This is a genomic window from Microbacterium sp. LMI1-1-1.1 (assembly GCF_040815675.1).
In the GTDB taxonomy this organism is placed as follows: Bacteria; Actinomycetota; Actinomycetes; order Actinomycetales; family Microbacteriaceae; genus Microbacterium.
Genome location: NZ_JBFPNN010000001.1, coordinates 225,632 through 283,302 on the forward strand (window position 1 = coordinate 225,632; position 57,671 = coordinate 283,302).

Sequence of the window (57,671 nt, forward strand, 5' to 3'; positions counted from 1 at the left end):
GCCGCAGCTGAACGACGTGCGCCCGGGGTCGGAGGAGAACACGACGACGCCGGACGCCGCGGCATCCGCCCTCGGGGAGATCCTGGCGGGAGAGGCGCTCGCAGCGGAGGAGGCGGCGACCTGGCTCGAGTGGATGAGCGGGAACGCGACGGGGGACACCCTCATCCGCAGCGCCGCGCCCTCGGGGTGGACGGTCGCCGACAAGTCCGGTGGGGCCGGCGGCATCCGCAACGATGTCGCCGTCGTCACCTCTCCCGACGGGCGCCGGGTCTTCCTCGCGGTCCTGACGAGGACGAACGACCCGGACGCCTCCTACGACGACGCGGCCGTCGCCGACGCGGCCCGCGTCGTCTTCGACGCGCTCTGACGGCAGGGCCGGTGGGTCGACCCGCGTATGGGAAGGTCGACCCAGGAGACCCCCGAAGAGAGCGGACACGATGACGCGATTCCTCGCAGGCGGCCGGCTGGCCGTCCTGGTCCTGTCCGCGACGCTGCTCGGCGGCTGCGCCGGCACGGGCGGCGCGGACAGCGGCGGCACGGACACGGTCGCCGCGCCGCCGCCCGGGAGCGGCTTCGACTATCAGCTCGGGGGACCCTACGACCCGCCGGAGGGGGCGACCGTCGTCGTCCGTGATCGGACCGCCCCGCCCGCCGGCGCGGGCTACGACGTCTGCTACGTGAACGGCTTCCAGACGCAGCCCGACGCGTCCGCGGCGTTCGCCCGCGACCATCCCGACCTGCTCCTCCATGTCGACGGCGAGCCGCTGGTCGATCCGGGGTGGCCGGACGAGTACCTGTTCGACACCTCCACGGCGGAGAACCGCCGTCGGCTGGCGGCGATCGTCGGTCCCTGGATCGAGGGATGCCGCGAGTCGGGCTTCGACGGGGTGGAGATCGACAACCTCGACGCGTTCCTCCGCTCGGAGGGGGCGACGACGGCATCCGACAATCTCGCCCTCGCCGAGGAGTACGCGCGCATCGCGCACGACGCGGGACTTGCCATCGCGCAGAAGAACACCCCGGACCTGTCCAGCGAGCTCCGCGCGGCCGGGTACGACTTCGCGGTGGCGGAGTCGTGTCGGGAGTTCGACGAATGCGCCGCCTTCACCGAGGTGTACGCCACCGTGCTCGACATCGAGTACACCGACGAGCTCGGGGCCGGCGGGTTCGACGACTCCTGCGCCGATCCCGGCCGGCCGTCGTCGATGATCCTCCGCGACCCGAAGCTCGTCACGCCCGAGGACCCCACGTACCGCTACGCGTCCTGCGGGCGATAGGCGGGAGGCGCGAAGGAGGGGCGGAACGGCATCCCTCCGTCCCGCCCCTCGCCGATGCGACTAGCGCGTCAGCGGCAGGACCGCGCCGGATAGGCCGCGGACGTCTGCGTCGTCACGTTCTTGCCGTCGACCGTCGAGGTCGCCGTCACCGTGAGGGAGCCCGCCTCCACGGCCGACGCCCGGACGGTGAGCGATCCCGAGGTGCGGGCGCCCGGCGTGAGGGACCCGAGGTTCCGCGACCCGTACGGCGACGACAGGGTGACCGTCACGGGCGAGGTGCCGGTGTTCTGCACGGTGCCGACGAGGACGACCTTGCCGCTGACGCAGCGCGAGGCGGCGGTCGCCGAGAGGGCGGGCGTGACCGTGACGGTCGTCGTCACCGTCCGCAGTGCGGGCAGCACCTCCTCGTCGCGGGTCATGTCGAAGACGGGACGGCCGTCGGCCGCGTAATGGATGCGCACGATGCGGGTGTCCCGTCCGTCGCCCCCGACCCCGTCGCCCCAGGTGTGGTAGACGTACAGGTCGTTCCCGTCCTCGTCCGTGGTGACCGAACCGTGCCCGGGACCCTGCTCGTAGGTGCGGTAGTCGGTCACCCCGGCGGGCATCGGCTCGCTCTTCAGCAGCGGCAGGTCGTACTTGTGCCAGCTGTCGATGTCGGTGAGGTCGCTGTCCTCGTCGGCCCAGGCACCGCCGACGATGTACTTCGGGCTCACGCCGTCGCTGGAGTAGACGAGGGTGATACGGCCGTCCCGCTGGATGGCGAACGCCCCCTCGGCGAGCCGCTCCTCGAACGACAGGCTCGGCACGATGATCGGCACGGGTTCGTCGATGACGCGCGTCGGCTGCGCCGGGTCGACCTTGGCGATCCAGGTGGCCGGGTCGCTCAGCGGCGCTCCGACCGGCGTGTAGCGCTGCGACCAGGCGTAGTACGCCGTGCCGCCGGACTCGAAGTACGTCATGTCGAGGCTGATGTTGCGTCCGAACTCCGCGCGGCCCAGCGGCGACGCGTCGGCCTTGGTGACGGCGCTCGGCTTCGACCAGTCGGCCGGGTTCGCCGGGTCGCCGCCGTCGCGCAGCTGCATGATGTGCGCCTGCACCGTGAACCACGCGCCGCCCTGCGTCGACTGGTCGTTGTCCGGGTTGAAGCACGGTGCGAACAGGATCGACAGCTTGCCGCCGATCTCGTGGATCTCGGGCGCCCAGTAGCATCCCGCGATGACCTTGCCCTCGGCCGTGCGGTCGCCGCGCGTGTTCCGGTTGAGCAGGTCGACCTCGATGGAGCGGCCGCCGTTGACGTCCGCGAGCGCGTCGACCGTGTCCGCGACGCGGATCGGCAGGTGCGCGGAGGCGATGTTGTTGTTGTTCGTGTCGTCGGTCGCGATGAAGAGGTACTTCACTTCGCCGTCGCGCTCGTAGCGGTACATCGTCGGGTCGGCCCGGTTGAAGGCGAAGGGCTCGGCGTACTCGCGCTGACGCACGGTCCCGCTGACGGTGTACGTACCCGGCGCCGCCGTGGCGAGACGGTCGAGGTCCGCCTGGTTCCAATCGACGCCGCGCGTGGCGGTCGACCCGTCCGAGTACGACAGGTCGGCCTTGGTTCCCGCGAACGTGGACGCCTCGCCCTGACGCACCACCTGCGGCTTCACCGACACGGCGGTGTTGACGATCCGTCCCAGACGGGCGGTCAGCGACGTCGCCGTCGCCCCCGACACGGGGAGGGTCCCCGCGGGACGCGCGTCCGCGACCCGGGAGGCGAAGCCGGACAGGTCGGGGCTCCCGACGGTGATCGCCGAGCCGGACAGGACCGCGCCGCGGTTGCCCTCCGTGACGACCCACGAGCGCTTGCCGTCGTTCGAAGGCCAGAACGGCGCCGTGCGCAGCTCCGTGCGCGCGAGGTCGGTGACGGTCGTCGAGCGGGCTGCGCCGGCCGCGTCCCTCCACGAGACGAGGTAGCGCTTCTGGTCGGAGTCGTAGACGGCGCGGGGCTCGACGACGCCCGCGGTGGTGCCCAGGTCGAGCAGCCCCAGCTCGGTGAAGTCGGTCGCACCGGCATCCGTCGCCTTGAAGACGAGCGCGCTCGAGGTCTGCGTGCCGTCCGCGCCGCCACCCTGCTGGACGCGGGTCGCGATCACGCCGATCGTGCCGTCGGCGAACGTGAACAGCGACGGGTTCGCGATCCCTCGGTGGTCGATGCGGTCGACCGCGAAGAACTCGCCCTCGGCGAAGGCGATACCGCCGTTCTTGTACAGCGGGGTCGCGTCGGCCGGCGACGTCCCGAGCGCGAGGTGCAGGCTGCGGGCGACCGAGTCGGTGTTCGCGTTGCGCTCGCCGGTGGGGGTGCGGGTGTACGACACGAGCTGGCGCCCGGTCTGCGAGCTCAGCACCGTGACCGCGAAGGTCTTCGTGACCGTCGTCGCGCCGACGCGCACCCGCGCGACCAGCTGGACGGTGCGGTCCGCGGCCGTGGTGTTGGTCAGGGTGTCGTTCGCGGCGGCGGTGCCGTCGGCGGTCCACGCGATCGGGTACCCCGCCACGGTGGGCAGGGTGGTCCCGGATGCCACGACGGGCGGGACGACGAGGGCTGTCCGCAGACGCGCGGCGGCGTCGGCCTCGGTGTCCGCGGCGACGGTGACGCTGGTGGCCGCGCCGGTCGCGCTCGCTCCGGCGAGCGTCGCGGTCGGGGTGAGGGTGACGACGGCGTCGGGGGAGCCGGCCGCGGGACGACGCACCGTGCCGTTCGCACCGACCACCGCGGGGTCGCTGCTGGCCCAGGAGATGGCGGATCCGCCCGCTCCGCGGGTGGGCAGGGCGATGTCGCCGGTCACGGGGCCGGAGACGGGGACCCGGACGGCCTCCGCGTCGGCCTGGACGATGGCGGTCGCGGTGGGGGCGGCATCCATCCGGACCTGCTCGGGGGTCAGGGCCTGGGCGTAGACGTGCACGTCGTCGAGGGCGCCCGCGAAGAACGGGTCGGGACCGTAGAAGGACTTGCCGAGCAGGCCGGAGAACGCGCTGGTCCCCACGGTGGCGGCTCCGGTCACGGCGGTCGGGGTCGTCTCGACGAGGCTGCCGTCGACATAGGTGGACACGCTGACGCCGCTGCGGAGCACGACGGCGACGTGGCTCCACCGGCCGACGTCCGCGGGGCCGGGCGCGGAGGCCCGCTGCTCGGACCCGCTCTTGACGGCGCCGATCAGGCGGCCGCCGCACTGGGGGGTCGTGAAGAGGTAGCGGTCGCTGGACTGGCCGAGCGTGTAGGCCCAGGCGCAGCTCTGGTTCCCGTCCCAGCGCATCCATGCCGACATGGTGACGTCGGTCGTCGCGGCGGTGGTGAGCCCGGGAGCGATCTCGACGAACGCGGCGGCCGACCCGGCGGCGCCGCCGGGGAGCTTCAGCGCACGGTCGGACCCGCCGCGGGGTCCGGTGACGGAGGTCGCGCCCGTCCCGCGGACGGTGCCCGGGTGCGACCCCGCCGCGTCGGCGATCGTCGCGCCGGCCGCGAGAGCGGAACCGGGGGAGGTGGATGCCGCGAAGTCGTACGACAGGATCGGGGTCGGCGCCTCGGCGGCGGCGGCGGGCAGGCCAGGGAGCGCGAGCAGGCCGAGGGTGGTGGCGGCCACGACGACGGCGGAGAGCGGCCGGCGGGAACGGGGGCGTGCGGTCGTCTTCATCGACGGTTCCTCTCGGTTCGGCGGTGAACCAGGTGCGAACAGCGGCAGGACGCGGGGGTGGTCGCTGCCGTCCGGCGGGGTGCCGCCGGGTCCGGCGGGGTGACGCCGGGTCCGGCGCCTACGGTAGCGGGAAATGTTCCCGCTAACAAGAGATCGATCCGCGTCAGTGCCGTCGGCGCAGGGTCGCCGACGCGACCGCGACGACCGTGCCCACCGCGACGCCGATGACGGTCTCGAGCACGCGGTCGCGCAGCAGCAGCTCCGGGGGTGTCGGGGACGCGAGCGACACCATGAGGAGCGCGAGCGGCGTGATGAAGACCATCGCGATGCCGTAGTTGCGCCCGACGAACAGTTCCGCCCCGGCCTGCAGGGCGACGGCGATGAGGATGACCGCCCATGCCGGCAGGTGGAGCGCGAGCAGGCCGGCGGCGACGAGGACGCCCAGCAGCGTGCCCGTCAGTCGCTGCGCGCCGCGGATCAGCCGCGCCGTGACGTGCGCACCGCCGACGGCGGCGACCGCGCCCACGACGGCCCAGTACCAGTGGGTGCCGACCAGGAGCAGCCCGGCGACCCCGGCCAGGAGCGCGGCCACGCCGACGGTCGCCGTCATCTCCCAGGCCACGGGCCCGATCGCCAGGCGCGGCTTGGACCGCGGGGAGCGCAGGCCGCGGCGGGCCAGCGCGAAGACGACGGTGACGAGCAGGCACCACGCGACGCTCGTCGCGCCGACGACGAGCACCTCGGCGAGGGAGAGCGGGGTCGCGGGGAAGCTGGCGCACGCCCCGACGGCGAACACCGCGAACAGCGCGCCCGGAGGATGCCACTGCGCACGGTACGCGAACAGCGTCACGGCCGCCGCGACGACGGCGATGACCGCGACCGCAAGGAGGGGCGGCGTCGACACGAGGGAGAGGGTCGTCCCGATGAGCATGCACGCGAGGAGCACGACACCGGCGGTCGTCTGCATGCGAAGCCGGACGCGGGCGGGATCCTGCCGACCGTACAGCGCGGCGAAGGCGCCGAAGCTGGCATAGACGCTCAGGTCGAGGCGATCGATGAGGAGCAGGATCAGCAGCGGCACGGCGACGCTGACCGCCGCGCGCAGCGCGACGCGGTGATCGCCCTGGTGCGGACCGATGCGGAGGACCCCGGTCCAGACTCGACCCCGGGATGCTTCTGCCACCCCTCCACCCTACGCCGGTGCCCGCGCCGGCCCGTCGGCCGTGGTCAGCCCCGCGTTCCCCGACGCCGTGGGGTGGCGCAGATGCTCGCCGACGGGGGCTTCGAGCGCGCATTCGCGGCGAGTCAGCGCGGTCTGTGCCCCGATGCCGTGAGTTGGCGCAGATGTACGGGCGCGGCTGCTCTGGGCGTGCATTTGCGACAAGTCAGCGCCGTAGTGCGGGAGAAAGCCCCCATCGAGCCCGGGCCCGAGCCCGACACGTCCACGGCCGCGGACGGCGGTCAGTCGGACCCCACGGTGGAGGGCGACGACTTGCCGCGGGAGTGACGTCCTTCGACGTCGAACGGAGCCGGCTCGCGCGGCGGCGGCGCTCCGTAGGGTGGGAAGCCCCGACCCGCCCGAGGAGAGACGTGTTCCGCACGCCCCTAACCCTGTTCCGCACGCTCGCCATCGCCGAGGCCGTCTCCTGGACGCTGCTCATCGGCGGCCTGATCCTGAGGGCGACGGCCGACCTGTCCGTCGCGGTGTCGATCGGAGGCGGCATCCACGGCTTCGTCTTCCTCGCCTACGGGGCGACGGCCGTGCTCGTCGCTCTCAACCAGCGGTGGGGGATCGGGCCGACCGCGCTCGCCGTGGTCAGCGCGGTGATCCCGTACGCGACGATCCCGACCGAGATCTGGCTGCAGCGCAGCGGCCGACTGCGGGGATCGTGGCGTCGCGAGGAGAGCGACGATCCGCGCGACCGGCGGCCGGTGGACCGGCTGCTGCGCTTCTTCCTGCGTCGGCCCGGGGTGCTGGGTCTGCTCCTCGCCGCGGCCGTGGCGGTGGTGTTCGTCGTCCTGCTCGTCGTGGGCCCGCCCGGCGGCAAGGGCTGAGCCGCCCGGCGGCGTCGCGCGTCAGCGTCGCGTCGACACCGTCACCGTGAACTTGGCGTTCCGCGCCACCTGCCGCGTCGGCCCGACGAGGCGCTCCAGCGCGGGGCGGTAGCGCAGCGGAGAGTTCCAGACCGTCCACAGCTCGCCGCCCGACCGGAGCACCCGCGCGGCGTCGGCGAACAGCCGCGGGGCGACGTCCTCGGTGACGGCGGCTCCGACGTGGAACGGCGGGTTCAGCGCGACGAAGGTCGCACTGCCGTCCGCGCGCGACCGCAGCATGTCGTCGCGCACGACCTCGACCCGGTCGGCGACGTCGTTCGCGGCAGCGGTGGCGCGCGCGGAGGCGACCGCCGCGGCGGACTGGTCGCAGGCGACCACGCGCAGGGACGGATGCCGCCGGGCCAGCGTCGCGGCGACGATCCCGGTTCCGCAGGCCAGATCGATGGCCTCGGGTCCCGTCGGCGCGGGAAGGTGAGCGAGCAGCAGCCGCGTGCCGATGTCGATCGCGGCGCCGGCGAACGCGCCGCCGAACGCCCGGATCTCGAGGCCGTCCGCGCGAGCGGCATCCGGTTCCGGGTCGATCCCGCCGTGCGGGCCCCGCGCGAGGAGCACCCGGGACTTCTGCCGGGCATGCGTCACGTCGACGCGGTCGAACCGCCGGCGCAGCACGTCGTTCATGGCGACCGTCATGTGCTTGAGTCGGCCGCCGGCGACCACGACCACGGACGGATCGGCGTGCGCGGCGATGAGCCCGGCGATGTCGTCAAGCGCGCGGAGAGACCGGGGCAGGCGGAGCAGGACGGTCCGGGCGCCGGTCACGAGGTGGGCATCCAGGAGGGGGTGCGTTGCGAACGTGCCGTCCAGCCCGAGTGTCTCGGCATTGGCCGCCAGTGCGCGCTCCCCGGTGAGGGCGTCTTGATGGACCCGGATGCCACGCGCTCCCGCGTGCGCCGCGGCCAGGGTCAGCGCGCCGTAGCCGTCGCCGATGACGACGAGATCGCCGTCCTGCGCGGCGGCGCGGGACCCCGCCGACTCGTCGAGGATCAGCCGGTCGGCGGCGTCGAAGGGCAGGAGGCCGGGGCCCTCGAGATCGGGGCGGCGACGGAGCGCGTCGAACGGGAAGGACACGTCGGATGCGGCTGCAGGGCAGCCGGAGGTCTTTACCGGGTGCCGAAGTGGAACGGCACGGCCAGCGCGGCCGCGACGAGCAGGACGCCCAGGGCGAACCACAGCGCCGGTGCGGCCAGCGAGAACGAGAGGCCGGTGAGCAGCATGCCGGCGAGGAACAGCACGAGAGAGATGATGAACATGAGGGGGTCCCTTCGGTCGTCCCAGGCTATCGTGCCCCGTCGGCGGCCTCGCGCACCGCGGCCCTCTCGCCGAGCGCCGCGTGCGCCCAGAGCGTGCTGCCGGCGACCGCGGCGGGCATGATCGCCACCGCCCCGAGCGGGACGAGGAAGCACAGCTGCGTCGCGACGCCGAAGCCGAGGGCGCGGGCGCGGTTGCGCCGGAGGAGTGACCGGCGGGCGCGGCGGTACAGCCCGCGGGCGGAGAGGGCCCGCGAGGTCAGCTCGTCGGCGAGGAGCCACCCGGTGAGGACGATGCCGACGGTCGCTCCGAGGACGCCGCCGACGAGGGGGACGAGTCCCACGAGCCAGGCGACGAGAGCGGCCAGGATGCCGCGGACCACCAGCCGTACGCTGTCTCCCGCCGCACGCCAGAACCCGTACTCCGTGTCCGGGACCTGCCCGGTGGCCGACTTCTCGGTGGCGCGCCAGATTCGGTCGTAGACGGGCTCGCCGACGGTCAGCGTCACCGCGGTGAAGGTGACCGCGACGATCAGGAGGGCCGCGCCGAAGGATGCGACGCCCACGGCGACCCGCAGCGCGTCCGACCAGAACGGCGCCCAGCTGTCGACGAAGGGCGTCCAGTCGTCGACGACATTCGACAGCGTGATGCCCCAGGCGACGAGCGCGCCGACGGCGACCAGACCGACGACCGCACCGGGGATGAGTCCGAGCGCCATCGCGCCTGGCGTGCGTCGCCACTGACCGAGGCCGCGGCCGAGCATCCCGGCACCGGCGAGGAATTCGCGCATGCGGTCAGTCTCGCAGAACGCGCCTCACCGCCCGGGGATCTGCTGCAGCGTCCACCGGTTCCCGTCGGGGTCCGCGAACGTGACGAAACGCCCCCACGCCTGCTCGTCGACGCCGTCGGCGGCCGCACCGGCGTCCCGCAGCTGCGCGAGCGCCGCGTCGGCGTCCGGGACCACGACCTGGATCGTGTCCTGTTGCCCCGGCTGCAGCGTCAGGCCGAGTCCGGTGCCGAAGGCGATGGAGCACGCCGACCCGGGTGGGGTCATCTGCACGAAGCGCAGCTCGTCGTTCACTCGCTGGTCGTGGTCGGCGTGGAAGCCGATGCGTTCGTAGAACTCCTTCGCCCGGTCCACGTCCGACACCGGGACGAAGATGAGCTCGATCTTCCATTCCATGACGGTCCTCCCTCGTGTGCGGCCAGTATGCTCCGGGCCTCCGACATCGGACACCCCCCGGCGGGCCCGGATGGATGCCGGGCCGGTGGCATTCATCCGGGTCCGTGCCGTCGTGTCGGGGTCGTCGTCCGTGCCGTCGTGCGGAGTTCGGGGCCGACACGCCGTGGGGGTGGGCCCGGGAGGCGGCGTGTCGCCCGCGAGTCCGCGGGACGGCGGACCCCGCGACGGGCCGCGCCGCTGAAAGGATGGCGGAATGCGCCTCCGCACCACCTCGACGCAGCGGACCTACCGGTACGTCCGTCTGGTCCTCGTCGGGGCCTCCGTGCTGCTGGCGGTCTCGGTCGCGGTCCAGTTCGTCGTCGGCGGGCCGCTGTCCTCCCTCAGCGCCGCGTACTACTCGCCGGCGGGGCCGGTGTTCGTGGGGAGCCTCTTCGCGGTCGCGGCCGCCCTCGTGGCGCTCTCGGGCCGGAGCCTCGAGCAGGGGCTGCTCGACGTCGCCGCGGTGCTCGCGCTCGTCGTGGCCGTGGTGCCGACCACCGTCGACGGGGACGCGTGTCCGGCGGGCGGACGCTGCGTCCCGCCCGAGGTCGTGCCGACCGTGGCGAACAACGCCGTCTCCGTGGCATCCGTCGTCGTCCTCGGAGCCGTCGCGGCGGCGATCCTGGCGCGGGTGCAGGGGACCGCGAGCCGGGGGGTCGCGATCACGATCGGCGTCATCCTGGCCCTGGTCGTCGGCGGCTCCCTGTGGGCTGCTTCCTCGCCGCAGGGGTTCCTCCTGGCGGCGCACACCGTCGCGGCCGTGGCGTTCTTCGCGCTCGTCGGGGCGGTCGCGGCGCTCGCCGCCCGACGTCCGCCGTCACCGGGACGACGCCCCCGCGGGGTGCGCGTCGCCTATGCGGTCGTGGCCGGCGGCATCCTCCTGACCCTGGTGCTCCTGCTCGTCGCGCTCGTGCTCGAGGGGACGGCCGTGGTGGACCTCCGCGGGTTCCCGGTGGTCCTCGTCGGGGAGGCGGCGGCGCTCCTCCTGTTCCTCGTGTTCTGGGTCGTGCAGACCGTCGAGCTGTGGGACGACGTGGACCCGCGCCTGGGTCCGGGAATACCGGCGGCATCGTCACGTTGAACTTGATACGTCGAGACTCAAGTAGCAAACTTGCGTCAGATCGACTCACGTATCACAGGAGACGAATTGCCCGAGAACCTCACCCCCGGCGCCGGCGACGACGGCGCCCAGTCGTTCGACGAGTTCCTCGCGCGCTACCTCGCGGGGGAGCGGGCGCGCGCCGAGCGCTCCATCGACCTCAGCCGCTTCCTCAGCGCGCGGACGCAGGAGGCCCTTCAGGCCGCCGGCCGGTACGCCCTCGGACGCGGCCAGCGCGAGCTCGACGCCCTGCACGTGCTCCACGTGCTCGTCGGGCAGTCGCCCGCCCGCGACGCCGTCATGCGCCTGGGCGCGGACCCGTCCGCCATCGCCCGCGCGGCGGAGAGTCGCCTGCCCGCCGCCGGTGCCGCCGCCAACGTCGACGGTGCCGTCGTCGCGGGCTCGGTTCAGCGCGCGCTGTTCCACGCCTTCCAGGTCGCCCGCGCCGCCGGCTCGACCTACGTCGACCCCGACCACCTGTTCTTCGCCCTCGTGCTCGCGCAGGACGCCCCCGCCGGGCAGATCCTCGCGCAGGCCGGCGTCACCGCCGAGGCCCTGACCCAGGGGGTCCGAGAGACCGTCGTGGGCGGCGACGAGACGCTCGCGCCCGCCGAAGAGGCATCCACGACCCCGAACCTCGACCGCTTCGGCACCGACCTGACCGCCCGCGCGGCGGCCGGCGAGCTCGACCCGGTCATCGGGCGCGCGGACGAGATCGAGCAGACGATCGAGATCCTCAGCCGTCGCACGAAGAACAACCCCGTCCTGATCGGCGAGGCCGGCGTCGGCAAGACCGCCATCGTCGAGGGTCTCGCCCGGGCGATCGTGGCCGAGGAGGTCCCGGAGCAGCTGCGCGGCACGCGCGTCGTGTCGATCGACCTCGCCGCCATGCTCTCCGGCGCCCGCTACCGCGGCGACTTCGAGGAGCGCCTCACCCAGACGATGGACGAGATCGCCGCCCACAAGGGCTCGCTCGTCGTGTTCATCGACGAGGTGCACACGCTCGTCGGCGCCGGCGGCACCGGCGACGGCTCGATGGATGCCGGGAACATCCTCAAGCCCCGCCTCGCGCGCGGCGACCTCCACCTGGTGGGGGCCACCACCCTGAACGAGTACCGCACCATCGAGAAGGACCCCGCCCTCGAGCGCCGCCTGCAGCCGGTCCGCGTCGGCGAGCCGTCGATCCCGGATGCCGTGGAGATCCTGCGCGGCCTGCGCTCGGCCTACGAGGAGCACCACCAGGTGACCTACACCGACGACGCCCTGCGCGCGGCGGTGGAGCTGGGCGACCGCTACCTGCCCGACCGCGTCCTCCCGGACAAGGCCATCGACCTCATCGACCAGGCCGGCGCGCGGCTGCGGCTGCGCCTCGGCGCGAAGGTCGACGTGTCGGCCCTCGTCGCGCGGCTCGCGACGCTCGAGGCGGACAAGAACGCCGCGGTGTCCGCCGAGCACTACGAGGAGGCCTCGCGCATCCGCGACGAGATCGCCGACGTGCAGGTTCGGCTCGACAGCGCCACGTCCGCGCCGTCCGCCGGGGCGGTCGTCGACGAGCCCGAGATCGCCGCCGTCATCAGCCGGGCCACCGGCATCCCCGTCGCCCGCCTCACCGAGACGGAGCGCGGCCGCCTGGCCCAGCTGGAGGACGAGCTGCACGCGCGCGTCATCGGACAGGACGCCGCGGTCACCGCCGTGTCCAAGGCCGTCCGCCGCAACCGCACGGGCATGGGCGACGCCCGCCGCCCCGTCGGGTCGTTCCTCTTCCTCGGACCGACCGGCGTCGGCAAGACCGAGCTGGCCAAGGCCCTGGCGTCGTCGCTGTTCGACGACGAGGGCGCGGTCATCCGGTTCGACATGAGCGAGTTCGGCGAGCGCCACACCGTGTCGCGCCTGGTCGGCGCCCCTCCGGGGTACGTCGGCTACGACGAGGCCGGACAGCTCACCGAGCGCGTCCGCCGCAACCCGTACGCGGTCGTCCTGTTCGACGAGATCGAGAAGGCCCACCCCGACGTGTTCAACCTGCTGCTGCAGGTGCTCGACGACGGACGCCTGACCGACGGTCAGGGGCGCACGGTGGACTTCCGGAACACCGTGATCGTGATGACCTCGAACCTCGGCAGCGAGTTCCTGGCATCCCGCTCCGGAGCGATCGGCTTCACGACGACCGGACGCGACTTCGCCGACGACGACCTGCGCGACCGCGTCATGGGCAAGCTGCGGGAGGCGATGCGGCCGGAGTTCCTCAACCGCATCGACGACATCGTCATGTTCCGCAAGCTCGAGAAGGAGCAGCTGCGCGAGATCGTCCGGCTCATGCTCGGCGCGACGGCGCGACGGCTCGCCGCCCGCGAGGTGGGCCTCGAGGTCACCGAGGCCGCCGTCGACCGGCTGGCGGAGGTCGGCTACGAGCCCGAGTACGGCGCCCGGCCGCTGCGCCGGCTCATCCAGCGCGAGGTCGACGACCGCATCGCCGACCTGTTCGTCTCGGGCGAGCTCGCCGACGGGGGAGCGGTGACAGTGGATGCCACGGCCTCCGGCTTCGTCGTGACGGCGGGGTCGCGCGTCGAGGCGCTCGCCGCGTAGTCGCGGATCGCACGCCCCCGGGGTCTTCGGACCTCGGGGGCGTTTCCGTGCCCGGGGGCGTGTCGGGCTTCGGCGGGCCGTCGTCGTACTCCGGAGTTTTCGGGGCGGGTGTGCGGCTGTGGCGTGGCGGGCCGTCGTCGTACTCCGGAGTTTTCGGGGCGGGTGTGCGGCTGTGGCGTGGCGGGCCGTCGCCGTACTCCGGATTTTCCGGGGCGGGGGTGCGGCTGTGGCGTGGCGGGCCGTCGCCGTACTCCTGAGTTTTCGGGGCGGGGGTGCGGCTGTGGCGTGGCGGGCCGTCGCCGTACTCCGGAGTTTCCGGGGCGGGGGTGCGGCTGTGGCGTGGCGGGCCGTCGCCGTACTCCTGAGTTTTCGGGGCCGCAGGGCCGGGAACAGGCCGATTCGGGACCCGCGGCGCGAACTTTCCGGAGTTCGGCGAGGGCGGGCGGTGGGAGGCGGGGAGGGGGCGGCGGAACTTCTCCGGAGTTCGGCGAGGGCGGGCGGTGGGAGGCGGGAGGGGGCCGCGGAACTTCTCCGGAGTTCGGCGAGGGCGGGTGGGGGGAGGCGGGGAGGGGGCGGCGGGACTTCTCCGGAGTTCGGCGAGGTGGAGCCCGACGGCGGGTCGCACACCGGCGCGCGGGCGCGCCAGGGGCTGCCGCGATGTCGGTGGGGCGCGGCAGAGTGGAGGCATGAGTCGTATCGGCACGATCTTCAGCCCGTACCCGCATCCGCCCGAGGAGCTGCGCGACGCCGCGCGGGCCGCGGAGGACGCGGGGGTGGCCGAGCTGTGGCTGTGGGAGGACTGCTTCCGGTCGTCCGCGTGGGCGGCGGCCGCCGCGGCCCTCGCCGTCACCGACCACCTCCGCATCGGCGTCGGCATCGCCCCGCTCCCGCTGCGCAACGTCGCGGCCTCGGCCATGGAGGTCGCCACGATCGAGCGGATGTTCCCCGGACGCCTGCTGCCCGGGTTCGGACACGGCGTGCAGGACTGGATGCGGCAGGTCGGCGCCAAGGCCGCCTCCCCGCTGACGCTCATGCAGGAGCAGCTGCCGGCGCTGCGCGCGCTGCTGGCCGGCGAGACCGTCACGACCGAGGGCCGCTACGTGCGGCTCCGCGATGTCGCGCTCGACTGGCCGCCCACGGTCGCCCCCCGTGTCTACGCCGCCGCCGAGGGTCCGAAGACCCTGCGCCTCGCCGGGGCGGTGGCCGACGGCGTCGTGCTCGACAGTCGGCACACGGTCGAGGAGGTCGCCGCCGCCGTCGACGAGGTGCACGCCGGTCGCCGCGAGGCCGGCCGCGAGGGGCGCGCCGACGTCGTCGCGTACGTGCTGACGGCGTTCGGACCCGACGCCGAGGAGCGCGTCACGGCGCGCATGACGGACCGGCCGGATGCCGCCGAGCGTGCGCTGTTCGGATCGGTGTCCGCGGTGGCCGAGGGCGTCGCACGCTTCCACGCCGCGGGCGTCGACGACGTCGTCCTGCTCCCCACGGACGACGTCGACCTCGCCGCGTTCCTCTCCGCGGCGGGACAGGTGACCGTCGCGTCGCCCGACGCGGAGTCCGGGGCCGCCCGGGGTCCGTCCGACAGCCGGGCTCAGCCGACCGAGGGAGGCGTCGCGTGAGCCGGGGGACGGTGTCGCTCGGCGTCGCCGGCTCGCTCGGACCCGCCGCCATCGCGCAGATCGCGGTCGCCGCAGAGAAGGCCGGGTTCGACACCCTCTGGGTCAACGACACCCCCGACGGCGACGCGCTGGCAGCGCTCGCCGCCGCGGCGGAGGTCACCGGCCGCCTGCGCCTGGCCACCGGCGTCGTGCCCGTGGACCGTCGGCCCCCGTCGATGATCGCCGAGGAGGTGGCATCCCTCGGTCTGCCGACGGAACGGCTGACCCTCGGCATCGGCTCGGGCATCGCGCGCGAGGGCGCGCTGGGCCGGGTCCGCGAGGCCGTCGAGGTGCTGCACGACGCGGGGGTTCCGCGCGTGGTGGTCGGGGCGCTCGGTCCCAAGATGCGCCGCCTGGGCGCGACCGCGGCGGAGGGCGTGCTCCTGAACTGGGTGCCGCCGGCCGAGGCCGCGGCGCAGACCCGCGAGCTGAAGGCCCTGGCGTCGACCGCCCATGTCGCCGTGTACGTCCGCACCGCCATCGTGTCGGCCGCCCGCGCGCGGCTCGACGCCGAGACGGCGCGCTACGCCGCGTTCCCGAACTACGCGGCGAACTTCGCCCGGATGGGGGTGGATGCCGCGGCCACGACCATCCGCGACGTGACCGAGCTCGGCGACGCGCTGGAGGCCTACACCGAAGCCGCGGACGAGGTCGTGCTGCGCGCGATCGTGCCCGGGGACACGGTCGAGGCGTACGTCGACTTCGCCTGGCGCACCGCGCCCGCACCGCGCTGACCGAGCCCCGGCGCACCGCGCGCCGCCGACGAGGCCGCGAACCTGACAGAAAGAAACGAATCGTCACGGAATTTCTCGTGCGACGCCCCACGTTGTGAAATGTCGATGATGTCTTCCCCCCAGACCCCCGCCCCGGCCGCGCACACCGCGTGGATCGCCTCCCGCCGCGCGACCGTGACCGCCCCGCAGGGCGCCCTCGCCCTCGTCCTGACGCATTGGTCGGCCGCCGGTGCGCCTCCGGTGCCGGAGTCCGTCGCGCGCGAGGGACATCCCGACGCCGCGCTGCTCACCCGCCTGCACCGCGAGGACATCGACTCCGGCGAGCCGCAGGAGGGCTACCGCATCTGGCGACAGGACTCTCCGGCGAACCTGGCGTTCGAAGGCATCGAGTACTACGACTACGACCCGTCCTGGGTGCTCCCCGGTCGCTTCGAGCTCGTCGACGAGGAGCGCGTCGTGCCGTTCGAGCACATCCGCGACGACGGCGCGACGCGGGCGCTCCCCGTCTCGGGGGACCTCGTCTTCGAGCGCGACGGGCAGGAGTTCCGGCTCGCGGCGTTCGACACCGCGTACGGCGGCTCCGCCAAGCTCCAGCTCGTGTTCGGCGACACGACGAACGGCGCCGAGAGCTACGGCGCCGGTCGCTTCCTCTTCCTCGACCGGCCGGCGTCCGAGCGCCCGCTCGTCCCCGGCGACGTCGTGGACCTCGAGATCGACTTCAACCGCGCGATCGTGCCGCCCTGCGGATTCTCCAGCCAGATGAACTGCCCGCTGCCGCCGCCCCAGAACCGGCTGCCCTTCCCCGTCCGCGCGGGGGAGAAGCGGGTCCGCTTCGCCGGCGACTTCCACCCCTGACACGGGCGGCGGCGCCGGCCCTCTGAGGCCGTCGGCGCCCCCGCGGCCGCCCCCGCGGCATCCATCCCGCCCCACCTCGCACACCCGCCGCGGAACCCCACCCGCGGCATCCACCCCGACAGCCAGGACACCCCCGACCACCACCGATCTCGCCCACCCGGCCGCGCCACAGCACCCGCGCGGTTCTCGCACCGAAGGAAACGACGTGTCCTCACGCCTGCGCTCCACCCGTCTCAGCGCCGCCCTCGCGGCCTCCACCATCGGACTGCTCGTCCTCTCCGGTTGCGCGGCCGGCGGCGGCGACGCGAGCGGGGGCGGAGCGGACCCCTCGGCCGAGATCGTCGTCGGCTCGCAGAACGAGCCGACCAACCTCGACCAGATCTTCGGCGGCTCCTCCGGCGTCACCGAGGTCTTCACCGGCAACGTGTACGAGGGCCTGTTCCGGATCACGGACGACGCGGAGGTCGAGCCGCTGCTCGCCGCCGAGACCGAGGTCTCGGAGGACGGTCTCACCTACACGTTCACGCTGCAGGACGCGACGTTCCACTCCGGCAAGGAGCTGACGGCCGACGACGTCGTCTACAGCCTGGAGCGCTTCGTGGGCGAGGAATCGATCGCCGCACGCAAGCGTCAGCTCAGCGTCATCGACACCGTGACCGCCGTCGACGACTCCACGGTCGAGGTCACCCTCAGCCAGCCGTCGATCAGCTTCACCTACAACCTCGGCTACGTCTGGATCGTCGACTCCGAGGCCGGCGACCTCACCGCCACGGCCGACGGCACCGGTCCCTACCAGCTCGACGACTACCGCAAGGGCGACTCGATCACCCTCGGCGTGTACCCCGACTACTGGGGCGACGCTCCCGCGAACGGCGGCGTCGTCTACCAGTACTACGCCGACCCGACGGCCCTGAACAACGCCCTGCTCACCGGTGCGGTCGACCTCGTGACGAGCCAGTCCAACCCCGACAGCCTCGGCGAGTTCGAGGACGCCGGCTTCCAGATCATCGAGGGCACCTCGACCACCAAGGAGATCCTCGCGTTCAACGACCGCGTCGAGCCGTTCAGCGACACCCGCGTCCGCAAGGCGATCTACTCGGCGATCGATCGGGAGAAGCTCCTGGATGCGATCTGGGACGGCCGCGGTCAGCTGATCGGGTCGATGGTCCCGCCGTCGGAGCCGTGGTACATCGACCTCGCCGACAACAACCCGTACGACCCCGCCCTCGCCGAAGAGTTGCTCTCCGAGGCCGGATACGCGGACGGCTTCACCTTCTCCATCGCGACCCCGGACTCGGGCGTGCACTCGACGGTGGCGGAGTTCGTCGCCGCGGAGCTGGCCAAGGTCGGCATCACCGCGGACATCGAGATCATCACCGACGACCAGTGGTACCAGCAGGTCTACACGGACAAGGACTTCCAGGCGACGCTGCAGGGCCACGTCAACGACCGCGACATCAACTTCTACGGCAACCCCGACTTCTACTGGGGCTACGACAACGCCGACGTGCAGCGCTGGCTCACCGAGTCGGAGGCGGCCGGGAGCGTCGAGGAGCAGACCGAGCTCATCCGCCAGGTCAACCAGCAGATCTCCGACGACGCCGCGAGCGTGTGGCTCTACCTCAACCCCCAGCTGCGCGTCGCCGCCCCGGGTGTGACGGGCGTGCCCGAGAACGGCCTCAACTCGCTGTTCTACGTCAGCGGCATCCAGAAGGGCTGATCATCGGGCGTTATCTGCTCCGACGGACAGGATTGCTGCTGCTGGCGCTCGCGCTGGCGGTGGTGATCCTGTTCGTCGTGCTGCGCGTGCTCGGCAACCCGGTCTTCTCCCTCATCTCCGTGGGGGCGACCGACGCCGAGATCGCGGCGGCGGCCGCCCGCCTCGGCGTGGACCGGCCGCTGTGGCAGCAGTTCCTCGACTACGTCGGGCAGCTCGCCACCCTCGACCTCGGGCAGAGCTTCACGAACCGGCTGCCGGTCGGCGACGAGATCCTCCGGCGTCTGAACGTCACGCTGCCGCTGACGCTGCTGTCGTTCCTCCTCTCGGTGGTCATCGCCGTGCCGGTCGGCTTCCTCGCCGCGTGGAAGTCCCGCACCTGGTACGGCAGCGCCTTCTCGGCGCTGTCGCAGCTGGGCGGGGCCGTCCCGGTGTTCTGGGTCGGCATCCTGCTGGTGGGTCTGCTTTCGTTGAACTGGCGCCTGTTCCCGGCCGGCGGCTTCCCGCGCCGCGACTGGGAGGATCCGGGTGCCGCCCTGTTCGCGCTGACCCTGCCCGTGGTCACGATCGCGATCGTCGCCGGCAGCGACCTGGCGCGGTACGTCCGCAGCGCCACCCTCGACGTGCTCGGGCAGCAGTACCTCCGCGCCGCCCGCGCGACGGGACAGGGCTTCGGCACGGCGCTGCGTCGTCACGGCATCCGCAACGCCGTGGTCCCGGTGATCTCGATCCTGGCCATCCAGCTGTCCACGACGTTCGTCGGCGCCGTCATCATCGAACGGGTCTTCGCTCTTCCCGGGCTCGGCGACATGCTCCTCGTCGCCATCCGCGAGCAGGACTTCCCGAGCGTCCAGGGGGTCATCCTGTTCTCCACCGCCCTCGTCCTCCTGCTCGGCTTCGTCGCCGACGTGGCGCAGCGCCTGATCGACCCGCGCCTGCGGGGGACGCTGTCGGGCAACCGGCGCGCGAAGGCGGTGGCATGAGCACCGCCGCCGTCGCCATCGTCACCGAGCCGCGTGCGCCGCGCCGTGCCCGTCGCCGCTCGATCAACCTCGCCGTCGGGGCGGTGCTCTTCGGCCTCATCGCGGTCGTCGCGGTCGTCTCGCTGTTCTGGACGCCGTTCTCCCCCGAGGAGACCGGCGGCGGCCGGCTGCTGCCCCCGGGCGCCGAGCATTGGGCGGGGACCGACCGTCTCGGGCGCGACCTGTTCTCGCAGCTCATGGTCGGCGCCCGTCTGGCGATGCTCGTCGGCGTCGGGTCCGTGGCGATCGCCGCGGTGGTCGGGATGCTCGTCGGACTCGTCGCCGCGATCGCGGGGCCGCTCGTCGACGACGCGGTGTCGAGCCTGCTCGACATCGCCATCGCGTTCCCCACCGTCCTCCTGGCGATGCTGATCGTCGCGTGGCGGGGGGCGTCGCTGGAGTCCGCGATCCTCGCCATCGGGCTCGCCGGCTCCGCCGTGGTGGCGCGCCTCACCCGCGTGACGGCGGTGCGCGTCCTCGGCCGCGACTTCGTCACCGCCGCGCGCACGTCGGGCACGGGGGTCGTCGGCATCGTCGGCCGGCACGTCCTGCCCAACGTGTGGCCCACCCTCATCGTCCCGCTCGCGCTGCAGTTCGGCGGGGCCGTGATCGCCGAGGCCTCCCTGTCGTACCTCGGTCTGGGCTCGCCTCCGCCGAACGCGTCCTGGGGGCGGATGCTGCAGGAGGCGCAGAGCACCGTCACCGTCGCCCCGACGGCGGCGTTGCTCCCCGGCATCCTGCTGGTCATGACGATCGTCGGCATCAACCTGCTCGCCGACGGCGTGCGGGACGTCGCCGACCCCGCCTCGAGGAGCATCCGATGACCGCGCCGCTCCTGGACCTCGACGCGCTCGGCATCGACCTCGACGACCGGTCGCTCGTCGAGGCGGTCACCGTGTCGGTCGCGCCGGGCGAGCGCCTCGGCATCATCGGCGAGTCCGGCTCCGGCAAGTCCCTCACCGCCCTGGCCGCCCTCGGCCTCCTCGCGCACCCGCTCCGCGCCCGCGGGAGCGCCCGGATCGGCACCGGGGAGGGGACCGTGGATGCCGTGACGGCGCCGCAACGCCGACTCGATCGGGTCCGCGGTACGGTGCTCGGCGCGGTGTTCCAGGAGCCGCTCGCCTCGCTCGACCCGCTCATGCGGGTGGGCAAGCAGCTGACCTGGCCGCTCGCCCGGCATCGCGGACTCCGCGGCGATGCGCTGCGCCGTGCCGTGCTCGACGCCTTGGCCGACGTGCAGCTGCCCGAGCCGGAGCGCATCGCGCGGAGCTACATCCACGAGATCTCCGGCGGTCAGCGTCAGCGTGTGGCCATCGCCCTCGCCCTCGCCGGCTCGCCGCGCCTGCTGATCGCGGACGAGCCGACGACCGCCCTCGACGTGACGGTGCAGGCCGGGGTGCTCGACCTGCTGCAGCGCGAGGTGTCGGAGCGCGGGATGGCGCTGCTGTTCATCAGTCACGACCTCCCCGTCGTCACCCGGATGACCGACCGCGTGCTCGTCATGAAGGACGGCCGGCAGGTGGAGGTCGCCGACACGGCCACGCTCGTCTCCGCGCCCGTCGATCCGTACACGCAGCAGCTCGTCGCGGCATCCCGTGCCCTTGACGACCTGCTGCCGGAGGGACCCCGATGACCGGCACCGCCGCGCCGATCCTGTCGCTCGAGAACATCGCGTTCGCCTACCGCAGCGGGCGTCCGGTGCTGCACGACGTGTCGCTCGCGCTGGCACCGGGGGAGAGCGTCGGGCTCGTGGGTGAGTCGGGTGCAGGCAAGACCTCGCTGCTGCGCGTCGCCCTGGGGCTGCAGACACCGACCTCCGGCACCGTGCGCTTCGACGGGACGCCGCTGCCGACCGGGCGGCGCGCGGCGCTGCGGGACTACCGCCGCGCGGTGCAGCCGGTGTACCAGGACCCGTTCTCGTCGCTGGACCCCCGCATGACCGTCGGCGACTCGATCGCCGAGCCGCTGCGCTCGCTCGGCATCCCCGGCGACCGTCGGGCACGGGTGGCCGCGCTGCTGGCCGACGTGGGGCTCCCCGCCGACGCCGCCGGCCGCTACCCGGAGGCGTTCTCGGGCGGACAGCGGCAACGCATCGCGATCGCCCGCGCGCTCGCGCCCGAGCCGCGGCTGCTGCTGGCAGACGAGCCGGTGAGCGCCCTCGACACGAGCGTGCGCCTGCAGGTGATCGAGCTGTTCCAGCGGCTGGCGGCGGAGCGGGGCATCGGGATGCTGCTCGTCTCGCACGACCTCACCGTCGTCGCCGCGCTCTGCACCCGCGTCGCCGTGCTCGAGGGCGGACGCCTGGTCGAAGAGGGGCCGACCGCGGACGTCCTGTCGCGGCCGGCGCACCCCTACACCGCCCGTCTCCTCGCGTCGGTGCCGCGCCTGCCGCGGTGACGGCCCCCGGCGCACCTGCCGCGGTGACGGGCCCGGGCGCCGGGGCGGTGCCGGCCGCTGCCGCGGTGGCGGCCCCGGGCACGTCGGCGGATGGCAGACTGACCGGATGCCGCGCCGTCGAGGTCTCACCGTCCGTTCCGCCGCGCGAGGGGCGCTCGCACTGCTGCTGGTCGGAGCGGGGGTCTCGCACCTCACCTGGGGGCGGCGCGGGTACCGCATCGTCGTGCCGGGGTGGGCGACGCGGATGCTGCACACCGACAAGGACGCCGTCGTCGTGGCATCCGGTGCCCTCGAGATCCTGCTGGGGACCGCCCTGGTCGCGCTGCCTCGCGAGCGGGGACGAGTGGGCGCGGCGATCGCGGCGTTCTTCGTCGCGGTGTTCCCGGGCAACGTCCACCAGTGGCGGACGGGCCGCTCGGCGCCGGGCCTGAGCACCGACCGCGCCCGCTTCGTGCGCCTGTTCCTGCAGCCGGTCCTCGTGGCGTGGGCTGTCTGGGCGACACGTCGGGCCTGACGCCGCGGCGGTCGTCCGGTTCGGGGCGCGGGATGTGCACCGGGGCGGTCAGCGGGCGTCCCCGTGCACGAATCGCGCCCCGAACGCCGGCGCGGCGCGTCAGGCGGCCTGGCCGAGCTCCAGGATGCCGCGCTTCAGAGCCGAGCGGGCGAGCACCTTGTAGCCGTGGTCGGGGAAGAACACCGTCAACCGGTCGTCCTCGACGCCCATGATCGTGCCCGAGCCGAACTCCTCGTGCTCGACCGTCGCGTCGATGGACAGACCGTCCTGGTCGTGCTCCGTCGCCGACGTGTCCGTGTCGGCGGCATCCGTCGCGTCGCATCGGTCGCAGGACTCGCAACGGGCGGGGAAGTCGACGCCGAAGTACTCCAGCAGCGCCCGTCGCCGGCAGTGCACCGTCTCGGCGTAGCCCCGCATGATCTCGATGCGCGAGGTGCGGATGCGCTCATCGGCCTCGTCGCGCTCGCGCACCGCGGACACTGCGTCGCCCGCGGAGGCATCCGTCGCCGCCCGCACCCCGTCGGCGCCCGCCGCCGCCAGTCCGGTGGCGACCAGCTGGTTCAGCACGCGGCCGATCGCGCGTGTGCTGCGCCCGCCCTTCTCGGCGACCGCCTTGGCCCGCAGGGGGCCGTCCGCGGAGCGCAGGACATCCCACACCCCCGCGACGTCCGCCTTCCTGCTGTGCCCGCCGGCGAAGAAGGACCGCAGCGAGAAGTCCTCCGCACGGTAATGCAGGATCGCGCGCGCCGGCTGCCCGTCCCGGGCGGCGCGGCCGATCTCCTGCGCGTAGGAGTCGAGCGACTCGGTCACGTCGGCGTGCACGACCAGACGCACGTCCGGCTTGTCGACGCCCATTCCGAACGCCGAGGTCGCCACGACCACATCGAGCTCGCCCGCCCTCCACTCGGCGTGCACCTCGTCCCGGCGCTTCTGCGCCATGCCGCCGTGGTAGGCCGCGGCGCGCCGTCCGTGCTCGACGAGTTCGGCGGCGTACGCGTCGGTCTCCTTGCGGGTGGCGACGTACAGCAGGACGGCGCCCTCCTCGCCGAGGACGTCGTCGACGACCGCGCGGCGTTTCTCGTCGTCCTCCTCGTGCCGGCGGACGGCGAGATGGATCTCGGGCCGGTCCATGCCTCGCACCTCCAGGTGCGGGTCGCGCATGCGCAGGCTGGCGACGATGTCGTCGCGCACGGGACCGGATGCCGTCGCGGTCAGCGCCAGCACGGGCGGGTGGCCGAGCGCGTCGATCATGTCGCCGAGACGGGCGTAGTCCGGGCGGAAGTCGTGCCCCCACGCCGAGACGCAATGGGCCTCGTCGATGACGACGAGGCGCACGTCGGCGGCGACGAGACGGTCGAACACCTCGGGGTTCGCGAGCTGCTCCGGGGCGAGGAACGCGTACACGGCGTCCTCGCCCTCGATGGCCTCCCAGGCGGCCTTCCGCGCCGCGGCGCGGGTGCGGGAGTTCAGGGCGACGGCGGCGGGCGCGTCGGGGGCGGCGTCGATGGAGTCGATCTGATCGCGCTGCAACGCCAGGAGCGGGGAGATCACGACGGTCGTCCCGCCCAGCTCGCAGCCGGCGATCTGGTACACGGCCGACTTGCCCGCGCCGGTGGGGAACACCACCAGCGTGTCCCGCCCGCCGACGACGGCGTCGATCGCCTCCGCCTGGCCGGGCAGCAGGTCGTCCCAGCCGAACACCTCGCGGGCGGTACGGGCGGACTGTTCGGCGGTGGCGGGAGCGTTCACGGGACCTCTTTCCTGGAGAGGGGTCCAGCACACTCCAGACCTCCGACATCGGAACGGGGGTTGCGAGCGCGCCGACGATCTGTTCTCGGCGGGGCCGGCCCGGGCGGCATCCGTCCCTCCCCGGGCGGCGCGAGCGCAACCCGTCCGGGGATGTCGGAGGGGGATGCCAGGATGCCCTCATGCTCTTCGCCGAACTCGAGACCGCCCTGGTGGCCGTGGCCGGCACCCGCTCGCGCCTCGCGAAGGTCGACGCGCTCGCGGGTCTCGTCGGGCGTCTCGACGCGGACGAGATCGTGCCCGCGATCGGCCTGCTCACGGCGTCGCCGCGGCAGGGCCGGCTCGGCGTCGGGTGGCGCACCCTGTCCGCGCGCTCCGGCGAGCACGCCGGGACCCCGTCGCTGACGATCCTCGACGTGGATGCCGCCTTCTCGCGACTCCTCGACATCGGCGGTGCCGGATCGGGGGCGGTGCGCGCCGCGGTGATCGACGATCTCGCCGGGCGGGCGACCGCCTCGGAGTGGGCCCTGCTCATCCGCATCATGACCGGGGAGCTGCGGACCGGTGCCCTCGAGGGGGTCCTGCTCGACGCGGTCGCGCGGGCGTCCGCGCGCGACGGGGCGGCGGTGCGGCGCGCGGCGATGCTGTCGGGCGACCTCGGCGAGACGGCGGTCGTCGCGCTCACCGGCACCGAGGACGATCTCGACGCCGTGGGCCTCGTCGTCGGACGCGGCGTGCAGCCCATGCTGGCCTCGACCGCGACGTCCGTGGCGGACGCCCTCGCGACGGCCGGCCGCGCCTCGATCGAGTACAAGCTCGACGGCGCCCGCGTGCAGGTGCACCGCAGCGGAGACGACGTGCGGGTCTACACGCGCACGCTCGCCGACGTCACGCACCGGGTGCCCGAGATCGTGGAGGTCGCCCGCTCGCTGCCCGTGCACGACGTCATCCTCGACGGCGAGACGCTGTCGCTCGACGAGGACGGGGCACCTCGCCCGTTCCAGGACACGATGGCGCGGTTCGGCGCCGAGACCGCCCGCGAGATCGCCCTGCGCCCGTGGTTCTTCGACGTGCTGCACGTCGACGGGCGCGACCTCGTCGACGAGCCGCTCGAAGCACGGCAGGCCGAGCTGGAGCGGATCGCCGGCCCGTGGCGCATCCCTGCGCTGATCACGGACGATCCGGATGCCGCCGACGCCTTCGCCCGCGACGCTCTGGCGGCGGGGCACGAGGGGGTCATGGTCAAGGGCGTCGACGCCGCCTACACGGCCGGTCGTCGCGGCAAGAGCTGGCTCAAGGTGAAGCCGGTGCACACGTTCGACCTGGTCGTGCTCGGGCTCGAACGGGGCTCCGGCCGCCGGTCCGACTGGCTGTCCAACCTCCACCTCGGCGCGCGCGACCCCGAGGGGGCGTTCGGCGAGCCCGGCGGCTTCGTCATGGTCGGCAAGACGTTCAAGGGCCTGACCGACGAGCTGCTCCGGTGGCAGACCGACTACTTCGCCGAGCGCGCGAACGGGACCGTGCCCGGTGGCATCCAGGTCACCCCCGACACCGTCGTCGAGATCGCCATCGACGGGGTGCAGCGCTCCGTGCGCTACCCGGGCGGTGTCGCGCTGCGTTTCGCGCGCGTCAAGGCGTACCGCTCCGACAAGACGGCCGCCGAGGCCGACACGATCAGCACGCTGCGGTCGCTCCTCCCGGGCGCTGCCGCAGCCCCGATGGAAGGAGCGGACGCATGAGCCGTGCCCCCTGGCTCGACGGCGAGCTCGAATACCGCAGCTTCGGCACCCCCGGGGCCCCGCGGGCCGTGTTCGTCCTGCGCACCGGCGCCGTCGCCACGACCGATCCCGACCCGCGCATCACCTCGGGTCACGACGTGCGCATCGTCGCGATCGGCCTGGACGCCCCCGAGCTCGAGGACCCGCCCGCCTTCGGCGGACAGACGCCGGCCGGTCTCACCGTCGACGCCCTCAAAGACCTGATGGAGCGCGAGGCGCCCGAGACCACGGTCGGCCTCGTCGGCGAGCGGTCCGCCGGTCCCATCGCCGTCCACCTCGCGGCGGCGATGGGAGCGCGCGTCGACCGGCTCGCGCTCGTCGGCGTGTTGAGCCCGACCGACGCCCTGTCCCGCGACATGCAGACGCCCATGCTGGATGATCTGCAGGCGCGCACGCTCGTGCTCATCGGCGAGGGCGGGACACCGGATGCCGCCGACGCCGAGTGGTACCGGGACCGGATCCCGGCCGCGCAGGTCGAGGTGGTGGACGCCGGGCGGTACGACAACGCGCAGGGACAGGTCACACTCAGTTCGGCATGGGAGACCGTGCTCGAGCACGTCGCTCCCGGCGCCGCGCGGCGGTAGCGGCGTCCGCCGGGCCGGCGGCCCGGCCCGACTGCTCCGTGACGGGCGTCGTCAGGACGGGCGGCGCACCTGCACGACGTTCGACTCCTCGTCCACCTCGGCGACGCCGGTCTGCGCCTTGAGGAAGTCGGAGAAGCTGCGGAAACCCAGCGCCTTCTCGCTGAACGACGGGTCGAGGCGCTTCATGAGGTCCTTCACGGCCGAGGCGTGCAGCCATTCGCCGTCGGCGCGCTCGGCCTCCAGCTGCATCGCCCGTTCGAGGAGGTTCACCGCGGGATCCTGCGACCGCTTGCGGGCGCGCGGACGCGACGGGGTGGTCTCCTTCTTCGTCTCGGCGAGGTTCGGGATGCCGGGGAGGGAGTCGTACGCGTCGAACCGGTCGCAGGCCGCGGCCAGCGACTTCGCCGTCGATCCGGCGACACCGACCCCGACGACGTAGCGGCCGAGCCTCTTGCACCGCTGCGCGAGCGGGACGTAGTCGCTGTCGCCGGCGACGATGACCACGTGCGTGAGGTCGGGGAGGCGGAACATGTCCTCGACCGTGTCCACCGCCAGGCGGATGTCGGCGCCGTTCTTGGCGTACGCGGCCGCAGGGAACAGCTGCACGAGGTCGACGGCGCGCGCGACGAGCTGCGAGCGGTACTCGGCGTTCACCGGCGCGGACCAGTCGGCGTACGCCCGCGTGAGCACGAGGGTGCCGAAGGATGCCGCGTAGTCGATGACGGCACCCACGTCGATCGTCGCCTTGGTCAGCCGTTCCGCGATCTCGGGATCCATCGGGTTCTCACCGATGCGCTGACGGTCGCGGGAGTAGGCGTTCCGGCCGTGGACGCGGTCGTACCAGGACATCACGATGTTGTCGAAGTCCAGATAGACGGCGACGCGGGCGGCGGGGGAGTCGGGCATGGCATCCATCCTCACCCGTCCCGGGACCGGCGTGCCAGTCCTCGGCCCGTCCCTGCGGCCGGCCGTCGTGCGGAGTCCGTCGACGACACGCCGTCTCCGGGGGAGCGGGCCGCGGCGTGTCGGCCCGATCTCCGCACGACGGTCAGCCCGCCCGGCCCCGCGAGACGGCCAGCCGGACGGCGGACCGGCCCGCTCGGGGACGGGGAGGGCGGAGGGATGCCGCGGGCTCAGCGCCCGCCGGGGTAGGACACGCCGATCTGACGGCGGACCTCGTCGAGCACGCCCATGATCGCGACGGTCTCGTCGAGGGGGAGGACGTCGCTGTCGCGCTGCCCCGCGGCCGCGAGACGCTCGGCGGCGAGGGCCTGGAACTGCATGCCGCGTCCCTCGATCTCGGTGCGGAACTCCTCGATGACCTCGCCGTCGGGCCGGACGACGCGGAACGACGTCGGGGTGTACCAGACGCGGTCGATCTCGATGCGGGCCTCGGTGCCGACGATCTGGGCCAGGTTCGTCCCGGCGCCGCGCGAGGACGACACGGTCGTCGAGACCGCTCCGCCCGGGTGGACGAACGCCGTCGCGACCTCCGCGTCGCTCCCCGCGTCGGACAGGCGGGCCAGCGCGGTGATCTGCTCCGGCAGCCCCAGCACGTCGACGGCGAAGGAGATGGGGTAGATGCCGAGGTCCAGGAGCGCCCCGCCCCCGAGCTCGAGGGCGTTGAGTCGGTGGGCCGGGTCGGTGGAGATCTTCTGCGTGTGGTCGGCCGACACGACGCGGATCTCGCCGAGGGTCCCGGCGGCGAGGATCTCGCGGATGCGCACCATGTGCGGGAGGTAGCGGGTCCACATCGCCTCCATGGCGAGCAGGCCCTTCTCGGCGGCGCGGTCGCGGATCAGCGCGGCCTCCTCGGCGTTCAGCGTGAACGGCTTCTCGACGAGGATGTGCTTGCCGTGGTCGAGGGCGAGCAGCGCATTGTCGACGTGGCCGGGGTGGGGCGTGGCGATGTAGACGATGTCGACGTCGGGGTCGGCGACGAGCTCCTCGTACGACCCGTGCGCGTGCGGGATGTCGTACTCCGCCGCGAACGCGCGGGCGCTGTCGAGGCGGCGCGAGCCGACGGCGACGACGTCGAGACCCGCGGTGCGCAGGTCGGAGGTGAAGGCGTGCGCGATGCCGCCCGTGGCGAGGATGCCCCAGTGCAGTCCAGTCATGGCAACGAGCGTAGCCGCCGGAACGGCCGGTCCGGCCCCGTCGAGGTGGCGCGACGGCGCGGAGGCGTTATTCTCGTGTGACCGGTCACGCAATAGCGCGGGGCCGACGCGATGGAGCGGACGAATGAGCGACACCGAAACGCCGGACACGGGGCGTGCCCCGAGCATCCGCGACGTCGCCCGTCTCGCCGGAGTGTCGTACCAGACCGTCTCCCGCGTGATCAACAACAGCTCGCAGCTGCGCCCCGAGACCGCCGCCAAGGTGCGGTCGGCGATCGCGGAGCTGAAGTTCGTCCCGAATCAGGCGGCCCGCGCGCTCGCCAGCAGCCGCTCGCGTCTCATCGGCGTCCTCGGGCCGCGGGCGGCGACGTACGGCGTCGCGGCCATGATCCAGGCGGTCGAGTCCGCCGCGCGCGCGGCCGGGTACCGCCTGACGGTCACCAACCTCGCCACGAGCGACCCGGACGACGTGCGCGCCTCGATCGACCACCTCATGCAGCAGTCCGTCGAGGGGCTCATCGCGGTGGCCCCGCAGTCGCGTGTCGTGCCGATCCTCGACGAGATGCGCCTCCCGGTCCCGGTTCAGATCGTCTCCTCCACCGGCTCGGCCGGCGCGTCCTCCCACAACGACCAGGTCGCCGGCGCCCGCGCGGCCGTCCGCCATCTCGTCGAGCTGGGTCACCGTCGCATCCTCCACATCGCCGGCCCGCGCGACTGGCTGGAGGCCGAGCACCGCATGCGGGGCTATCTCCTGGAGATGGATGCCAACGACCTCTCGATCCGACCGCCGGTCCTCGGCGACTGGACGGCGCAGTTCGGGTTCGAGGCCGGCCTGGAGCTGCTGCGGTTCGAGGACGCCACGGCCGTCTTCGCCGGCAACGACCACATGGCCCTCGGGTTCATGCACGCGGTGCGCGCCATCGGCCGCTCGGTGCCCGAGGACATCTCGGTCGTCGGCTTCGACGACGTGCCGGAGTCGGCCCACCTCTGGCCGCCGTTGACGACGGTCCGGCAGGACTTCCCGGGGATCGGCCACCGCGCCGTCACCGACCTGCTCGCCGCTCTCGGCGTGACGATCCCCGACCTGGAGGAGCAGCAGCCGGACCACCTGCGCCTGGTGGTGCGGTCCTCGACGGCGCCCCCGTCGCGCTGACTTCGTCACGTTTCGGCAACGGCGACACTCGCTACGCATTCGGACTTGACACTTCCGCGGGAATGGGGAGTAGCATCACACACACAATGTGAACGGTCACATGACGGTGACACATCAGCCGACGGGACTCGCTGCGGAGCGGATCCGTCGAGACGAAGACGTTTCGAACGACGCGGGACGCCCGAACGGGCCCGCGGTCTCCGACCGGCCTCGTTTCGCCCCGCCGAGCGATGCACCCTCATGACTCCGGGAACGCTGGCAACGGTGGACTCCGCGTGGAGGGACCGACACATCAACCCAACGAAGGGAACCAGAGTGAAGAAGCACAGCATGCTCACCATGGTCGCCGGGGCTGCCGTCCTCGCGCTCAGCCTCACGGGCTGCGGCGGCGACCGCAGCGGCGGCGGCGCAGCCGAGGGCGACGGCGAGTCGGGCGGCGTCATCGGCGTCGCGATGCCGACGCAGCAGTCGGAGCGCTGGATCGCGGACGGCAACAACGTCAAGTCGCAGCTCGAGGAGCTCGGCTACACCGTCGACCTGCAGTACGCCAACGACGACATCCCCACCCAGGTCTCGCAGATCGAGAACATGATCACCTCGGGCGCCAACGCCCTGATCATCGCCTCCATCGACGGCACCACCCTGACCGACGTCCTGCAGCAGGCCGCCGACCAGGACATCCCCGTCATCGCGTACGACCGTCTCATCAACGGCACCGAGAACGTCGACTACTACACGACCTTCGACAACTACCAGGTCGGCGTCCAGCAGGCCACGTCGCTGCTGACGGGCCTGGGCGTCCTGGACGAGTCGGGCAACGAGACCGGCGCCGCCGGTCCGTTCAACGTCGAGCTGTTCGCCGGTAGCCCCGACGACAACAACGCCACGTTCTTCTGGAACGGTGCCATCGACACCCTTCAGCCCTACCTGGACTCGGGTGTGCTGACGGTCCCGTCCGGTCAGACGGAGTTCGGCCAGGCCGCGATCCTCCGCTGGCTGCCCGAGACCGCGCAGGAGCGCATGGAGAACATCCTCACCGTCATCGGCGACACCAAGCTGAACGGTGTCCTGTCGCCCTACGACGGTCTGTCGATCGGCATCATCTCGGCCCTCACCTCGGGCGGCTACTCCGCCAGCGACCTCCCGGTCATCACCGGTCAGGACGCCGAGGTCGGCTCGATCAAGTCGATCATCGCCGGCGAGCAGTACTCGACGATCTTCAAGGACACCCGCGAGCTGGCCAAGCAGGCCGTCTCGATGGTGGACTCGATCCGCAAGGGCGAGGAGCCCGAGGTCAACGACACCGAGACCTACGACAACGGCGAGAAGGTCGTCCCCTCGTACCTGCTCGAGTCGACGATCGTGACGAAGGACAACTACAAGGAGATCCTCGTCGACAGCGGTTACTACTCCGAGGCCGACCTGGGCTGATCCCACCGGGAGGGCTCCGGCCCTCCCACCCGCCTCCGCCGCGGCCGAGACCCCTCGGTCGCGGCGGAGGCTCCCGCGAGTCCGCCGCGTGACGGACTCCTCTCCACCACCCCAGACCGGCCACGAGCCGGTCGACCAAGGAGGACCTCGTGAGCACCATCCTCGAGATGCGCTCGATCACCAAGGAGTTCCCCGGCGTCATCGCGCTCTCGGACGTGTCGCTGACCGTCGAGCGGGGATCCGTCCACGCCATCTGCGGCGAGAACGGCGCCGGCAAGTCCACTCTGATGAAGGTGCTGAGCGGTGTGTACCCCGCCGGCGACTACCGCGGCGAGATCGTCTTCGACGGTCAGACCGTCGAGTTCAAGGACATCCGTGACAGCGAAGCGGCCGGCATCGTCATCATCCACCAGGAGCTCGCGCTGAGCCCCTACCTCTCGATCGCGGAGAACATCTTCCTCGGCAACGAGATCACCCAGCGCGGCCTGATCGACTGGGATGCCACCAACCGGGAGGCATCCAAGCTCCTGGCCCGCGTGGGCCTGGGCGACAGCCCCGACGTCCCCGTGAACGAGATCGGCGTCGGCAAGCAGCAGCTGGTCGAGATCGCCAAGGCGCTGTCGAAGGACGTCAAGCTCCTCATCCTCGACGAGCCGACCGCCGCCCTGAACGACGACGACTCGGCCCACCTGCTCGACCTGATCCGCCACCTCAAGGGTCAGGGGATCACGAGCATCATCATCAGCCACAAGCTCAACGAGATCCGCGCGATCGCCGACGAGGTCACGATCATCCGCGACGGTCGCACGATCGAGACCCTGGACGTCGCCACCGGCGGCACCAGCGAGGACCGCATCATCCGCGGCATGGTCGGTCGCGAGCTCGAGAACCGCTACCCGGACCGCGACGTCGAGATCGGCGAGGAGGTCCTGCGCATCGCGGACTGGACGGTCCACCACCCGACGGACGCCTCGCGCACCGTCATCCACGACGCGAACCTCACCGTCCGCGCGGGCGAGGTCGTGGGCATCGCGGGTCTCATGGGCGCCGGCCGCACCGAGCTCGCGATGAGCGTGTTCGGCAAGAGCTTCGGGTCGCGCATCTCCGGCGAGGTCTTCATCCGCGGGCAGAAGGCGGACACCTCCAGCGTCCCCGCGGCCATCCGCAGCGGACTGGCCTACGTGACCGAGGACCGCAAGGGCGCCGGGCTCAACCTCATCGACACCATCAAGCGGAACATCTCGCTCGCCGGCATGCGCAAGCTCGCCAAGGGCGGCTGGGTCGACGGTGACCAGGAGTACCTCGTCGCCAACCGGTACCGCCAGTCGATGAACATCAAGGCGCCCTCGGTGGACGTCGTGGTCGGCAAGCTCTCCGGCGGTAACCAGCAGAAGGTCGTGCTGTCGCAGTGGCTGTACTCCGACCCCGAGGTGCTCATCCTCGACGAGCCGACGCGCGGCATCGACGTCGGCGCCAAGTACGAGATCTACACGATCATCAACTCTCTCGCGGCGCAGGGGAAGGGCGTGCTGGTGATCTCCTCGGAGCTCCCCGAGCTGCTCGGCATCTGCGACCGCATCTACACCCTCAGCGAGGGACACATCACCGGTCAGCTGCCCATCGAGGAAGCGACCCCCGAGGCCCTCATGGTGCTCATGACGAAGGAGAAGGAAGCCGACCATGTCAGCGCTTGACAACACCGCGACCCAGGCAGGTCCGGGCGGAACCCCCCGCGGTCCCGTCGGGGGCGCGCCCGGCGGCGCCGGGGGCATCATCCCCTTCCTCACCTCGCGTCTGCGCGAGATCGGCATCTTCATCGCCCTGATCGTGATCGTCCTGCTGTTCCAGGCGCTCACCGGCGGCCGTCTGCTCACTCCGGGCAACGTGTCGAACATCATCGTCCAGAACAGCTACATCCTGATCCTCGCGATCGGCATGGTGATGATCATCATCGCCGGCCACATCGACCTCTCGGTCGGCTCGGTCGCGGCGTTCGTCGGCGCCGTCTCCGGCGTGCTGATCGTCCAGTGGGGTCTGCCCTGGTGGCTCGGCATCACGCTGTCGCTGATCCTGGGCGCGGTGGTCGGCATGTGGCAGGGCTTCTGGGTGGCGTACGTGGGCATACCCGCGTTCATCGTGACCCTGGCGGGCATGCTCCTGTTCCGCGGTCTCACGCAGATGACCCTGGGCAACACCCAGATCACCCCCTTCCCGAGCGAGTACCGCCAGCTCGGCGGCGGGTACCTCTTCCCCGACCTGTTCCCGGCCTCGTCGTCCCCGGCGGAGTGGATCACCGTCGGCCTCGGCGTGCTGACGCTCGTGCTCTTCGTCGTGACCCAGGTGCGCCAGCGTGCCAAGCGCGCCGCTCTCGAGCTGCAGAACGAGCCCCAGGTCTGGTTCCTGTTCAAGATCATCGGCGGCGGCGCGCTCATCGCGTACCTCACGTACCTGCTGGGCGTCGCGCCGAACTCGCGCGGCACCCCGATCGTGCTCGTCGTCCTGGCCGTACTCATCATCGGCTACTCGGTCGTCATGAGCCGCAGCGTCTTCGGTCGTCACATCTACGCCATCGGCGGCAACCGCACCGCGGCGAAGCTGTCGGGCATCAAGACCCGTCGCGTCGACTTCATGCTGTTCGTCAACATGGGCACGCTGGCGGCGCTGGCGGGCATCGTCTTCACGGGCCGCCTGAACTCGGCCGGCCCCGGTGCCGGAAACCTGTTCGAGCTGGATGCCATTGCTGCCGCGTTCATCGGTGGTGCGGCCGTGCAGGGCGGTGTAGGCCGCGTGGTCGGCGCCATCGCCGGTGGTCTGGTCATGGGTGTGCTGAACAACGGCATGTCGCTCATGGGCATCTCGACCGATGTGCAGCAGTTCATCAAGGGCCTCGTGCTCCTGCTCGCCGTCGCGTTCGACGTCTACAACAAGAACCGCACCCGCGGCTGAGCCGTCGCCGGCTCTCCCGGACGCCCCGTCGCTGCTGCGGCGGGGCGTCCGTCGTTCGCACGGGGCCCGGCGGGGCGGGGCGTCCCGTTGCCGCGGCCGGGTCCCGCCGCCGCGGTGGGGCACAATCGGGAGGGTGACCACGCCCTCCCGCCGCCGCACCGCCGCTCTCGTGGCGGGGCTCCTCGCCGTGGCGGCGCTGGCCGCGGGATGCACCTCCTCGACGGCGCGCACCACCGGGACCAGCGACGGCGCCGGCGTGATCGGCGTCGCACTGCCGCAGTCGGACGACGCCCAGTGGGCCCGCGCGGGCGAGGCCCTCCGGGACGAGCTCACCGGCCGCGGCTACCGCGTCGACGTCCAGTTCGCGGCGGGCGACGCCCGCACACAGGGCTCGCAGGTGCAGAACATGCTCACCAAGGGCGCGGACGCGGTGGTCGTCGCGCCCCTGTCCGTCGACGACCTGGACGTGGCCCTGCAGACGGCCGTCGCGGACGGGATCCCGATCGTGACCTTCGAACGCGCTCTCGCACTGCCGGGGGCGGGGTTCGCCGCCGCGGTGGATCCGGAGGCGCTCGGACGGGCGCAGGCCCAGGCGCTGCTGTCGGACCTCCCGGATGCCGCGACCGATGACGACGCGCCGTCGACACCGCCGCGCGTGGCCGTGCTGACCGGGGATGCCGAGGACGCGTGGGCGGTGCGCCGCTACGACGCGGCACGGGAAGTGCTGGATGCCGCCGTCGCCGACGGGCGCATCGAGATCGTCGCCGGGGCCACGCTCGACGACGCCGCGACGACGGGGGACGACGACGCCACCGCGGCCGAGAGGCGCACGCGGGCGCTGCTGGCCCCCGAGGAGACGGACGTCGCGGGCAGCGCCGAGGACACCGCCGCGGCCCCGACCGCCATCCTCGCCCTCACCGACGCCGCGACGCGCGGCGTCGTCACCGCGCTCACCACGCCGCTGCCCGACGACGCGACCCCGTCGCCCTCGGCATCCGGAAGTCCCTCCTCCACGCCCGCGGCCTCGCCGTCGCCCGGTCCCGACCTCGACGCGGAGCTCGCCGGGCAGGTGACCGTCGTCGGCTCCGGCGGCGACCTGGCGACCGTGCAGGCCCTCCGCGACGGGATCGTGGACGCGACGGTCTTCGTCGACCCGCGGGAGCTCGTGCCGTGGGCGGCCGATGCCGTGCAGGCGCTGCTGGACGGCGACGCCCCGCGCGTCGACGGCAGCGAGCCGGCGGGTCTCGACGGCGTCCCGTCCGCCACGGCCGGCGCGAGCGTGGTCCGTGCGCGCGACATCGAGAGCCTGCTGCTCGACACCGGCTGGCTGACGGCCGACGACCTGTCCTGAGCCGCGCGCGGCCCGGCATCCGCGTCGCGCCGCCTGGGGTGTGCCGGATTCGGAGATGTGCGCTGTTCTCGGAGAATCTCGGCCGAATCGTCCGAATCCGGCGCGGTTCTCCGATTCCGGAGGGATGCCACGGGCGACGGCATCCCTCCTCCCCGCCGTCGCGCCGTCGGAGATGTGCGCCGTTCTCGGACAATCTGGCCCGGAACATCCGATTCCGGCGCGGTTCTCCGATTCCGGGAGGGATGCCGCGGGCCCGCCGGCCGTTCGGGATAACCCGAATGCGCGCGGGGGCTGACCGGGCGGCGCCGCCCGACGGCCCGGCCTAGCGTGGTGGGCATGACAACGGCCCCCTTCCCCCCGCCGCCCGCGGACACCCTCGCGACGACGGCACGCCTCTCCGCGCCCTCGGGCTCCGACGCTCCGGCCGGCTCCGTCGCTCCGGCCGCGCCGTCCCGCCGCGCGCGTTTCGGCTCACCCGCCCGCATCGCGGGGGCCGTCGCCCACCTCGCGGCACTCGGCCTGGTCGGACCGGTCGTCTTCACCGCGCTGTTCGGCCTGCTCAGCGCGGGACTCGGCCTGCTGCCCGTCCTGCTCGTCGGTGCCGTGCTGCTCGTCGGTCTCGTGTACGCGCTGTTCGCCGTCGCGTGGCTGGAGCACGCCCGCGTCGACGGGCTCTACGGCCTGGGGCTGCCCAGCCCGCGCATCCGACGCAGTGAGAAGTCCGGCTTCGGCGGATTCCTGCACACGATCTGGCTGCAGACGAAGGACGGCCGGCAGTGGCGCGGTGTCGCCTCGTTCGCGGCTGCGACCGTCATGGGGCTCGTCGTCCTCGTCGCCGCGGGCGCCGTCGCGTGGGGCCTCACGCTGCTGGTGGGCGCCGTGTTTGGCGGTCGTGGGGCGGGCGTCTTCGCCGGCATCCCGCTCGGGGGCGTCGCCGCCCCGATCGCCGGCGTGCTGGCCGCGGTGATCGGCCTGGCCGTCATGGTGGGGCTCGGCGTCCTGCACGGGGTCGTCGCGCGCGGCATCCTGGTCCCCTCGCGCGAAGCGCAGCTCGAGGCGCAGGCGCGCACCTTCGACACCCGTCGCGCCGGGGCCGTCCGTGCCGCCGAGGTGGAGCGCACGCGCATCGAGCGCGACCTCCACGACGGGGTGCAGCCGCGACTCGTGTCCATCGGCATGACCCTCGGCCTCGCGCAGACCAAGATCGACGACGACCCGGAGGCCGCCAAGGCCCTCGTCGCCGAGGCGCACGCCTCCACCAAGTCGGCCATCACCGAGCTGCGGCAGCTGGCGCGCGGCATCCATGCGTCCGTCCTGGAGGACCGGGGACTGGATGCCGCCCTTTCGGCGCTCGCGTCGCGGTCGCACATCCCCGTGACGCTCGATGTGCGCCTCACCGGACGGTGCAGCCGGGCGGCGGAGGCCGCGGTGTACTTCTCCATCGCCGAGGCGCTGACCAACGCGGCGAAGCACTCCCACGCTGCCGCGTGCCGGGTGTCGGTGCGGGTGCGGGAGGACCAGACCCTGTGGGCCCGTGTCGAGGACGACGGACTGGGCGGCGCCCGCGTCGTGCCCGGCGGCGGGTTGGACGGCATCGTCAACCGCGTCACCGCGGCCGGCGGCAGCGCCCGCATCGACAGCCCGCAGGGCGGACCGACGTCGGTGGAGGTGACCGTCCCGTGCGCATCCTGATCTGCGAGGACTCCGTGCTGCTGCGCGAGGGGCTCGTGCGCCTGCTGGCCGATGACGGACACGAGGTCGTCGCCGCCCTGGCCGACGCGGACGGTCTCGACGAGGCGGTCGCCACGACAGCTCCCGACCTGTGCATCCTCGACGTGCGCCTGCCGCCCACCTGGACCGACGAGGGCATCCGGGCGGCGATCGCCCTGCGGTCGCGGCATCCGGGGCTCGCCGTCCTGGTGCTGTCGCAGTACGTCGAGGAGCGCTACGCCAGCGACCTCATCGCCGACGGACAGGGGTCGCTCGGCTATCTGCTGAAGGACCGCGTCGCGGACGTCCGGGACTTCCTCGATGCCGTGGCCCGGATCGCGGACGGGGCCACCGTGCTCGACCCCGAGGTCGTGGGCCAGCTGCTCACCCGACGGCGCCGCGACCAGCGGCTGCAGAGCCTCACCGACCGCGAACGCGCCGTGCTCGCCCTCATCGCCGAAGGACGCTCGAACCAGGCGATCGCGCAGGCGCTGTTCGTCTCGGAGGCGAGCGTCGAGAAGTACATCACCGCCATCTTCACCAAGCTCGGCCTCGAGCAGGACGACACCGGCAACCGCCGCGTGATCGCCGCGCTCGTCCACCTGGGCCACGACACAACGGGAGCACCGTCATGACCGATCCCACGCCCGACACCGCGGCGCCGTCCGAGCGCTCTTCTGCGGCCGCGTCCGAGCGAACCGCTCCGGCGGCGTCCGAGCGCCCGCGCACCGCGGCGCGCATCATCTCGATCGCGACCACGGTGCTGGGGGCGGCCGTCATCGCCGGCACGCTCGGCAGCACGGCGGTGTCCGCCGCCGCGGGGATGCGCGGGTCGGACGACACCCGCGTCGGCGTGGCCGGCGTCACCGACCTCGACGTCGACGTCGCCGGTGCCCGGCTGACGGTCGCGTTCGCCGACGTGGCCACCGCGCAGCTCACCGTCGACGGCGCGCGCGGCCGTTCGGACGACCGGGGGTCCGGTGTCCGCGGCCGTTCGGACGACCGGGGTGGTCCCAGCGACCGTGGCCGACGCGGCGGGAGCGCTGACGCGGCCCGCGAGGACGACGGGGACCGCGGCGGATGGCGCATGGAACGCGACGGGGACACGCTCGAGGTCACCTCGCCGGAGGGGACGTGGTTCTCCGCCGGGCCGCGGTCGGCCGCGACGCTCACCCTTCCCCTCGATCTGGCCGAGGGTGTGCTGGACGCGGAGTTCGACATCGGCGCCGGCAGCCTCGACCTGGCGGGGGAGTACCGGTCGCTGACGGTGGACGTCGCCGGGGGCCGCGTCGACGTCGACGGGACGGCGACGTCTCTCGACCTCACGGTGACCGGCGGTCAGGCGGCCGTCGCGCTCGCCGACGTCGCCGAGGCCCGGATGGAGCTGGCCGGCGGGCGTCTGTCGACCGCGTTCACCGGTGAGGCGCCCCGCCGCACCGACATCGAGCTCACGGCCGGGTCCGCGGACGTCCTTCTGCCCGACGAGGCCTACCGGGTGACCGTGGACGACGGAATGGGCGAGGTCGACGACCGGCTGCAGGCGGCGGACGGGGCCGCGGGCGCCCCGCGCGTGAACGTCTCGGCGACGTTCGGGTCGGTGGTGCTGCGGTCCTGAGCCGGCGTCGTGGATTCGGAGATGTGCGCTGTTCTCGGAGGATTTCGGGGGGAATCTCCGAATCCGGCGCGGTTGTCCGATTCCGGCGCGCGGGCGGCTGGGGGAGGGATGCCGGTGGGGTGGGTGGCATCCCGGGTCCGGGGCGTGGCGGGAGGTTCACCGCCCGCGGTGGGTGTCGTGGATTCGGAGATGTGCGCTGTTCTCGGAGGATTTCGGGGGGAATCTCCGAATCCGGCGCGGTTGTCCGAGTCTGGTGCGCGGGCGGTGGGGCCGGGGGAGGGATGCCGGTGGGGTGGGTGGCATCCCGGGTCCTGACCGTGGCGGGAGGTTCACCGCCCGCGGTGGGTGTCGTGGATTCGGAGATTCGCGCTGTTCTCGGAGGATTTCGGGGGGAATCTCCGAATCCGGCGCGGTTGTCCGAGTCTGGCGAGCGGGCGGCTGGGGCTGGGGCGGGATGCCGTGCCAGGGGTCAGAGGCGGGTGCCTCGCTCACGCTCGTTCCTGCCTGCTCGCGCCGGGAGTCCCGGGTTTCTGCCACCGCTGGTGACGGCGATCGCCATGAGCACCAGCAGGATGCCGAGCACCTGCGCCGGCGCCAGCGACTCGCCGCCGACCGCGACCCCGAGCAGCACACCGGTGACCGGGTTCAGCAAGCCGATCAGGCCGACCGTGCCCGCGGGGAGGTGCCGAAGTCCGGTGAACCAGCACACGAACGCCACGGCCGTGGCGACGACCGCGATGCCGACGTAGGCGGCGACGCCCACGGCATCCACGCGGGGCGGGGGACCCTCGACGACACCCGCGACGACGACCAGCACGATACCGCCGGCCGTCAGCTGCCACGACGTCGTGGCCAGGAGGGGCGTCTCGTCTCGCCATCGGGTGGTCAGGATCGCGCCCAGTGACGACGCGAGCAGCGCGACGACGGATGCCGCCACCCCGGCTGCCGGCACCGCGCCGGCGCCGAGGCCGACGACGAGCAGGACGCCGGCGAGGCCGCCCGCGGCCCCGACCGCCCACCGTGCCGTGGGACGCTGGGAGAGCAGGGGCCACGCGAGTCCGGCGAGGGCCAGCGGGGCGAGAGCCATGATGGACGCCGCGATCGACGACGGCAGGAGCTGCGCAGCCACGTAGACGAGCACGAAGAAGGCGCCGAAGTTCAGCATCCCCAGCACGGGCGCCTTCCACCACCACGCTCCGTGCGGCCGCCGTCGCGCGAGCGCGAGAAGCAGGAGGCCCGCAGGCAGGGCCCGAAGGGCCGCCCCCCACAGCGGCGCGTCCGCCGGCAGCAGGTGCCGCGTGACGACGTACGTCGCGCCCCACGCGATCGGTGCGACGGCGGTGACGGCGACGATGCGCCATTTAGCTTCCATGGAAGACAGAGTAGCTTCCCTGGAAGATAAAGTGGATGCCATGACCCCGACGACCGACCGCGTCGACACCATCGTCGCCCAGTGGAGCGCCGAGAGACCCGACATCGACGTCTCGCCGATGCAGGTGATCGGACGCCTGCACCGCCTCGCCGATCATCTGCGCGACGAACTGCTCGCGGTCTACCGCCGGTACGGCCTCGGCGAGGGGGAGTTCGACATCCTCGCCGCCCTCCGCCGAGCGGGGGCGCCGTTCGCCGCGGCCCCGGGCGAGCTCGCGCGCCACACCATGGTCACCACCGGGGCGGTGACCAAGCGCGTCGACCGGCTCGTGGCATCCGGTCTCGTGGTGCGCGACGACGACGCCGATGACGGGCGGGCGCGCGTCATCCGGCTGACGTCGGCCGGGCGGCGCGTGATCGACGAGGCCTACACGGCGCACATCGCGAACGAGCAGCGCCTGCTCGCCGGACTCGACGCCGACCAGCGTCGCTCTCTCGAGGCGTTGCTGCGAACCTGGGGTGCGTCGCTCGGCGTATGAGGCAGGCGGGTGCACGTCGGCGTGCGCGTCGCCGGATCACGTCGCTTCCGGGTCCCGGCAAGCGACACGATCCGACGACTCAGGCGCTCTTGAGCGCCTTCGCGATGCGCTGAGGGGAGACCGGTTCGGCGGTGCCGAGGCGCTGGGCGAAGAGGCTCACGCGCAGTTCCTCGAGCAGCCAGCGGGTCTGCACGAGATTCGCCGGGGCGTCCGGGGGCAGGGGCACCGAGCCCCCGGCATCCACGAAGCCCGCGGCGGCGCGCTCGTATTCGGTCATGCGCTGGCGGTCGCGGCCGGGGTTGTCCGAGAGCGTCGTGACCCGTTCCAGCGCCCCGGCGAGGTAGCGCGGGTAGTGCGGGATCCGGGCGAGACCGGTCCGGGAGAGGAACCCCGAGAAGATCAGACCCTGAACCTGCTTGCGCACGTCGTTGAGCGCGCCGAGGAGCGTGATTGACGACGCGTCCTTCATCGCGCGTTCGACCTCGCGCTGGGCGAGGAGGATCTTCGCGGCGAGCGAGACCGTCTGGAACGTCCGATCCACGGATGCCGCCGAGAACGCGTCGCGCACCCGTTCGAAGTCCGCCTTCGTGCGCACGACGCCGGCCGGTGCCTCGCGCAGCAGAATGTCGTCGGCGAGGGCGACGCGGGCGTCCTCGATGAGCGCCTTGGCGTTCTGGTACGGCGACGCCGCGAGTGCGAGCTTCTCGTTCGCGGTGAGGTGGTCCAGCACGTAGGTCGCCGGGGAGGGCACCGCCAGCAGGAGCAGACGCCGGATGCCGCCCCGCGTGAGCCGCGTCGCCTCCTCCGGGGTGGCCTCGACGCGCAGCGCCACGCTGTCGCCCTCGTCGACGAGGGCCGGGTACCCGCGGACGACGCCGCCGGCGACGGGGGTGTCGACGACCTCGGTGAGCTCGTCGAGGTCCCACGTCGTGAGCTTCGTGCGGGAGGCGAACGCGGGCGAGGCCTGGGCGACCGCGGCGGCCGAGCGGGCGGCGGGACGCTCGCGCGTCACGGCCGACTCGACGCTGGACCGGGCCCGGTCGGCGAGGCGGCGCTGCAGGGCACCGAGATCGCGATCGGATCCCACCGCGCGGCCCCGGGCGTCGACGGCGCGGAACGACGGCATGAGGTGGCCGGGGACGCGGTCGAGCTCGAAGTCGGCAGCGCTCACCCGCTGGTTCGCGACGCGCTGCACCAGGGCGGCGAGGGCGTCGACGAGCGTGGTCCTCGGCAGACCGTCCGCGTGCTCGGGGCCCTTCTCGGCGAGCTCGGCGCTGAACTTCTCGGCCCAGTCGGCGGCGGGGACCACGTTGCGGCGGATGGTCTTCGGCAGGGCGCGCAGGAGCGCCGTCACCAGCTCGTCGCGCATGCCGGGGACCTGCCAGTCGAACCCGTCGGGGCGCAGTTGGGCCAGCAGCGGCAGCGGCACCACGACCGTCACGCCGTCGTCCGGAGCGCCCGGCTCGAAGCGGTAGGCGAGGTTCAGCGTCTGATCGCCCTGGCGCCAGCGCGCCGGGAAGGCCCGGTCGTCGCCTTGAGCGCGGTCGCCGGTCAGGTCGGACTCGCGGAGGTCGAGCAGGTGCGGGGTCTTCGCGGAGGCATCCCTCCACCAGGTCTCGAACGCGCGCACATCGGTGACGTCCGCCGGGATGCGGGCGTTGTAGAAGGCGAAGACGGCCTCGTCGCCCACGAGGATGTCGCGGCGGCGCTCGCGCTCCTCGATCTTCTCGAGGAGGCGGCGCTGCTCCTGGTTGCGGCGGAGGAACGCGGTCAGGCGCTTGTCGAGGACGGACGGGTCCCACTCGCCCTCGACGAGCGCGTGGCGGACGAACATCTCGCGGGCGAGGGGGCGGTCGAAGCGCGCGAGCTGCACGCGGCGGCGTCCGACGAGCTCGACGCCGAACAGCGTGACCTTCTCGTACGCGGCGGCCGACCCGGCGTCCTTGGACCAGTGCGGCTCGCTCAGCGACCGCTTGACCAGGTCGGGAGCGAGCTCCTCCGCCCACGCCGGGTCCACGGCGGCGACCGTGCGGGCGAACAGGCGCGAGGTCTCGACGAGCTCGGCGGCCATGACGGCCGACGGGCGCCTCTTTTTCAGGCCCGAGCCGGGGAAGATCGCGAACCGCGCACCGCGGGCACCGATGTACTCGCCCTTGACGGGGCGCGCGTCGCCGGGGGCCCGGCGGTCCTTGGCCTGCGCCATGGTGCGGGGGTCCAGGATGCCGATGTGCGAGAGCAGTCCGGACAGGATCGCGCGGTGGATGGCATCGCCGGCGGCATGTCCCTCGGGGGCCGTGGTGTCGTGCTGGGGGACGCGTCCCGACGAGCGATGCGGCCGGGAGGGGTCCGTCTGCGGGGCGGAGGAGGAGGCGTGGTCGCCGCCGCGGGAGCGCCCGCGCGCGCTGCCACCGGTGCGTCCGCCGCCGCCGTCGCGCCCGGCGCCGTCGCGCCCGCCGCCCTCGGCCCCCAACGACCGCAGCTGCCGGTGGACGTCGACCCACTCGCGCACCCGCACGTAGTTCAGGTGCTCGCTGCGGCACAGACGCCGGAACGCGCTCGAGCCGAGCTCGGCCTGCTTCTCCTGCAGGTACTCCCACAGGTTCAGCAGCGAGAGGAAGTCGCTCGTCGGGTCCGTGAACCGCGCATGGAAGCGGTCGGCCTCCTCGCGCCTGTCCTCGGGACGTTCGCGCACGTCCTGGATCGACATGCCCGACACGATCGCAAGCACCTCGGTCGAGACGTCGTTCCGCCGTGCCTCGATGAGCATGCGGGCGAAGCGCGGGTCGATCGGCAGGCGGGCGATCTCGCGGCCGATTTCGGTGAGACGCGGACCGCGCTCGTCGTCGCGCCCGCCGCGGTCGCGCGAGGGATCCCGGTCGGGCCGGTCGTCCCGTGACCGTGCGCCGGGCGCCGGCAGCTTCACAGCCCCGAGCTCGACGAGCAGGTCGAAGGCCGCCTTCACACCGCGCGAGTCGGGCGGGGTCAGGAACGGGAACGCCTGGATGTCGCCGAAGCCGAGCGACAGCATCTGGAGGATGACGGATGCCAGGGAGGTGCGGAGGATCTCGGGCTCGGTGTACTCCGGGCGGCGGGTGAAGTCGTCCTCGGAGTAGAGCCGGATCGCGACACCCGGGGAGGTGCGGCCCGCGCGGCCCGAGCGCTGCTGCGCCGACGCCTGCGACACCGCCTCGATCGGCAGGCGCTGGATCTTCGACCGGTTGCTGTAGCGCGAGATGCGGGCGGTCCCGGTGTCGACGACGTACCGGATGCCGGGGACGGTGAGGCTCGTCTCGGCGACGTTCGTGGCGAGGATGACGCGGCGGCGCACCCCCGCGACGGTGGAGCGCTCGAACACGCGGTGCTGCTCGGCGGCGGAGAGGCGGCCGTACAGCGGCAGCACCTCGGTCGGTGCCGCGTCGCGCTGGTACGCCCCGCGGATCGCGTCCGCGGCGTCGCGGATCTCGGCCTCGCCGGGGAAGAAGACGAGCACGTCGCCGGCGGGCTCCCGGTCCAGCTCGCGCAGCGCCGCGACGACGGCCCCGACCTCGTCGGCGTCGTCGTCGCCCCGGCCGGGTCTGGCGGCGGGCCGTGCCGGGCTCCGGAGCTTCTTCGGCTGCGGCGCCGGGGCGGTGGCATCCAAGCCCTCATCCTCGGAATCCTCCGGAGCCTGGTCCGCTCCGTCGAGCGGCCGATACCGGATCTCGACCGGGTACGTCCGCCCCGAGACCTCGATGACCGGGGCCGGCACCGGGTCGCCGCCGGGCTCGGCGGGGGGAGCGGCGAAGTGGCGGGCGAAGCTCTCGGGGTCGATGGTGGCCGAGGTGACGATGACCTTGAGGTCGGGCCGTTTCGGCAGGATGCGGCGGAGGTAGCCGAGGAGGAAGTCGATGTTGAGCGACCGCTCGTGCGCCTCGTCGACGATGATCGTGTCGTAACGGCGGAGCAGCCGGTCGCGGTGGATCTCGTTGAGCAGGATGCCGTCGGTGACCAGGGCCACCCGGGTGTCGGCCGACACCTTGTCGGTGAAGCGGACCTTGTAGCCGACGGTCGAGCCGAGGGGCACCTGCATCTCGTCCGCGATGCGCTCGGCGATCGTGCGGGCGGCGATGCGGCGCGGCTGGGTGTGCGCGATGGAGGTGCGGCCGAGCTCGAGGCAGATCTTCGGCAGCTGCGTCGTCTTGCCCGACCCGGTCGCGCCGGCGACGATCACGACCTGGTGGTCGCGGATGGCGCGCGCGATCTCGTCCCGCGCGGCGCTGACGGGCAGCTCGGGCGGGTAGACGATGACGGGTTCGGCAGACACAGCCTTCCAGCCTATCGCGCCCCGGCCCACACCGCCCTGCGGTGGGCCCGGGGTGCCGTGAGGTGGCGCAGATGTCCGCGCCGCGGGGGCGGCGGCGTACATCTGCGACACCTCAGCGCAGAAGAGGCGCGAGCCCCGGGGCAGATTCAGCCGCGGCCGACCGAGCAGGTGGGCTGGGCGGCCGTGGACCCGGTGATGTTGGTGGGCAGCTCGACCACCTCGGGCGCCGTCGTCTCGCCGGGCGCGGGGGTGGTGGCATCCGGAGCCGGCTCGTCCGTCGCGGGAGGGGTGGACTCCTCGGGTGCGGGCACCGAGGGGTCGGCCTCGACGCCGCCGTTGGTCCCGGCGTTTCCCGTGATCTCGAACGGGACGTTTCGGTCGAGCGCGTCCCAGAGGATCGCCGCGCCCTCGTCGTCGGACAGCACGTGGTTCGTGTTGGACGGGTCGTCGTAGACGGGGTACTGGACGAAGGCGATGTCGTCCAGGGGCACGTCGCGGATCGTGTACGCGAGCTGCGCGATGCGCAGCGGGTCGGCCAGGCTCTCGCTGGGCGTGATGTTGGTCACGGCGGTGTTCGCGAGCGACAGGAGCGTGCCGGGGTTGGAGAGCACCTCGTCGCTGCGGAGCTTGGACAGCAGCCGGGAGAGGTACTGCTGCTGGTTGCCGATGCGGGCGAGGTCGCTGCCGTCGCCGATGCCCTTGCGGGTGCGGAGGAAGGCGAGGGCGTCGTACCCCTGGACGACGCGCGGGCCGGGCTCCCAGTCGATCCCGGCGTCGGGGTCGTCGATGCCGTCGCCGGCGATGCAGACCTCGACGCCGCCGATCGCGTCGGTGATGTTCACGACGTTGCCGAAGCTCACCTTCGCGGCGAACGGGATCGCCTGGCCGCTCAGGTCGGAGATCGTCTCGGCGACGCACGGCAGTCCGCCGCGGCCGTACGCGGAGTTGATCGGCGCGCGGTCGGCGGCCGGGGTGACGGTGCCGTCCTCGTTCGTGCACTCGGGGATCGGGATCTGCAGGTCGCGCGGGAAGGACACCACGGTCACCCGACGCGGGGCGTCGGACACGTGGACGAGCATGTTGACGTCGTTCAGGCGTCCGTCGGCGTCCGGGCCGGAGCAGCGGGCGCCGAACGCCTCCCGCACCTCGTCATCGCACTCGTCGGTGCCCGTCACGAGCACGGTGAACGGCCCGTCGTAGGAGCTGAGGGACGGGCCCTGCGTCGGCTTGTCCGCGAGGGGGACGGCGTTGTCGCTCAGGGTCTTGGACAGGTACCAGGCGTAGAAGCCGCCGACGCCGATGGCGGCGACCACGGCGACGGTGAGGGCGATCGCCAGGATCTTCGCCGTCCGACGCCAGCCCGCGCCGGCGGGGCGGCGGGCATGACGGGCACGCGGGGGAGTCTGCACGTTCGTAGTGAATCACGCGTTCCGACGTGGATGCCGGTGGAAAGCGGCGAATCCGCCACATTCGCGGGCTGCGGGGCGGGGTCTAATGGCCGTGACGTGCCGCGAATGTACGCCCGGGCCGGCGCGGCTTGTACGTTTGCGCCCAGTCAGCGCCGGGCCGCTCGGACCAAGCGCGGCGCGTGCATCTGCGCCACGTCAGCGCGAGCGGCTCGGAGCAGGACGAGGGAGGGACGCCGCGGCCCCGACGCGCGCAGAAGCGAACGGGGCGACCGGGAGACCCGGCCGCCCCGCCCTCAGAGAGCGATCACTGACCGCCCTCGGTGAGCGTCACCTCGATGGGGGTGTACTCGCCGTCGACGGTGACTCCCTCGTCCTCGAGGGCGGACAGGGCCGCCTCGATGTACTCGTTCGAGTACGCGGACTCCGCGGGCTCGGTCGTGATGAGGTTCAGACCGTCCTGGTTGACCGCGGCGAGCGCGCCCTGGACGGTCCGGTCCCACGCGTCGGCGTCGATGAGACCGAACTGCCCGCCGGTCCAGATGAGCTTGTTGACCTCGTTCATCTGCCACAGCTGGTGCGTCGGGCCGACGGGGAACGCGTCGACGCCGGGAGCGGTCGCCGCCTGGTAGGTGATGTCCGCGGCCTCCTCGGGGTTGTCGCGGGCGAACACCCAGCCTTTGATGACGGCCTTGAGGAACCGGGTGGCGGCGTCGGCGTACGCGGGGTCGTCGTTCAGGCGTGCGGTGTCGGCCCAGATGGCATCCTGGAGCATGGCGCCGGCGGTGTCCTCGTACGAGATGACGTCGATGTCGTCCATCGTGTACAGCTCGCCCGTCTCGGGGTTCACGGTCTCGAGCAGCTGGGCCAGCTCGTTGTAGGTCATGGCCTGGGCGGCATCCACGTCCCGGTCCAGCAGGGCGTTCATCGAGAAGTCCTGCGTGGTGATCTGGACCGTGGAGGCGTCGAGGCCCTGGTCGGCCATCGCGGCAAAGATCTCCCACTCGTTGCCGAAGCCCCACGAGCCGATGCGCTTGCCTTCGAAGTCGTCGACGCCGGTGATGCCGGAGTCCTTCCACGACACCTGCGTGGTGCCGGACTTCTGGAACACCTGGGCGATGTCGGTGAGCTCGACGCCCTGGTTCTCGAGCGTGCCGAGCACCTTCGGGACCCACGCGACGGCGAAGTCGACGTCGCCGGCGACGAGCGCGTCCTGCGGCACGATGTCGCCGCCCGAGGGGAGCACCTCGACGCTGTCGAAGCCTTCTTCCTCGAAGTACCCCTGGTCGAGGGCGACGTAGTACCCGGCGAACTGCGCCTGGGGCAGCCACTGCAGCTGCAGGCTGATCTCGGTCAGCGGGGTGAAGTCGCCGTCGGAGGCGGCGGGCTCGGCGTCGCCGCCCGCGCACGCGGAGAGGGTGAGAGCGGCCAGGGCGACCCCGGCGGTCGCGACGGCGCCGCGACGGATGCTGTGTCTCATGGTGGGACCTTTCGATTCGGGTGGAGCGTGTGTCGGGTGGTGCAGGCCGTTCTGTCGTGGGGCGGAGGGGATGCCGAGCGGTCTCAGCCCCGGGGGCGGAGGGCGCCGAGGCGACGGGCCACGACGCGTTCGAGGAGGGCGGTGACGAGGTAGAAGACGAGGCCGATCGCGATGCCGCCGCCGACGAACGCCCACGCCAGCGCGGCGCGTCCCGACTTGGCGTAGGTCGCGATCGCGGTGCCGATGCCGTCGGCGGGTCCGCCGAAGTACTCCGCGACGAGGGCGGAGATGACGGCGAGGGATGCCGCCACCCGCACACCCGTGAGCAGGTACGGCAGCGCGGTGGGCAGGGTCAGCCGCAGGAACGTCTGGCCGCCGGTCGCGGCCGTGGCGCGGAACAGGTCGCGCTGGACGGGCCGGGTCTGCCGGAGGCCACGGAGGGTGTTGACGAAGACGGGGACGAACGCGGCGATCGCGGCGACCGCCTGGCGCCCGAACTGGCTGGACGCGCCGAACATCGTGTTGAGGATGGGGGTGAGCGCGACGATCGGGACGACCGCGAGGGCGGCGACCAGCGGCGCGGTCATCCCGTCGACGGGACGCCAGGTCGCGGCGAGCGCGGCGATGAGCACGGCGACGAGGGTGCCCGCGATGAGCCCGACGAGCGCGTTGCCGCCGGTGATCGTCGCGGCCTCGGCGACGAGGGCGAAGCGCGTGACGAGCTCGCCGGCGACGGCGAACGGGTCGGGCAGCATGCGCGGGGCGCTGCCCGAGGCGACGAAGGCCCACCACGCGACGAGCCCGGCGACACCGACGACGACGGGCGCCGCCACCCGGGCCCAGGCGGGGAGCGGGCGGTCGGCGCGGGCAGCGGAGGAGCGGGCCGCGGAGGAGCGGGCCGCCGCGCGGGCCGGGGCGGCGGTCATCGCTCGTTCGCCCGGTGGACGGGGGCGCCGTGCAGCGCCTCGCGGACGGCGGTCACCCGCGCGAAGAACTCCGGCGACTCCCGCAGCTCGTCGTCGCGGTCCCGCCCGGGGCGGGTGTCGATGACGTCGGTGATGACCCCCGGTCGCGGGCTCATCACGACGACGCGGTCGGACAGGAACACCGCCTCGGGGATCGAGTGGGTCACGAAGACGACGGCCGCCCCGGTCTCGGCGGCGATCCGGGCGAGCTCGGACTGCAGCCGTTCGCGGGTCATCTCGTCGAGCGCGCCGAACGGCTCGTCCATGAGGAGCAGTCGCGGCTGGACGGCGAGAGAGCGCGCGATCGCCACGCGCTGCTGCATGCCGCCGGACAGCTGATCGGGGTAGCGGTCGACGAAGTCGGTGAGGCCGACGAGCTCGGCCAGCTCGGCGACACGGGCGTCGCGGCGGGCCCGGGGCCACTTGTGCAGCTCGAGGGGCAGGGCGATGTTGGCGGCGACGGTGCGCCACGGCAGGAGCGCGGCCTGCTGAAAGGCGATGCCGTAGTCCTGGTCGAGGCGGGCGCGGCGGGCGGGCTTGCCGTAGAGGGTGAGCTCCCCGGCGCTGGGGGAGTCGAGGTCCGCGATGAGGCGGAGCAGCGTCGACTTGCCGCAGCCGGAGGGGCCGATGAGCGAGACGAACTCCCCGGCGGCGATCTCGAGGTCGATGCCCGTCAGGGCGGTCACCTCGCCCCCGGGGCTGGCGAACACCTTGGCGACGCCGGCGGCGCGAACGGCGTGCTCGGTCCCGGTGGCGGGGGCGGTGGCGGTGCTCATGCGGTGTCCTCTCCGCGACGGAAACGATGGAGGGCGACGCCGACGAGGGCGACGCCGGCGGCGGCGACGAGGCCCATGACGACGGTGCCGAAGGTCGGTGCCCAGGGGGCGGCGGGGTCGGACGAGGCCTGACCGGCGAGCTGGATGAGCATGCGGCCGATGCCCCCGCGCAGGCCGATCGACACCTCGGCGACGACCGCGCCGACGACGGCCGACGCCGCCGCGAGCCGCAGCGCCGGGAGCAGGTGCGGCACGGCCGCGGGCAGGCGCAGGTGTACGAGCGTGCGCCACCATCCCGCCGATGCGGCCCGCAGCAGGTCGAGGTGCATCGCGTCGGGCGCGTTCAGGCCCCGCAGCATGCCGACGGCGACGGGGAAGAACGCGAGGTACGACGCGATGAGCGCGACCGACAGCCACGGCGGCCACGGGATGCCGGAACGGTCGACCTGCGTGCCGATCGCGTTGACGACCGGGGCGAAGGCGATGAGGGGCACGATCTGGCTGACGACGATCCACGGCAGCAGGCCCGCCTCGACCAGCCGCCACCGCTGCATCGCGATCGCGAGCAGCGAGCCGACGACCACCCCGATGAGCCACCCCAGCGCGGCGAGCCCGAGGGTCATCCCCGCGGCGCCCGCGACCGAGACGAGGAGCGGGGGCGTGTCGCCGCCGCTGGTGGGCGCGAACATGCGCGCCGCCATCTCCCACACGTGCGGCATGGCGCGGTCGTGCGTGCGGGGGAGCAGGATGACGCCCGACCCGGCGGACCCGTCGTCGCCGACGGTCACGCCCTCCGCCGGCCCGAGGAACTTGTACGCCTCCCACAGCAGCGCGACCGCCGCGACGCCCGCCACGCCCCAGCCTGCTCGGACCGCCCACGTGCGACCCCGGGCGGAGCGGATGCCGCGTGGCATCCGTTCCTCGTCGGGGACGGGGGCCGCCGTGCCGGGGGCGGGCAGCTGGTCGGTCACCGCTTCGCCGTCACCGGGGGAGTCAGCGCGGGGATGACGGTCTCGCCGTACACCCGCATGGTCTCCTCCTTGTTGTCGTGCTGGAGGTAGCCGGCGAACTGCGTCACGCCCAGGGCGCGGAGCTTCTCGAGCTTGGCGATGTGCTCCTCGGCGGTGCCGAGCACGCAGAAGCGCTCGACGATCTCGTCGGGAACGAAGTCGACGTGGTCGTTGTGGCTCTTTCCGTGCGAGTTGTAGTCGTAGCCGGTTCGGCCGGCGATGTAGTCGGTGAGGGCCGCGGGGACGGAGGAGTCCCCGCCGTACTTCGACACGATGTCCGCGACGTGGTTGCCGACCATCCCGCCGAACCACCGGCACTGCTCGATCATGTGCGCGCGGCTCTCGGGGGTGTCCTCGCCGATGTACATCGGGGCGGCGACGCAGAACGCGATCTCGTCGGGGTCGCGGCCGACGTCCTCCGCCGCCCTCCGGACCGTCGCGATCATCCACTCCGCGATATCGAGGTCGGCCAGCTGCAGGATGAACCCGTCGGCCACCTCGCCGGTGAGCTTCAGGGCGAGGGGTCCGTAGGCGGCGACCCACACGTCGAGCGTCGATCCGCGGCTCCACGGGAACTGCAGCGTCGCGCCGTTGTACTCCACCGCGCGGGAGTTGCCGAGCTCGCGGATGACGTGCACCGACTCGCGCAGCGCCTTCAGCGTCGTGGGCCGTCCGTTGGTGACGCGCACGGCCGAGTCCCCGCGGCCGATGCCGCAGATCGTCCGGTTGCCGTACATCTCGTTGAGGGTGGCGAAGGTGGATGCCGTGACCGTCCAGTCCCGTGTGGCGGGGTTGGTGACGAAGGGTCCGACGGTGACCCGGCGGGTGGCGGCGAGGATCGCCGAGTGCACGACGTACGGCTCCTGCCACAGCAGGTGCGAGTCGAACGTCCACACGTGGCTGAAGCCGTGGGCCTCGGCCAGCTGCGACAGCTGGACGGTGCGGGCGGCGGGCGGATTGGTCTGCAGGACGACGCCGAAATCCATGGGGTCCCCTCTCAGACCAGGTACTGGCTCAGGCCGCGCTTGACGAAGCGGCCGTCGCCCTTCGCGCCGATGTACGCGCCGTCGTCGACGACGACCTTGCCGCGCGAGATGACGGTGTCGACGTGCCCGTCGATCTCGTAGCCCTCCCACGCGGAGTGATCCATGTTCATGTGGTGGGTCTTGCCGACCCCGATGGAGGTGTGCCCGGCCGGGTCGTACACGACGACGTCCGCGTCCGCGCCGGGGGCGATGACGCCCTTCTGCCCGTACATGCCGAACATGCGCGCGGGTGTCGTGCTGGTCAGCTCCACCCAGCGCTCGAGGGTGATCTCGCCGGTCACCACGCCCTGGTACATGAGGTCCATGCGGTGTTCGACGGAGCCGATGCCGTTGGGGATGGCCCGGAAGTCGCCCTGGCCGAGCGTCTTCTGGTCCTTCATGCAGAACGGGCAGTGGTCGGTGGAGACCATCTGGATGTCGTTCGTGCGCAGCGCCTGCCACATGTGGTGCTGGTGGCCCTCGTGCTTCGAGCGCAGCGGCGTCGAGCACACCCACTTCGCGCCCTCGAAGTCGCCCCACTCCTCGCTCGTGGCGCCGAGCTGGTCCTCCAGCGAGAGGTAGAGGTACTGCGGGCACGTCTCGCCGAAGACGTTCTGGCCGTTGTCCCGCGCCCAGGCGAGCTGCTCGACGGCCTGCTTCGCGCTGACGTGGACGACGTAGAGGGGCGCGCCGGTGAGGTGCGACAGCATGATCGCGCGGTGCGTGGCCTCCTCCTCCATCTGCCACGCGCGGGCGACGCCGTGGAAGTACGGCGACGTCTTGTTCTTCTCGATCAGCTGCTGGGCGAGCACGTCGATCACGGGGCCGTTCTCGGCGTGCATCATCGTCAGCAGGCCGGTGTCGGCGGCGACCTGCATCGCGCGGAGGATCTGCGCGTCGTCGGCGTAGAAGACGCCGGGGTAGGCCATGAACATCTTGAAGCTCGAGATGCCCTCGTCGATCAGCCCGGGCAGGGCTGCGAGGGAGTCGGCATCCACCCCTCCCACGATCTGGTGGAACCCGTAGTCGATGGCGCAGTTGCCCGCGGCCAGCTCGTGCCAGTGGGCGAGACCGTCCTGCACGCGCTCGCCGGCCCGCTGCACGGCGAAGTCGACGATCGTCGTCGTCCCGCCCCAGGCCGCGGCGCGGGTGCCGGTCTCGAAGGTGTCCGAGGCGCTCGTGCCGCCGAACGGCAGCTGCATGTGGGTGTGGGCGTCGATCCCGCCCGGGATGACGTACTTGCCGGTCGCGTCGATGACGGTGTCGACGGATGCCGCGAGGTCGTGGCCCAGCAGAGTGGAGCCGGGCGCGAGCACCGCGGCGACGGTCTCGCCGTCGATGAGGACGTCGGCGGCGGTGCGCCCGGTCGCCGAGACGACCGTGCCGCCGGTGAGGAGCGTCGTCGCCATCTCAGGCCTCCGCGATCTCGCCGTAGGTGTCGGGGCGACGATCGCGGTAGAACTGCCAGTCGTCGCGCATCTGCTGCACGAGGTCCATGTCGAGGTCGCGGATGAGGATCTCCTCGTGCTCGGCGGAGCCGATCGCCCCCACGTGGTTGCCGCGCGGGTCGATGACCTGGCTGCTGCCGTAGAACGACACGGCCTCGTCGCCGTACTCGTTGTCCTCTCGGCCGACGCGGTTGGGCTGCAGCACGAAGTAGCCGTTGGCGACCGCGGCGCACGGCCCCTCGACCTCCCACAGGCGGTTCGACAGTCCCGGCTTCGTCGCGTTGGGGTTGAACACCATGTGCGCGCCGTTCAGGCCCAGCTCGCGCCAGCCCTCGGGGAAGTGGCGGTCGTAGCAGATGTACATGCCCACCTTGCCGACGGCGGTGTCGAAGACGGGGTATCCGAGATTGCCCGGGCGGAAGTAGAACTTCTCCCAGAACTTCTCGAGGTGGGGGATGTGGTTCTTGCGGTAGCTGCCCAGCACGGTGCCGTCGGCGTCGACGAGCACGGAGGTGTTGTAGTACACCCCGGTCTGAGCCTCCTCGTAGATGGGGAGGACGCTGACCAGGCCGAGCTCCTTGGCGAGGGCGGCGAAGCGCTGGACGATCGGCCCGTCCACCGGCTCTGCGTAGCGGTAGTACTTCTGGTCCTGGGTGATGCCGAAGTAGGGGCCGTAGAACAGCTCCTGGAAGCACACCACCTGAGCGCCGGCCGCCGCGGCGTCCCGCGCGAACTGCTCGTGCTTGTCGAGCATGGAGGCCTTGTCGCCGGTCCACGTCGTCTGGGTGATGGCCGCTCGCACCGTCGTCATGTCTGTCCCCGTCCTCACGGCCCGCGCCGTATTCTGTTACTGTCGCGCCTGAACATTTCCCGACGATTTCCACGAGTGTCACCGTCGTTAAGACACCGTTCGGAAGGGGAGGCCCGATGCTCTCGCCCGACGCCCTCGTGGAGCGCTCCTCGGCGGGGATCGCGGCCGAGATCGCCCGCCTCGTCTCCGACGGGACGCTGTCGCCGGGGGAGCGGCTGCCCACCGTGCGGGAGGTCGCCGCGGCCCTCGGCGTCTCGACCGGGACGGTCGCGACCGCATGGCGTGCGCTCGCCGACGCCGGCGTCGTGGCCTCGCGCGGCCGCGCGGGCACCTTCGTGCACGCCGAACGGCGGGAGTGGCTCAGCCCCCGGGTGCGGGGACTGGCCGCCCCCGCCACCCCGGGCCCCCGCACCCCGGCCCCGCGCGGCCTCGGCGACGGACGCAGGCTCGGGTCGGCAGGGGTGCTGGACCTGTCGCTGGGCACGCCGGACCCGGCGATGCTGCCCTCGCTGGCGAACGCCCTCGGCCGTGCACGCCCGCGGGCCGACACCGGCCGGTACCACGACCTGCCCGTGCTGCCCGAGCTGCACGACCTGCTGCGGGAGCAGTGGCCGGTCCGCGGCGTCGAGGCGCTCACCGTCGTGGACGGCGCCTTCGACGGCATCTCCCGCACGGTCGACCAGGTCGTCCGGTTCGGCGACCGTGTGGCCGTGGAGTCGCCCGGGTTCCCCTACATCTTCGATCTCGTCGAGGCCGCCGGGGGAGACCCGCTCCCCCTGGACAGCGACGCCGACGGCATCCTGCCCTCGTCCCTCGCCCGGGCGCTGGCCCGGCGCCCGTCCACCCTCATCCTGCAGCCCCGCGCGCAGAACCCCACCGGCACCTCGATGTCGTTCGACCGGGCCCGGCGCCTCGCCGACGTGCTCCGCACGGTGCCCGGCGGCGACCGCGTGACGGTCATCGAAGACGACCACTCCGCCCTCATCGCCACGGCCCCCGCGGTCACGCTCGCGCTGTGGATCCCGGGGCAGGTCGTGCACGTGCGCGGGTTCTCCAAGTCGCACGGGCCGGACCTGCGCATCGCGGCGCTCGGCGGGCCGACGGCGATCGTCGAGCGGATCGTGCGACGTCGCATGCTCGGTCCCGGCTGGACCTCGCGCCTGCTGCAGGCCGTGCTCCTCGAACTCCTCTCCGATCCGCGCTCGATCGCCCCCGTCCGCACCGCCCGCCTCATCTACCGGGACCGCCTGGACCGGCTCGCGGCGGACCTGCGCCGGCTCGGCGTGGACGTCGGCACCCCGGACGGCATCAACCTGTGGATGCCGGTGCGCGACGAGCGCGCGGCCGTCGTCCACCTCGCGGCCGAGGGCATCGCGGTCGCGGCGGGCGGCCCGTTCGTCATCGACGTCCCGCGCCCGGAGGTCGCCGGCGCGCTCCCGCCGGGCGCGTCGGGGCCGAGCCCGGGACGCGACGGGGACGGACCGGATGCCGCCGGCGGCTGGGTCCGCGTCACCGCCGGGGCGGTGACCGAGAACTTCCGCCTCGTGGCCGAGGCGCTGGCCCGGGCGGCCGCCGCCGCGCCCCTGTCCTGACCGCGTCGTCAACCCCGAGAACGGTGCGAATCGATTCGCCTACGCTTTTTCGCATGACTGTTCCCTCTGTCCAGCTCAACGACGGAAACTCCATCCCCCAGCTCGGCTACGGCGTGTTCCTCGTGCCCGCCGACGACGCCGAGCGCGCCGTGTCCGAGGCGCTCGAGGTCGGCTACCGCCACATCGACACCGCCGCGATCTACAAGAACGAAGAGGGTGTCGGCCGCGCCATCGCCGCCAGCGGCATCCCGCGTGACGAGCTCTTCGTCACGACCAAGCTGTGGAACGACCGCCACGACGGCGACGACGCCCACGCCGCGATCGACGAGAGCCTGCAGAAGCTCCAGCTCGACGCCGTGGACCTGTACCTCATCCACTGGCCCACCCCGAAGAACGACAACTACGTCAACGCGTGGCAGAAGCTCATCGAGATCCGCGAGGCCGGCAAGACGCGCTCCATCGGCGTCTCGAACTTCCTCGTCCCGCACCTCGAGCGCATCGTCGCCGAGACCGGTGTCACCCCGGTCGTGAACCAGATCGAGCTGCACCCCGCGCTCAGCCAGCGCGAGATCGCCGCCTGGGGCGCCGAGCACGACATGCACATCGAGTCGTGGGGCCCCCTCGGCCAGGGCAAGTACGACCTGTTCGAGATCCCCGCCGTGAAGGAGGCCGCCGAGGCCCACGGCAAGAGCCCCGCGCAGGCGGTGCTGCGCTGGCACATCCAGCACGGGTTCATCGTGTTCCCCAAGTCGGTGCGCCGTGAGCGCCTCGAGGAGAACTTCGACCTGTTCGACTTCGAGCTCACCGCCGACGAGATGGCCGCCATCGACGCGATCGACCCGGGCGACGGCTCGGGCCGCGTCGGCACCCACCCCGACGACCTGAACTGACGTCGGGCGAGACGTGAACCGCCTCGCGGACGCCTCGAGCCCCTACCTGCGGGCCCACGCCGACAACCCCGTCGCGTGGTTCCCCTGGGGGCCCGAGGCGTTCGCGCTCGCGGCCGAGCGAGACGTGCCCGTCATGGTCTCCATCGGGTACAGCACCTGCCACTGGTGCCACGTCATGGCACGCGAGTCCTTCCAGGACCCGGAGACCGCCCGCATCCTCAACGACGGCTTCGTCTCGATCAAGGTCGACCGCGAAGAGCATCCCGACGTGGATGCCGCCTACCTCGACGCCGCCTCCGCGTTCACCCCGCACCTCGGCTGGCCGCTCACCGTCTTCGCCGGCCCCGACGGGCGCGTCTTCTACGCCGGCACCTACTTCCCCCCGCAGCCGCGCCCGCCGCTGCCGTCCTTCACGCAGGTGCTCGCCGCTGTCCGCGAGGCGTGGACCGAGCGACGAGCCGAGGTCGAGTCGACCGGCTCCGCCCTGCGGGACGCGCTCGCCCAGGCCGCCGCGGCTCCCGTCGACGCCCCGCCCTCCCTCGACGAGATCGTGCCGGCCGTCGCGCAGATCGTCGCCCGCGAGGACCGCGAGTACGGCGGCTTCGCCGCGGGTGCCGCCCTCGAGACCCCCAAGTTCCCCAACACCCCCGTGCTGCGCCTGCTGCAGCATCCCGCGCTCGCCGAGGCCGTCCCGGACGCCGCCGACGTCGCGGCACGGGCGCTCGCCGCGATGACCGCCTCCGAGCTGCACGACCCCGTCGACGGCGGTTTCTTCCGCTACGCCACCCGCCGCGACTGGACCGTGCCGCACTACGAGCGCATGCTCACCGACAACGCCGGACTCGTCGAGGTCGCCCTGGCCGCCGGCGACGAGGGGGCGGCGACGGATGCCGCACGGTTCCTCGTCGACGTGCTGCAGCTGCCCAGCGGCGGCATCGCGGCCGCGCAGGACTCCGAGTCCGTGATCGACGGCGCCCGGTCGGAGGGCGGCTACTATCGCGCGTCCGCCGCCGAGCGGGCGGAGCTGGCGCCCCCGGCCCTGGATGCCAAGGTCGTCACGGGCTGGAACGGTCTCGCGATCGCCGCGTTGGCCGCCGTCGGGATGCGCACCGATCCGCGCTTCGTCGAGGCCGCGCGTTGGGCGGCGGACGCGGTGCTCGAGAGCAACGTCGCCGACGACGGCACCCTCCGCCGCGCATCGCTGGACGAGATCCGTTCCGCGGCGCCGGCCACGCTCGAGGACTACGGCGGGCTCGCCCGCGGGCTGCTCGCCCTGGCGCGGGCGACCGGCGAGGCGGCGTACGCCGACCGCGCGCGGGCGCTGATCGACGCGTGCCTGCGGGACGGCGGCATCCATCCTCCCGGGGGCGGCGACCCCGTCCTGCGCGCGCAGGGCATGCAGCCGCAGGGGGTGCCCAGCGACGGGGCGTCGCCGTCCGGGCCGTCGGTGTTCGCCGCCGCCGCCCTGGACCTGTGGCGCCTCGGCGCGGGAGAGAGGTACCGCGATGCGGC

The 57,671-nt window shown here is 72.8% G+C and carries 47 protein-coding genes (2 of these 47 running past the window's edge); 28 read left to right on the forward strand and 19 right to left on the reverse strand.

What is annotated here, in order from left to right; all coding sequences use genetic code 11:
- Positions 1 to 367: the final stretch of a class A beta-lactamase gene (gene bla / locus MRBLMI1_RS01065; protein ID WP_367726293.1), read on the forward strand. Its footprint begins 566 nt before the window's first position; the window shows 367 of its 933 coding nt (coding positions 567–933); its start codon lies off the left edge, out of view; it ends in the stop codon at positions 365 to 367.
- Positions 368 to 437: 70 nt separating this feature from the next.
- Positions 438 to 1,277: an endo alpha-1,4 polygalactosaminidase gene (locus tag MRBLMI1_RS01070; RefSeq protein WP_367726294.1), complete on the forward strand. Its 840-nt coding sequence runs from the start codon at positions 438 to 440 to the stop codon at positions 1,275 to 1,277.
- A gap of 68 nt (positions 1,278 to 1,345) precedes the next feature.
- Here MRBLMI1_RS01070 and MRBLMI1_RS01075 read toward each other — a convergent pair whose 3' ends face one another.
- Both MRBLMI1_RS01075 and MRBLMI1_RS01080 read right to left on the reverse strand, forming a co-directional pair.
- Positions 1,346 to 4,948 (reverse strand): LamG-like jellyroll fold domain-containing protein, encoded by a 3,603-nt coding sequence (locus MRBLMI1_RS01075; protein WP_367726295.1) that lies wholly within the window; start codon positions 4,946 to 4,948, stop codon positions 1,346 to 1,348.
- A gap of 163 nt (positions 4,949 to 5,111) precedes the next feature.
- The gene (locus tag MRBLMI1_RS01080; protein WP_367726296.1) at positions 5,112 to 6,131 is read right to left on the reverse strand and encodes an FUSC family protein; all 1,020 of its coding nucleotides are present in this window, start codon (positions 6,129 to 6,131) and stop codon (positions 5,112 to 5,114) included.
- 407 nt (positions 6,132 to 6,538) lie between these two features.
- Between MRBLMI1_RS01080 and MRBLMI1_RS01085 the strand changes: the two genes are divergently transcribed.
- Entirely contained in the window at positions 6,539 to 7,003 is a 465-nt protein-coding gene (locus MRBLMI1_RS01085; protein ID WP_367726297.1) for a DUF3817 domain-containing protein, read from the forward strand.
- Between the two features lie 21 nt (positions 7,004 to 7,024).
- On the opposite strand, the gene MRBLMI1_RS01090 is transcribed toward MRBLMI1_RS01085, so the two are convergent.
- Genes MRBLMI1_RS01090 through MRBLMI1_RS01105 form a run of 4 tightly spaced genes read right to left on the reverse strand, consistent with a single transcriptional unit; the run spans position 7,025 to position 9,494 of the window.
- A complete protein-coding gene (locus tag MRBLMI1_RS01090; protein WP_367726298.1) occupies positions 7,025 to 8,131 on the reverse strand; it encodes a class I SAM-dependent methyltransferase in 1,107 nt (368 codons plus the stop codon).
- Between the two features lie 32 nt (positions 8,132 to 8,163).
- Positions 8,164 to 8,313: a hypothetical protein gene (locus tag MRBLMI1_RS01095; RefSeq protein ID WP_367726299.1), complete on the reverse strand. Its 150-nt coding sequence runs from the start codon at positions 8,311 to 8,313 to the stop codon at positions 8,164 to 8,166.
- A 26-nt stretch (positions 8,314 to 8,339) separates the two neighbouring features.
- Complete coding sequence (locus MRBLMI1_RS01100) at positions 8,340 to 9,101, reverse strand: EI24 domain-containing protein (protein WP_367726300.1); 762 nt, start codon at positions 9,099 to 9,101, stop codon at positions 8,340 to 8,342.
- 24 nt (positions 9,102 to 9,125) lie between these two features.
- Positions 9,126 to 9,494, reverse strand: coding sequence for a VOC family protein (locus tag MRBLMI1_RS01105; protein ID WP_367726301.1), 369 nt, complete (start codon positions 9,492 to 9,494; stop codon positions 9,126 to 9,128).
- 253 nt (positions 9,495 to 9,747) lie between these two features.
- Here MRBLMI1_RS01105 and MRBLMI1_RS01110 point away from each other — a divergent pair, with 253 nt between their 5' ends.
- The 11 genes from MRBLMI1_RS01110 to MRBLMI1_RS01160 all read left to right on the forward strand — a co-directional run bounded on the left by MRBLMI1_RS01110 (position 9,748) and on the right by MRBLMI1_RS01160 (position 22,112).
- Positions 9,748 to 10,614 carry a hypothetical protein gene (locus MRBLMI1_RS01110; RefSeq protein ID WP_367726302.1) on the forward strand — a complete coding sequence of 289 codons (867 nt, stop codon included), beginning with the start codon at positions 9,748 to 9,750 and terminating at the stop codon, positions 10,612 to 10,614.
- Positions 10,615 to 10,680: 66 nt separating this feature from the next.
- Positions 10,681 to 13,215 (forward strand): ATP-dependent Clp protease ATP-binding subunit, encoded by a 2,535-nt coding sequence (locus MRBLMI1_RS01115; RefSeq protein WP_367726303.1) that lies wholly within the window; start codon positions 10,681 to 10,683, stop codon positions 13,213 to 13,215.
- Positions 13,216 to 13,901: 686 nt separating this feature from the next.
- Positions 13,902 to 14,834: an LLM class flavin-dependent oxidoreductase gene (locus MRBLMI1_RS01120; protein WP_367726304.1), complete on the forward strand. Its 933-nt coding sequence runs from the start codon at positions 13,902 to 13,904 to the stop codon at positions 14,832 to 14,834.
- Complete coding sequence (locus MRBLMI1_RS01125; protein WP_367726305.1) at positions 14,831 to 15,607, forward strand: LLM class flavin-dependent oxidoreductase; 777 nt, start codon at positions 14,831 to 14,833, stop codon at positions 15,605 to 15,607. The genes MRBLMI1_RS01120 and MRBLMI1_RS01125 overlap by 4 nt, the downstream gene beginning before the upstream one ends.
- Positions 15,608 to 15,715: 108 nt before the next feature.
- Positions 15,716 to 16,462: a DUF1684 domain-containing protein gene (locus MRBLMI1_RS01130; RefSeq protein ID WP_367726306.1), complete on the forward strand. Its 747-nt coding sequence runs from the start codon at positions 15,716 to 15,718 to the stop codon at positions 16,460 to 16,462.
- Positions 16,463 to 16,667: 205 nt separating this feature from the next.
- Positions 16,668 to 18,182: an ABC transporter substrate-binding protein gene (locus MRBLMI1_RS01135; protein WP_367726307.1), complete on the forward strand. Its 1,515-nt coding sequence runs from the start codon at positions 16,668 to 16,670 to the stop codon at positions 18,180 to 18,182.
- A gap of 32 nt (positions 18,183 to 18,214) precedes the next feature.
- A complete protein-coding gene (locus MRBLMI1_RS01140) occupies positions 18,215 to 19,162 on the forward strand; it encodes an ABC transporter permease (protein ID WP_367726308.1) in 948 nt (315 codons plus the stop codon).
- The gene (locus MRBLMI1_RS01145) at positions 19,159 to 20,025 is read left to right on the forward strand and encodes an ABC transporter permease (RefSeq protein WP_367726309.1); all 867 of its coding nucleotides are present in this window, start codon (positions 19,159 to 19,161) and stop codon (positions 20,023 to 20,025) included. The genes MRBLMI1_RS01140 and MRBLMI1_RS01145 overlap by 4 nt, the downstream gene beginning before the upstream one ends.
- The gene (locus MRBLMI1_RS01150) at positions 20,022 to 20,834 is read left to right on the forward strand and encodes an ATP-binding cassette domain-containing protein (protein WP_367726310.1); all 813 of its coding nucleotides are present in this window, start codon (positions 20,022 to 20,024) and stop codon (positions 20,832 to 20,834) included. The genes MRBLMI1_RS01145 and MRBLMI1_RS01150 overlap by 4 nt, the downstream gene beginning before the upstream one ends.
- Positions 20,831 to 21,598: an ABC transporter ATP-binding protein gene (locus tag MRBLMI1_RS01155; RefSeq protein WP_367726311.1), complete on the forward strand. Its 768-nt coding sequence runs from the start codon at positions 20,831 to 20,833 to the stop codon at positions 21,596 to 21,598. The genes MRBLMI1_RS01150 and MRBLMI1_RS01155 overlap by 4 nt, the downstream gene beginning before the upstream one ends.
- 106 nt (positions 21,599 to 21,704) lie before the next feature.
- The gene (locus MRBLMI1_RS01160) at positions 21,705 to 22,112 is read left to right on the forward strand and encodes a DoxX family protein (RefSeq protein WP_367726312.1); all 408 of its coding nucleotides are present in this window, start codon (positions 21,705 to 21,707) and stop codon (positions 22,110 to 22,112) included.
- A gap of 99 nt (positions 22,113 to 22,211) precedes the next feature.
- Here the strand turns inward: MRBLMI1_RS01160 and MRBLMI1_RS01165 are convergent, their stop codons facing one another.
- On the reverse strand, positions 22,212 to 23,861 hold the full coding sequence (locus MRBLMI1_RS01165) for a RecQ family ATP-dependent DNA helicase (protein WP_367726313.1): 1,650 nt from the start codon (positions 23,859 to 23,861) through the stop codon (positions 22,212 to 22,214).
- Positions 23,862 to 24,040: 179 nt separating this feature from the next.
- Here MRBLMI1_RS01165 and MRBLMI1_RS01170 point away from each other — a divergent pair, with 179 nt between their 5' ends.
- Together MRBLMI1_RS01170 and MRBLMI1_RS01175 are read left to right on the forward strand one after the other, a co-directional pair.
- The gene (locus MRBLMI1_RS01170; protein ID WP_367726314.1) at positions 24,041 to 25,597 is read left to right on the forward strand and encodes an ATP-dependent DNA ligase; all 1,557 of its coding nucleotides are present in this window, start codon (positions 24,041 to 24,043) and stop codon (positions 25,595 to 25,597) included.
- Positions 25,594 to 26,220: an alpha/beta fold hydrolase gene (locus MRBLMI1_RS01175; protein ID WP_367726315.1), complete on the forward strand. Its 627-nt coding sequence runs from the start codon at positions 25,594 to 25,596 to the stop codon at positions 26,218 to 26,220. Before MRBLMI1_RS01170 ends, MRBLMI1_RS01175 begins: the two co-directional genes overlap by 4 nt.
- A 51-nt stretch (positions 26,221 to 26,271) precedes the next feature.
- Here the strand turns inward: MRBLMI1_RS01175 and MRBLMI1_RS01180 are convergent, their stop codons facing one another.
- Positions 26,272 to 27,126: an NYN domain-containing protein gene (locus tag MRBLMI1_RS01180; protein ID WP_367726316.1), complete on the reverse strand. Its 855-nt coding sequence runs from the start codon at positions 27,124 to 27,126 to the stop codon at positions 26,272 to 26,274.
- A gap of 227 nt (positions 27,127 to 27,353) precedes the next feature.
- Complete coding sequence (locus MRBLMI1_RS01185; protein ID WP_367726317.1) at positions 27,354 to 28,337, reverse strand: Gfo/Idh/MocA family protein; 984 nt, start codon at positions 28,335 to 28,337, stop codon at positions 27,354 to 27,356.
- Between the two features lie 124 nt (positions 28,338 to 28,461).
- Between MRBLMI1_RS01185 and MRBLMI1_RS01190 the strand changes: the two genes are divergently transcribed.
- From MRBLMI1_RS01190 to MRBLMI1_RS01225, 8 genes are all read left to right on the forward strand, one after another.
- A complete protein-coding gene (locus tag MRBLMI1_RS01190) occupies positions 28,462 to 29,490 on the forward strand; it encodes a LacI family DNA-binding transcriptional regulator (RefSeq protein WP_367726318.1) in 1,029 nt (342 codons plus the stop codon).
- A 330-nt stretch (positions 29,491 to 29,820) separates the two neighbouring features.
- On the forward strand, positions 29,821 to 30,921 hold the full coding sequence (gene chvE / locus MRBLMI1_RS01195) for a multiple monosaccharide ABC transporter substrate-binding protein (protein WP_367726319.1): 1,101 nt from the start codon (positions 29,821 to 29,823) through the stop codon (positions 30,919 to 30,921).
- A 167-nt stretch (positions 30,922 to 31,088) separates the two neighbouring features.
- Positions 31,089 to 32,615, forward strand: coding sequence for a multiple monosaccharide ABC transporter ATP-binding protein (gene mmsA, locus MRBLMI1_RS01200; RefSeq protein ID WP_367727530.1), 1,527 nt, complete (start codon positions 31,089 to 31,091; stop codon positions 32,613 to 32,615).
- A complete protein-coding gene (gene mmsB / locus MRBLMI1_RS01205) occupies positions 32,602 to 33,867 on the forward strand; it encodes a multiple monosaccharide ABC transporter permease (protein ID WP_367726320.1) in 1,266 nt (421 codons plus the stop codon). The genes mmsA and mmsB overlap by 14 nt, the downstream gene beginning before the upstream one ends.
- A gap of 133 nt (positions 33,868 to 34,000) precedes the next feature.
- Positions 34,001 to 35,218 carry a substrate-binding domain-containing protein gene (locus MRBLMI1_RS01210; RefSeq protein ID WP_367726321.1) on the forward strand — a complete coding sequence of 406 codons (1,218 nt, stop codon included), beginning with the start codon at positions 34,001 to 34,003 and terminating at the stop codon, positions 35,216 to 35,218.
- 336 nt (positions 35,219 to 35,554) lie between these two features.
- Complete coding sequence (locus MRBLMI1_RS01215; protein WP_367726322.1) at positions 35,555 to 36,910, forward strand: sensor histidine kinase; 1,356 nt, start codon at positions 35,555 to 35,557, stop codon at positions 36,908 to 36,910.
- Positions 36,898 to 37,563, forward strand: coding sequence for a LuxR C-terminal-related transcriptional regulator (locus tag MRBLMI1_RS01220; RefSeq protein WP_367726323.1), 666 nt, complete (start codon positions 36,898 to 36,900; stop codon positions 37,561 to 37,563). Before MRBLMI1_RS01215 ends, MRBLMI1_RS01220 begins: the two co-directional genes overlap by 13 nt.
- A complete protein-coding gene (locus tag MRBLMI1_RS01225) occupies positions 37,560 to 38,543 on the forward strand; it encodes a hypothetical protein (RefSeq protein WP_367726324.1) in 984 nt (327 codons plus the stop codon). Before MRBLMI1_RS01220 ends, MRBLMI1_RS01225 begins: the two co-directional genes overlap by 4 nt.
- A 469-nt stretch (positions 38,544 to 39,012) precedes the next feature.
- Here the strand turns inward: MRBLMI1_RS01225 and MRBLMI1_RS01230 are convergent, their stop codons facing one another.
- Positions 39,013 to 39,915 (reverse strand): DMT family transporter, encoded by a 903-nt coding sequence (locus MRBLMI1_RS01230; protein WP_367726325.1) that lies wholly within the window; start codon positions 39,913 to 39,915, stop codon positions 39,013 to 39,015.
- A gap of 40 nt (positions 39,916 to 39,955) precedes the next feature.
- On the opposite strand from MRBLMI1_RS01230, the gene MRBLMI1_RS01235 reads away from it, so the two are divergent.
- Positions 39,956 to 40,453, forward strand: coding sequence for a MarR family winged helix-turn-helix transcriptional regulator (locus MRBLMI1_RS01235; protein ID WP_367726326.1), 498 nt, complete (start codon positions 39,956 to 39,958; stop codon positions 40,451 to 40,453).
- A gap of 79 nt (positions 40,454 to 40,532) precedes the next feature.
- On the opposite strand, the gene MRBLMI1_RS01240 is transcribed toward MRBLMI1_RS01235, so the two are convergent.
- The 9 genes from MRBLMI1_RS01240 to MRBLMI1_RS01280 all read right to left on the reverse strand — a co-directional run bounded on the left by MRBLMI1_RS01240 (position 40,533) and on the right by MRBLMI1_RS01280 (position 53,677).
- On the reverse strand, positions 40,533 to 44,756 hold the full coding sequence (locus MRBLMI1_RS01240) for a DUF3418 domain-containing protein (RefSeq protein WP_367726327.1): 4,224 nt from the start codon (positions 44,754 to 44,756) through the stop codon (positions 40,533 to 40,535).
- A 146-nt stretch (positions 44,757 to 44,902) separates the two neighbouring features.
- Entirely contained in the window at positions 44,903 to 46,165 is a 1,263-nt protein-coding gene (locus tag MRBLMI1_RS01245; RefSeq protein WP_367726328.1) for an LCP family protein, read from the reverse strand.
- A 304-nt stretch (positions 46,166 to 46,469) separates the two neighbouring features.
- Positions 46,470 to 47,642, reverse strand: a complete 1,173-nt coding sequence (locus MRBLMI1_RS01250) for an ABC transporter substrate-binding protein (RefSeq protein ID WP_367726329.1) — start codon at positions 47,640 to 47,642, stop codon at positions 46,470 to 46,472.
- Between the two features lie 83 nt (positions 47,643 to 47,725).
- Entirely contained in the window at positions 47,726 to 48,568 is an 843-nt protein-coding gene (locus MRBLMI1_RS01255) for an ABC transporter permease (RefSeq protein WP_367726330.1), read from the reverse strand.
- Positions 48,565 to 49,383 carry an ABC transporter ATP-binding protein gene (locus MRBLMI1_RS01260; protein WP_367726331.1) on the reverse strand — a complete coding sequence of 273 codons (819 nt, stop codon included), beginning with the start codon at positions 49,381 to 49,383 and terminating at the stop codon, positions 48,565 to 48,567. The genes MRBLMI1_RS01255 and MRBLMI1_RS01260 overlap by 4 nt, the downstream gene beginning before the upstream one ends.
- On the reverse strand, positions 49,380 to 50,354 hold the full coding sequence (locus MRBLMI1_RS01265; protein WP_367726333.1) for an ABC transporter permease: 975 nt from the start codon (positions 50,352 to 50,354) through the stop codon (positions 49,380 to 49,382). Before MRBLMI1_RS01265 ends, MRBLMI1_RS01260 begins: the two co-directional genes overlap by 4 nt.
- Positions 50,351 to 51,379, reverse strand: coding sequence for a TIGR03842 family LLM class F420-dependent oxidoreductase (locus MRBLMI1_RS01270; RefSeq protein WP_367726334.1), 1,029 nt, complete (start codon positions 51,377 to 51,379; stop codon positions 50,351 to 50,353). Before MRBLMI1_RS01270 ends, MRBLMI1_RS01265 begins: the two co-directional genes overlap by 4 nt.
- 11 nt (positions 51,380 to 51,390) lie before the next feature.
- On the reverse strand, positions 51,391 to 52,827 hold the full coding sequence (gene hydA, locus MRBLMI1_RS01275) for a dihydropyrimidinase (protein WP_367726335.1): 1,437 nt from the start codon (positions 52,825 to 52,827) through the stop codon (positions 51,391 to 51,393).
- Between the two features lies 1 nt (position 52,828).
- Complete coding sequence (locus tag MRBLMI1_RS01280) at positions 52,829 to 53,677, reverse strand: nitrilase-related carbon-nitrogen hydrolase (RefSeq protein WP_367726336.1); 849 nt, start codon at positions 53,675 to 53,677, stop codon at positions 52,829 to 52,831.
- A 116-nt stretch (positions 53,678 to 53,793) separates the two neighbouring features.
- Between MRBLMI1_RS01280 and MRBLMI1_RS01285 the strand changes: the two genes are divergently transcribed.
- The 3 genes in view from MRBLMI1_RS01285 to MRBLMI1_RS01295 are tightly spaced (at most 53 nt apart) and all read left to right on the forward strand, a layout consistent with a single transcriptional unit that may run on beyond the window.
- A complete protein-coding gene (locus MRBLMI1_RS01285) occupies positions 53,794 to 55,269 on the forward strand; it encodes an aminotransferase class I/II-fold pyridoxal phosphate-dependent enzyme (protein ID WP_367726337.1) in 1,476 nt (491 codons plus the stop codon).
- Between the two features lie 53 nt (positions 55,270 to 55,322).
- Positions 55,323 to 56,159 carry an aldo/keto reductase gene (locus MRBLMI1_RS01290; RefSeq protein ID WP_367726338.1) on the forward strand — a complete coding sequence of 279 codons (837 nt, stop codon included), beginning with the start codon at positions 55,323 to 55,325 and terminating at the stop codon, positions 56,157 to 56,159.
- A 13-nt stretch (positions 56,160 to 56,172) separates the two neighbouring features.
- Positions 56,173 to 57,671 carry the 5' portion of a thioredoxin domain-containing protein gene (locus MRBLMI1_RS01295; RefSeq protein WP_367726339.1) on the forward strand. Its footprint extends 325 nt past the window's final position, so the window shows 1,499 of its 1,824 coding nt (coding positions 1–1,499); the start codon lies at positions 56,173 to 56,175; its stop codon lies off the right edge, out of view.

Coding starts and splice junctions, on each gene's coding strand:
- MRBLMI1_RS01070 (WP_367726294.1), top strand. CDS start 438: ATGACGCGATTCCTCGCAGGCGGCCGGCTGGCCGTCCTGGTCCTGTCC.
- MRBLMI1_RS01075 (WP_367726295.1), bottom strand. CDS start 4,948: ATGAAGACGACCGCACGCCCCCGTTCCCGCCGGCCGCTCTCCGCCGTC.
- MRBLMI1_RS01095 (WP_367726299.1), bottom strand. CDS start 8,313: ATGTTCATCATCTCTCTCGTGCTGTTCCTCGCCGGCATGCTGCTCACC.
- MRBLMI1_RS01100 (WP_367726300.1), bottom strand. CDS start 9,101: ATGCGCGAATTCCTCGCCGGTGCCGGGATGCTCGGCCGCGGCCTCGGT.
- MRBLMI1_RS01105 (WP_367726301.1), bottom strand. CDS start 9,494: ATGGAATGGAAGATCGAGCTCATCTTCGTCCCGGTGTCGGACGTGGAC.
- MRBLMI1_RS01110 (WP_367726302.1), top strand. CDS start 9,748: ATGCGCCTCCGCACCACCTCGACGCAGCGGACCTACCGGTACGTCCGT.
- MRBLMI1_RS01120 (WP_367726304.1), top strand. CDS start 13,902: ATGAGTCGTATCGGCACGATCTTCAGCCCGTACCCGCATCCGCCCGAG.
- MRBLMI1_RS01130 (WP_367726306.1), top strand. CDS start 15,716: ATGTCTTCCCCCCAGACCCCCGCCCCGGCCGCGCACACCGCGTGGATC.
- MRBLMI1_RS01145 (WP_367726309.1), top strand. CDS start 19,159: ATGAGCACCGCCGCCGTCGCCATCGTCACCGAGCCGCGTGCGCCGCGC.
- MRBLMI1_RS01150 (WP_367726310.1), top strand. CDS start 20,022: ATGACCGCGCCGCTCCTGGACCTCGACGCGCTCGGCATCGACCTCGAC.
- MRBLMI1_RS01155 (WP_367726311.1), top strand. CDS start 20,831: ATGACCGGCACCGCCGCGCCGATCCTGTCGCTCGAGAACATCGCGTTC.
- MRBLMI1_RS01160 (WP_367726312.1), top strand. CDS start 21,705: ATGCCGCGCCGTCGAGGTCTCACCGTCCGTTCCGCCGCGCGAGGGGCG.
- MRBLMI1_RS01170 (WP_367726314.1), top strand. CDS start 24,041: ATGCTCTTCGCCGAACTCGAGACCGCCCTGGTGGCCGTGGCCGGCACC.
- MRBLMI1_RS01175 (WP_367726315.1), top strand. CDS start 25,594: ATGAGCCGTGCCCCCTGGCTCGACGGCGAGCTCGAATACCGCAGCTTC.
- MRBLMI1_RS01180 (WP_367726316.1), bottom strand. CDS start 27,126: ATGCCCGACTCCCCCGCCGCCCGCGTCGCCGTCTATCTGGACTTCGAC.
- MRBLMI1_RS01185 (WP_367726317.1), bottom strand. CDS start 28,337: ATGACTGGACTGCACTGGGGCATCCTCGCCACGGGCGGCATCGCGCAC.
- MRBLMI1_RS01190 (WP_367726318.1), top strand. CDS start 28,462: ATGAGCGACACCGAAACGCCGGACACGGGGCGTGCCCCGAGCATCCGC.
- chvE (WP_367726319.1), top strand. CDS start 29,821: ATGCTCACCATGGTCGCCGGGGCTGCCGTCCTCGCGCTCAGCCTCACG.
- mmsA (WP_367727530.1), top strand. CDS start 31,089: ATGCGCTCGATCACCAAGGAGTTCCCCGGCGTCATCGCGCTCTCGGAC.
- mmsB (WP_367726320.1), top strand. CDS start 32,602: ATGTCAGCGCTTGACAACACCGCGACCCAGGCAGGTCCGGGCGGAACC.
- MRBLMI1_RS01215 (WP_367726322.1), top strand. CDS start 35,555: ATGACAACGGCCCCCTTCCCCCCGCCGCCCGCGGACACCCTCGCGACG.
- MRBLMI1_RS01225 (WP_367726324.1), top strand. CDS start 37,560: ATGACCGATCCCACGCCCGACACCGCGGCGCCGTCCGAGCGCTCTTCT.
- MRBLMI1_RS01230 (WP_367726325.1), bottom strand. CDS start 39,915: ATGGAAGCTAAATGGCGCATCGTCGCCGTCACCGCCGTCGCACCGATC.
- MRBLMI1_RS01235 (WP_367726326.1), top strand. CDS start 39,956: ATGACCCCGACGACCGACCGCGTCGACACCATCGTCGCCCAGTGGAGC.
- MRBLMI1_RS01250 (WP_367726329.1), bottom strand. CDS start 47,642: ATGAGACACAGCATCCGTCGCGGCGCCGTCGCGACCGCCGGGGTCGCC.
- MRBLMI1_RS01255 (WP_367726330.1), bottom strand. CDS start 48,568: ATGACCGCCGCCCCGGCCCGCGCGGCGGCCCGCTCCTCCGCGGCCCGC.
- MRBLMI1_RS01260 (WP_367726331.1), bottom strand. CDS start 49,383: ATGAGCACCGCCACCGCCCCCGCCACCGGGACCGAGCACGCCGTTCGC.
- MRBLMI1_RS01270 (WP_367726334.1), bottom strand. CDS start 51,379: ATGGATTTCGGCGTCGTCCTGCAGACCAATCCGCCCGCCGCCCGCACC.
- hydA (WP_367726335.1), bottom strand. CDS start 52,827: ATGGCGACGACGCTCCTCACCGGCGGCACGGTCGTCTCGGCGACCGGG.
- MRBLMI1_RS01280 (WP_367726336.1), bottom strand. CDS start 53,677: ATGACGACGGTGCGAGCGGCCATCACCCAGACGACGTGGACCGGCGAC.
- MRBLMI1_RS01285 (WP_367726337.1), top strand. CDS start 53,794: ATGCTCTCGCCCGACGCCCTCGTGGAGCGCTCCTCGGCGGGGATCGCG.
- MRBLMI1_RS01290 (WP_367726338.1), top strand. CDS start 55,323: ATGACTGTTCCCTCTGTCCAGCTCAACGACGGAAACTCCATCCCCCAG.